Here is a 57,671-nt window from a genome sequence, read left to right as displayed (position 1 = left end):
TTGTGGGTGTCGGGGATGCCGTTCATATCCTCACCTTTTTTTACCGCTATCTTCAAAATAATCCGGAGCAGAAACCAGATAAGAAAGCTGCCATCACAAAGGCTGTGGGCTATTCCGGATTGCCGATTCTGATGACCAGCCTGACCACTGCCTGCGGACTTCTATCTTTTATCTGGGCTGATGTGGCCATCATCTCCCACCTTGGATACATTGCCCCTGCCGGGGTCATGATTGCATTTTTATATACGCTTTTTCTGCTGCCGGCCCTGATTGCCGTTTTTTCCATAAAAATAAAAAAGGTGCAGCCAAAAGAAAAGCCACCTGTTGTGGACCGGATATTTGACAGCATTGCAGGATTGACAACACGCAGGCCCCTGGCCATTACGGCGGTATGGGGTATTTTGTTTTTACTGGCCGCAACAGCTGCCGTCAGCATCCGGTTTTCCCATAATGCCCTGTCCTGGCTGCCCCACGACTCCACTGCCCGGGTGGGTACCCGGTTGATGGACAGCAAAAACGGGGGCACGGTCATGCTGGAGATCATCATTGATTCCGGCAAGGAAAACGGGCTGCACAACCCTGACCTTCTTTTGCGCATGGATCAGACCGGGAAAATGATTCCGACAATTTGCGAACACAATATCAGGGCCGGCAAGGTGGTCTCCATGGTGGATGTACTCAAGGAGACCAACCGGGCTCTGAACGAGGATCGTGATGATGCCTACACTGTGCCGGCTACCCGGCAGCTGGCAGCCCAGGAATTGATCCTGTTTGAATCCAGCGGCAGTGATGATCTGGCCGAACTTGCGGACGGAACACATCAAAAGGCGCGCATGTCTGTTCTGGCACCCTTTACCGATTCAGTCCTTTATCTGGACTATGTGGAAAAAATAAAAGCGTACCTGGCCAGTCAATTCCCCGGGGAAACCGTCTCCATCACAGGTCATATGTCCCTGTTCATCGGCATTACCAAAATGTTTATCACCAGCATGGCAAAAAGCTATGCGTTTGCCTTTATAGCCATCACCCTCATGATGATGGTCATTGTCGGTAATTTTAAGATCGGTTCCATGAGCATCATTGCCAATATTGTCCCCATTGTGATGATTTTCGGGGTCATGGGTGTGGTCGGCATCCCCGTAGACATGATGACCATTCTTGTGGGCAGTATTGTGATAGGCCTGGTGGTGGATGACACTATCCATTTTCTGCATCATTTCCGAAGGGCCTATGACATGAGCAACAACGTTGAAACTGCGGTCAAAGAAACCCTTCACAACACCGGCCGGGCACTGATGATCACAAGCATTGTGCTTTGCGGGGGATTTTTTATTTATACCACAGCGTATCTGTCCTGTTATGTCCGATTCGGCATACTCACCGGCAGTGCGGTTCTGTTTGCCCTGGCCACGGACCTGGTTCTTTTGCCGGCACTTCTGACGTTGATTTATAAACGCCGGAAATCTGTACCAAAACCTGTGGCAAAAACAGCAGATCCCCAAACTATATAACGGCCACGGGCCGACCTGACATATCATCACTGAGGTACAGCCCATAACGAAAACCTAAATAACTCAGCAACTTATTGGTCTCTTTCATATAAAAAAAAACCTGGAGAATATAAAATGAAAAAACAAAAACTGAACCATTTGTCCCGGCAGGGATTATCTATCTTGATTCTGTTGTTACTGGCCACATCCCAGGCATTGGCAGATGACCCAGAAGCAAGAAAAATTATGGAACAGGTGGACGCCAGGGACACCGGGGACAACCGGATTGCCCAGATGCAGATGACCCTGACCGACAGGAACGGCGGCCAAAGGGTTCGAAAAATCAAGGCATTTACCAAGGACAAGGGCCCGGACACCATGTCCCTGATGTTTTTCCTTTCCCCGGCAGATGTGAATAAAACCGCATTTTTGAACATTGATTATGATGACCCGGAACATGACGATGACCAATGGCTCTATCTGCCGGCTTTAAGAAAAACCAAACGCATTGCAACTAAAGATAAAAGCGGCAGCTTCATGGGCTCGGACCTGAACTACTCGGACATGAGCGACCGGGAACTGACAGATTTTGATTACCGGTTTTACGAAAAAGGCCGGGAAAAGGTGTTTGGCGACGTCAAAACCTGGGCCATATGGGCCATTCCCAAATCAGACAAGGTCATCAAAGAGACCGGGTACGACAAGGAACTGCTGTTTATCCGGCAGGACAATGATGTGGTGATCCGGTCCATCAGCTGGGTGGAAAACAGCCCGGATCTGAAATACATGGTTATCAGCAAACTGGACAAAATTGACGGCATCTGGGTGGCCACAAACATGCAGATCACCCGGAAGAAAGGCAAACGGATTATTCACAAAACCGACCTGACCCTGGACAAGGTGAAGTTCAACCAGAATCTGGATCAAGAGATGTTTTCCGTGCGGCAGATGGAAAAAGGCCTTTAGCCTTAATTAACAGGAGGGCTGCCACTATGAAATTACGTGTTTTGTTCCTGATTAGTGATCAAATACTGATGGCTGTCATAATATTTTCAACAATCCTGTGCCAGCCGGCCCTGGCACAGGAAGAGGCTTTTGATCTGCTGCTTGACGGATTTGATGAAAATACAAAAATTTCAGGAGACAGCCTTTTGGACGGATTTGATGATCCGGGCGCAACGGAAAATGAGAAAGCCGGGGATACTTTGTCCCGGGACCGCGCCCCTGAACAACAGGTCTTTTTCCTGACAGGGCATATTAAAACAGCCGGGTACTGTCACTTTTCCCATGATGCACCGGTCCGGCAAGGCACAAACTGGCAGGGTGTTTCAAGCCTGGAAACCGAACTTTTACTGGAATTTGAAATTAAACCCACAGACAAATGGAATATATTTAACTGGTCTGTATTTGCCACAGGCCTTGGCGGGTATGATTTTATATATACGCTCAAGGGGCGGCAAAACTATACGGATCAGGTCCTGGACAATTACGAAACCAAAGCTGAATTACGCGAACTTTATCTTCGGGCAAGCCCTGTAAAGCAGCTGGACATCAAAACCGGGCGCCAGATTGTTGTGTGGGGAACTTCTGATTATGTCCGGGTGGTGGACATTCTAAATCCCCTTGATCTTAGAAACCCGGGCACAACAGACATTGAAGACCTTCGGCTTCCTGTGACCATGAGCAAAATCGATTATTACCAGGGGCCTTTTAATCTGTCCTGTATCATGATCCATGAAGTCCGGTTCAATGAACCCCCCGCTTACGGGTCTGTGTTTTACCCGTCTTCCCAGGCCCCGGCCCGGGAAGAGATCCTGGATTCTGATCTAAAAAACAGTCAGTTTGCCCTGGCACTTACAGGCAGGTTCTCGGGATGGGATTTGGGGCTGTACTGGGCAGATATTTATTATCCGGACACGTATATTGAATCCGTATCAGATGGGGGAACGCTTGTCCCGGTACAAAAACATGACCGGGTGAACATGTTCGGGGTGTCATCAACCCTGGCAAAAGGAAACTGGATTCTCAAAACTGAGTCTGCCTTGTGGGAACAACTTAGATACACCAATACTCCCAATGACCAATTTTCACGGCTGGATGTGATGGCAGGGTTTGAATACAGTGGGTTCACAGACACCCGGATCACGCTGGAGCTTGTCAACCAGCACCTTTTTAACTACAACAGCGAACTTAAAAACACCCCTGACGGCATTAATGAAAATCAGCTTCAATCGGTACTCTGCATTGAAAAAGATTTTATTCACGAGGCTTTGACCCTGACATTTTTAGTCATGGGATATGGCGAAAAGTGGCAGGACGGTTCCTATCAGCGAATTTCAGCAGAATATGACATTGCAGACAGCATCACAGCAAAGGCAGGCGTTGTGTTTTATCAGTCAGGAAACCTGCCCATGTTCAACGATATTGGAGGAAATGATCAGGTCTTCTTAGAGTTGAAATTCAGTTTTTAAAACATTTTATTTCCATTGTTCACTATTCTCTTAGTGCAATCACATAGTTTTTTTAAAGAAGGCATATATTTAGAAATTCGCGAACCCTTCATAAAATTATCCTTACATTGTGGACAATCAAAATTGAAGGCGAATGATAGTACATTGTGGTACGGGGTTGCGATAAGGATAATTAAATAAATTAAGCAACTTAAATCAAAAAAACACCTAAAAATTACCCTTGCAAGCATACACAAGCCCTTTATGAAGGAAAAAGTCCACAGCAATTCAGAACTTTTCAGGCGCAAGCAGAACGCAAGCGCCAAATGCTCGACAGCGCAGTCGAATTTCTTAATTTGCGATCTCCACCCGGTAATATATTTGAAAAATTGGGGGACGATAGGCAAGGGCAATACAGCATAAGAATCAATATCGTTGGAATTCCACTGAATAGGAAAATAGAGGACAGGCCACGGTTTTATCTTGTATTTTCAATTCGCCCAATCGTTCAGATCAGAAAAGCCAACAAGGGAAATTTTGCATTTTTTTACATTATTGAAATTTTATTTCTGCCAATCATCTTGTAAATCGTCATATGTACATGGGAGCCGCATACTGAGCAAATTATTTAATAAAATTGAATTTGTTTCCTATCCCTGGACGCTCGAATGCCCACGATGAATAAAACAATCCAATTTATTACAATCGTGTAGTATCATTTTTTATTTTTATAAACATATTTGAAATATACTGACTATATAAGCGTTGACAGCGGATCGATAATGTCAGGTTTGGGAAATAAATTCTTTTTATTATGATATGTTAAAATAAATAATAGATTCTCCATAAGAATATGGCATGTCTATTGCTTTTTCACTTAAAATTTTTTGAATCAACAATAATGGAGCATGATTATGGTGAACAAGCAGCAGATTCCTTTCGTTTTTGTAATTCTTGCAACGCCGCTGGCCGCAGCGGCCGGAGACGGCACGGTAATTGACAGCGGCAACACGAGCTGGATGTTGATTTCAACGGCCCTGGTTCTGCTCATGCTGCCGGGCCTGGCTATGTTCTACGGTGGCCTGGTACGGGCAAAAAATGTTCTGGGAACCATGATGCATACCTTTGTATCCATGGCGGTGATCGGTGTGCTCTGGGTGGTCTGCGGATATTCACTGACTTTTGGCCAGAGCATTCTGGGCGGATTTGTCGGATGGAACAGTGATTTCTTTTTTCTCAAAGGTATTGATGAAGTCGTGACCAACGGGATTCCTGAATATATCATTGCCATGTTCCAAGGTAAATTTGCCATTATCGCGCCGGCCCTGATCAGCGGTGCTCTGGCAGAGCGGATTTATTTGAGAGGATATATCCTGTTTATTTCCCTATGGTTTCTGGTGGTTTACGCGCCATTGTGCCATTGGGTGTGGGCAGCGGACGGCTGGTTGTTCAATTCCGGCGCCGCCGGGGTGATTGACCTGGCCGGGGGACTGGTCATTCATGTGTCGGCCGGTATCAGTGCCCTGGTGGCAGCCATATACCTGGGGCCCAGACTGGGTCACCCCAAAATTGCCACCCCTCCGAACAATCTGACCATGACCCTCATCGGTGCCGGTTTGCTGTGGGTCGGCTGGTTTGGTTTTAATGCCGGCTCCACCCTTCAGAGTGGACTGGATTCGGCCAGGGCCCTGACCATGACCCAGATTTCTGCGGCAAGTGGCGCACTGGTCTGGCTGTGCATCGAAGGCATTATATACCGGAAGGCATCTGCGCTTGGGTTTGCGTCCGGCACACTGGCCGGGCTGGTTGCGATCACCCCGGCTGCCGCAGTGGTTCAGCCATTGGGCGCTCTGTTCCTGGGCGCGGCATCGACTGTGATGTGTTTCTATGCGCTTCAGCTCAAAATAAAGCTGGGGTATGATGATACACTGGACTGTTTCGGAATCCACGGCGTAGGCAGCGCACTGGGCGTTCTTCTGCTCAGTTTTTTCATCCGCGATTCCTGGATGGCATCAGCCAGTGAAGCCGCCGGTCGGACCTGGACGGTTTTCGATCAGCTGCTGGTACAGCTCAAAGGGTTGGGAGCGACTATCCTGCTCGCCGGAGTTGCAACTATTCTCCTGTGCATTATTGTGGAAAAAACCGTGGGTTTCAGACTGGATGAAGAAAGTGAATACACAGGACTTGACCAATCACTTCACGGCGAGAGAGGCTATGATTTCTCCTGACCGGTGAAAAAGTCCGGTGCCTTTTTACAGGTACCGGACAAGGATTCCATAGACCAAGACAACCCAGCTATGATTTCTGAGAAAATAAAGGAAAAATACGACCAGGCTCCCCATGCCCCCGGGGTTTATCTCATGCGGGACAAAAAGGGAAACATCCTTTATGTGGGCAAGGCCAAGGATTTAAAAAAGCGTCTGGCCTCATATTTTGTGAGAAAGGATCAGCCCGAGCCCAAGACGGCAGCACTTCTGGCCCTGGTGGCCGACTTTGAGCTGGTGGTCACCCAGTCCGACCAGGAGGCCTTTATTCTGGAATCCAACCTGATCAAGGAAAATTCTCCTAAATATAATGTCATCCTCAAAGACGGCAAAAATTATCCGTTGCTGCGCATTGACATGAATGAACCCTATCCTTCCATCCAGCGGGTGCGGCGCATTGAAAAGGACAAGGCCCTCTATTTCGGGCCGTATTCTTCCTCCAAGAGTGTAAACCAGACCTTAAAGCAGATCCAGCGTATTTTTAAACTTCGAAAATGCCGGGACGCCCAGTTTAAAAACAGGTCCCGGCCCTGCCTGAATTATCAGATCAAGGCATGCTTAGGCCTTTGCTGCAATGAGGTGGACCCCAAAGAGTACCAGGCCAGGGTTAAGGCTGCGGTATTGTTTCTTCGGGGACAGACCCGGGAGGTGATTAAAAAACTGCGCCTTGAGATGGCGGAATTTTCCGATACCCAGGCCTTTGAAAAGGCGGCTCAGGTCCGGGACACCATCTTTGCCGTGGAGCGGATCATGGAGCGCCAGGTGGTGGTGTGTGCGGACGGACAGGACAGGGATGTACTCGGGCTTGCCTGGGGCCGGGACCGGGCTGTGGTTACGGTGATGCAGGTAAGGGCAGGGCATCTGATCAACACAGCCTATTTCCCTTTGGATCTGGGATTCAAAGAGCCGGACGAGGTTCTGGCCGCCTTTGTGATTCAGTATTATGAGAAAGCGGCCCAGATACCGGGATCAGTCCTGTTCAGCCATCTGTCTGACGACATGGCCAGGGCTGAAGCCCGGATCAATGAGGCGGCTGATCACCGGGTCCCTTTCCATTATCCGGTCCGGGGAGAAAAGAAACGGCTTGCTGATATGGCCCGCCTCAATGCAAAGGCAGAACTTGACAAAATTTTGGACAGGGAGGAGGAGGCCCGGGCAGGGCTTATCATGCTCCAGAAGCTTCTGGGCATGGACCGGCTCCCCGAACGTATGGAGTGCTTTGATAACTCCAATCTCCAGGGTAAAGACCCCGTGGCTGCCATGGTGGTGTTCACCGGGGGCAGGCCTGATAAAAATGCCTACCGTAAATTCATTATAAAGGATATCGAACACCAGGATGATTATGCCTATATGACCCATGTACTCTCCCGCCGATTCCGGCATGACCGGGAAGATATGCCCCTGCCTGACCTGCTGGTGGTGGATGGCGGTAAAGGACAGCTGTCCATGGCTGTGAGTGTGGTCAGAGAGCTTGAGCTGGAAGGCAAGTTTACCCTGGCAGGCCTTGCCAAAAAGGATGCGGACAAGGGCGAGAAGGCAGACAAGATTTACCTGCCGGGACGGTCCAATCCGTTGAATACAGCCCAGTCTGCCAAAGCCCTTTTCCTTTTAGAGCAGATCCGGGATGAGGCCCACAGGTCTGCCATCACGTTCCAGCGCGCCCGCAGGGAAAAGCAGGGAAAACTGTCCGTCCTTGACGGAATTTCCGGGATCGGACCTCAAAAAAAGAAGCTGCTGCTCACCACCTTCAAGGGCATTGATAATATTCGAATCCAGTCGCCGGATACACTGGCCGCTCTTCCCGGAATTACGCTGGACATGGCAAAGAATCTGCTCCGGGTATTGGCCGAATAAGCTGCAATCTGGTGGACATTTCTGCTCAACTGTTTTATTAGACATTGTTTTGTTTCGACAAAATTTAATGATTGTATTATGATTCAAATTTTTGGCGAAAACCCAATTAACAACGGACCCGTCAGCTTCAAAGACCAGCGGGCCGGGAGAACAAAATGAACGACAGGTTTGAGTACGACAACACTCAGAATACTGACCAGGGCACCAATGAGATGAGTTTTGAACAGATGCTTGATGCCTATGATTCGAAAATCGGTCGGGAATTCAAGCCCGGGGATAAGGTGGAAGGACAGATCATTTCCATTGGAGAAAATTCAGTTTACCTGGACACGGGGACAAAATCCGACGGTGTGGTGGATAAGTCCGAGCTGCTGGATGACAATGGTGAATTTCAGTATTCAGTGGGTGATATCCTCAAACTGTACGTGGTCTCCTTAAGCGAAAGCGAAGTGATTCTGTCCAAGGTGGTTTCCGGGGCCGGGATGGCTGCCATGATCGAAGATGCCTATCACGGGCATACCCCTGTTGAAGGCCGGGTGACCGGTATTGTCAAAGGCGGTTTCTCCGTGGATGTTCTGGGAAAAAGGGCGTTTTGTCCGGTGAGTCAGATTGATGTCAAATATGTGGAAACCCCCGAGGATTATGTGGGCCAGACCCACCATTTCCTGATTACCCGGTATGGGGAAAATGGCAGGAATATTGTTATCTCCCGCAGGGAACTTCTCAATGAACAGATCAGGGAAGAACGTGCCGTATTCATGAAAGAACTGGCAGAAGGGGATACGGTCCAGGGCCGGGTGATCAAGCTGATGTCCTACGGTGCTTTTATTGCGCTTGGGCCCGGTGTGGAAGGCATGGCCCATATTTCCGAATTGAGCTGGTCCCGGGTGGAAAAGCCTGAAGACGTGTTACGGGTGGATGATATTCTGCCTGTCAAGGTTTTAAAGATTGAAAAACCCCTTTCCGACAGCCCTAAAATTTCCCTTTCCGTTAAACAAACCTCGGGTAACCCCTGGGATAACATCGGCACCACCTTCAGTATCGGGGACCAGGTGAGCGGGAAGGTGGTCCGTCTGACCTCTTTCGGGGCTTTTGTGGAAATCGCCCCGGGCATTGACGGTCTGGTCCATATATCTGAAATGAGCCATGTAAAAAGGATTCTGCGCCCCGAAGACGAGGTTGGTGTTGGTGAGACCATTCAGGTGATGATCAAGGCCATTGATATGGACAGCAAACGGATCTCACTGAGCATGAAGGATGCGGCAGGCGATCCCTGGACCGGTATTCTGGCTAAATATCCCGTGGCCAGTGTTGTGGACGGCACCCTGGAGAAAAAAGAAGGCTTTGGGCTGTTTATCCGTCTGGAACCCGGTATTACCGGCCTGATGCCCATGTCAAACCTGCGGCAGTCCGCAGATGCAGGGAAATTTGAGTCTCTGAAACCCGGGGATACTGTACAGGTTCTGGTTCAGGAAGTGGATGAGGATAACCGGCGTCTGACCCTGGCGCCCCCGGACCAGAAATCCTCAGGCAATTGGAAGCAGTTTGCAAAAAGTGCCAAGGGAGGGGCTTCCTTTGGCTCTATGGAAAGCATTTTGCGCGAAGCACTGGAGAAAAAGAAATAGGGGCGGACGCCCCTGGTTTTTTTTTAACATGTCAGTAATATTTATCACCGATTTTGACGGCACCCTGCTCACAGACGACAGACGTATCCGTGGCCGGGATCTGGATACCCTGGCCAGGTTGAGGGCTGCCGGTGTCATCACGGTCATTGCCACAGGGCGCAGCCTTTATTCCTTCAGGCGCGCCCTTGAGCATATGGGGCTTGGTCCGGAAGATCTGCCTTTGGATTATCTGATTTTTTCCACGGGTGCCGGTATCATGGCCTGGCCCGGGGAGCAATTGATCCGCTCCTGTTCCCTTCCTAAAGACGGGGTTTTGGAAATTGCAGCCTGTTTTGATCGTATCGGTTTTGATTATATGATCCACAAGGCCATTCCCGATACCTCATATTTTCTGTTTAAATTCACATCCGATAATAATCCGGACTTTCTCCGGCGAATGACAATGTATCCGGATTTTGGTACGCCCCTTGAATCTGAATCGGGAAGCATGATTTATGACCAGTCCACTGAGGTCCTGGCCATTGTCCCCGGCGGATTGCCTTGGGAGCAGCTGGATGTGATTCGCCGTGAACTGTCCGCATTCAGTGTGATTCCAGCCACCTCCCCTTTGGACCATAAATCTGCGTGGATAGAGGTGTTTCCCTGCGGGGTCAGCAAGAGTGCGTCAGCCCAGTGGCTGGCCCGGCATCTTGGTGTCGCCCGGGAAATGGTGACTGCCGTGGGAAACGATTACAATGACGAAGATCTTCTGGCGTGGGCGGGGCAGGGCTTTTTGATGGATAACAGCCCGGATGTGCTGAAAAAGAAATTTCCATGTTCAGGTACCAATAATGAATGCGGGGTGAGTATGGCAGCAAAGGCGGCAGGGCTGTTAAACTAATGTAATTTACAGGTCTTTAATTAATTGCACCATGTCCCTGACTGCTGTGTCCATGCCTGTCATGAGGGCCTTTGAGATGATGGCATGTCCGATACTGTATTCAGAAATCTCAGACAATCCCTTGAATGCTTTGATGGATTGGTAACAGATTCCGTGTCCGGCATGGACGCCCAGGTTCAGGCGGGCACCAATTTTGGCTGCATCCACAATTCTTGCATATTCCCTTTTCCGGTCATACGGGATGGTGGCATCGCAGAATGCACCTGTATGTATCTCAATGGAATCGGCATCAATTCTGTGGGCCATTTTGATCTGATCCAGGTCAGGGTCAATGAAAATACAGACTTTAATTCCGGCATTTTTCAGGGTGGTGACGGCCTGGCGGATGTGCTCCATATGGGTAATCACATCAAGTCCGCCTTCGGTGGTAAGCTCTTCTCTCTTTTCGGGTACCAGGGTGACCGTGTCGGGTTTGATGTCCAGGGCAATGCCCAGCATTTCATTGGTGGCTGCCATTTCAAGTATCAATCGGGTTTTTATTGTCTGGGAAATCAGCCGGACATCCCGTTCCTGGATGTGGCGGCGGTCTTCCCGCAGATGCACCACAATGGCGTCTGCTCCGGCGGTTTCTGCGGCCAGGGCAGCCTGAACCGGTTCCGGGTATTTGGCGCCCCTTGCCTGACGCAGGGTTGCCACATGGTCTACATTTACTGCGAGTTCTGCCATTTTGATATCCTTTCGAGCTTCTTAGAAAGCGGTTAGATTTGGATTGTCTTCAATGCGTCTGAGCAGTTCCAGGCTCTTTTCTTCCATTTTCCGGGTCTGGTCCTCACCCAATTCATGGTCAAATCCCATCAGGTGAAGAATGCCGTGTATCAATAATTGAGACATTCGTTCATCCGTGGAAATCCCTGCCTCCAGGGCCTCGGCCCGGGCCGTATCAAGGGAGATCACCACATCCCCGAGAAGTCCCGGGGTAATATCTGAAAATTCTCCCTCCTGCATGGGAAAGGAGAGCACATTCGTGGGCGCGTCTTTGCCCCGGTATGTCCGGTTCAGGTCCCTGACCTGGGCATCATCCGTGATCACAATGGAAAGTTCGTGGTTGTCACAGCCCAAGGCGTTTAAGATCTGTTCTGTCTTTTTGTACAGGGGCGCTGTTGGCAGCCTCTCCTCTTGGTGGTTGTCTATCAGTATCCTTAGGTTTTCCATTCTTTTTTTCCTGGGGTTTGTCGGTGTACTCAATGCGGCTGTGATAAATGGAGGTCAAAATATTATTAAAACTTTTGGCGATTTGGTGCAGATCTTTCAAGGTCATTTCGCACTCTTCGAGCTGACCGTCGGCAAATATGTCATTGATCAGCTCTTTGACCCGGCCCTGGATTCTGGATGGGGTAGGGCGCTCAAGTGCCCGGGTCGCGGCTTCTGCCACATCCGCGAGCATGACAATGCCTGCCTCCCTTGTCTGGGGTTTGGGACCCGGATATCTGAAATCATCTTCATTAATGTTTTCATTTCCGGCTTTCAGGCTTTTGTTATAAAAATATTTTATAAGGGATGTACCGTGGTGCTGGATAATGCCTTCCACAATTTCATTGCCCAGTTTGTATTTTTTGGCCATTTCCACACCTTTTTTAACATGGCCGATGAGGATCAGCGCGGACATGGACGGAGAGAGCTTGTCATGCCGGTTCCGTCCGTCTGACTGATTTTCAATGAAATACATGGTTTTGTCCAGCTTGCCGATGTCATGGTAATATGCCATGACCTTGGCCTTGAGACTGTCTGCATGGATGGCGGACGCGGCTGCTTCGGCAAGGGTGGCCACAATCACGCTGTGGTTGTAAGTGCCCGGGGCTTCGATCATCAGTTTTTTGATCAGGGGCTGGTCCAGATTTGAAAACTCCAGCAGTTTTGCAGCCGTGGTGTAATTGAACAGCACTTCGATTAAAGGTGTGAATCCCACAGTAATAATGGCTGCAAACACACCGCCGCCCACGGCCATTGTCACCTGTTTAAGCAATATCCCCCAGGGGAGTACCTGGGAGGGCATGAAAAAACCCAGGGCAATGGCAAGACAAGCATTAAGCAATGCCAGTTTGAATCCGGCAACAATGAAATGGTGACGTTCGTTTCGTTCCTTGATCCAGTAAGCTGCCGTAATACTGGACAGAAAAAAGAACAAAAAGACCTGAAATCCGCCGCCAAAGGATATGGTACATAAACTGCAAAGCACCAAAGAGAAATAGAGCGCAATGTCAAATCCCAGGAAAATGCAGGCGATCATGGCGGCAGCCGGCAAAGGTATCACCATATAAATTGTTCTTGAGGCCATTTCGCCGGCCATTTCCGGATTTGAGGAGTTGGCAATGTACACGGCAAGCTCGGTAAACCCAATATAAAGCAAAAGGCCCAGGGTCAGAAAGGTCATGTGTTTATTCATGTCCCGGACAAGCTTTGGGTGATCTTTGAGATAAAGAAAATAAATCACAGTAAGCAAAAGGCTGGTAAACATGCAGATGCCGGTAATGGTTATGATAATATCTTTACCCTCGACCAGTTCGTTTAAGGCATTGAGCTTGACCAGTTTTAGTTCATCCACCCGCTCCCCTTCCCGGATGATCATTTCGCCTGTCTTGATCTGGTAAAGGGTGGGTTTAATACGTGCCTGGGCTTCCCGGATGCGCTTTTCCGTTTCGTTTTTATTCAGGGTGATATTGGGTCGCAAAAGCCGCTGGCAGATATCTACAACCAGGTTGGCCAGGCTGTAGTTGACACCATTTAAGATGGGCTGGCCCACGATCCTTACCATGGTCTTGGCCTGGTCCGGTCCGTAAAACACCTTTAGATTGGTAACTACCCGTTCCTTGTGAGACTGAATTGTCCTCAGGGTGATCCCTTTTTCCTCTTCAGCCATCAGAATTTCTTTGTTGCCCACAACCCCGTTGGTCAGGATATCGCCAATAATGGCTGAAATATATCCTGTAATTTCTTCGGAAAATTTTTCCTTGAACAGGATCTGGAATGCGCCTTTTGAAATTTCTATGCCCAGCTTTTTTTCAAATTCGGGCTTGAATACCAGGGCCATGGAAAAGGACGGATCCGCCGGGTACGGGGGGGTAATGCCCGGGGTATTGTCCGGTGTATTGCCTGGGGATTGGAACATCTGCCGCCCGAAATGCATGGCCGATGTAATATCTGTGATGGTGTTTTTTAACAGGTTGGAATCAAAATCATATACGGTTCTGAGTGATGTTTTGGCATAATTCATCCTGGCCAGGTTGGTGGCCTTGTCTTCTATAAAGAAATCTTTGGGGGCTTTGATGTCTCTGCCTGCCACATCCCCTATTTTATATACATATGATTCAGTGGTGTGGTCAATGGTCTGGGCCAGGGCGAACAGGGCCACCACCAGAAAAAACATTACGGGCGGAAGGTATGGGGTGGATGACAGGGCTTTCCCGGCTCGTTTAAACCATCCCTGGTTACTTGCTTTTTTCATAAGCGTTTATGATGTCTGACACCAGCCGATGCCTGACAACATCATCCTTTGAAAATTCTATGAATGAGATCCCCTTTATCCGGGCAAGCAGCTTTCTGGCTTCCACCAGCCCTGATTTTTTTCCTCCGGGCAGGTCTGTCTGGGTAATATCACCTGTGATAATGGCCTTTGAACCGTATCCGATCCGGGTTAAAAACATTTTCATCTGCTGGGAGGTGGTATTCTGGGCCTCGTCCAGGATGATAAACGCATTGTTCAGGGTTCTGCCCCTCATAAATGCAATGGGTGCAATCTCAATAGTTTCCTGCTCAATATAGGCTCTGGCTTTTTCAAAATCAAGCATATCATAGAGGGCATCGTACAGGGGCCGTAAATATGGATTTATTTTTTCAGCCAGGTCACCCGGAAGAAAACCCAAGGCTTCTCCTGCTTCCACTGCAGGGCGGGTGAGGATAATTTTTTTTACATCACCCTTTGTGAACGCGGCAACGGCCATGGCCATGGCAAGGTAGGTTTTGCCGGTACCGGCCGGCCCAATGCCGAAAAGGATATCGTTGGATTTTATGGCCTCGGTGTATGCCAGCTGGGTTGGCGTTCGGGGCGTAATGGGTTTGTTTTTGTCCGTGACCACTATTGTGGTGGTAAATATTTTTTTCAATGGGGTGCGCGAACCCTGTTGCACCGCATTAATTGCTGCATCTAAAACCGCAGGTGTCAGCCGTATGTTTTTTTCCAAAAGATCATAAAGCTGGCTGATCAGGTCGATTGCCTTGTCTGTTTTCTCTTCTGAACCACTGACTGAAATTGCACCGCCCCTTGAGTTGACGATAACCCCAAAAGCCCGGGCAATTTTTTCCAGGTTGACATTGTGTGTCCCAAAGAGCTTCTGGGCAAGGGCAATGTTTTGGAACTCAAGATTTTTCATGGGATACAGGGTGCATTTTATTGGTTTAAAGGTCAATAAAAATCTTGACTAGCAAGTTGCCCTGCTGTTATCTGTCTATATTTTGAAGCCATAATTTAAAAGTATAGGGATTCCCATTTCCTAACACCTAAAACTTAACAATCCGCCTAAAAGGCGATAATTTAATTAAGGTAAACTATGAATTTTTTCGACCTTGGCGTATTGATCATTGTGGGATTTTGCCTTATTCGGGGGGGATTTAAGGGCCTGGTCCGGGAAATCTCCGGAATCGTGGGCGTTGTGGCCGGTTTCTACGGGGCCAATACCTATTATCTTCAGTTGATGCCCTATATGGATTCATGGATTTCATCACCGCAGATCCAAAAGCTTGTTTGTTTTTTTCTATTGTTCTGTCTGATTCTCATTGCTGTGGGGCTCCTGGGCGCCCTGATCCACAAATTGCTGAAGATTGTGTTTTTAGGCTGGGTGGACAGAACATTCGGTATTCTCTTCGGGGCTGCCAAAGGCATACTTATTACAACCGTCCTTTTTATAATGATCACAAGCTTTGTGCCCAACGGCAGTAATCATGTGGCTGCATCCCGCACAGCCCCCTACCTTGCCCGGGTTGCTGATGCCCTGACCCTGTTTATTTCCCGGAACATCAAAATGGATTTCAGTAAAGAGTTGGAAGGATTAAAAGAGACGTGGAAACAATAATTCCCCTGCTTGAGATCATCCGAAGGCTTCGGGGGAAGAACGGATGTGCCTGGGACAGGAAGCAGACCCCGTCTAGTATGTGGAAGTGTCTGGCCGAAGAGCTTTATGAACTGGAAGAAGCCATTGTCAAAGATGATGAGGATAATATTATAGAGGAGCTTGGGGACGTTCTTTTCCAGATCCTTTTTATTATGGAAATTTATGCCGACGCCGGCAGATTTTCATTTGAACGCGTGGTCAATACCGTGGCTGAGAAAATGATTCGTCGCCACCCCCATGTTTATGGTGACAGCCGGATTACATCCGAAGATGGGTTGAATAAGCAATGGGAGGCGATTAAGGCTGGGGAGAAAGCCGGTTCCGGTATATCTGAAAGACGCTCTGCCCTTGACAATGTGCCCGGCGGGATGCCGGGGCTGCTGCGGGCTTTAAAAGTTTCCAAATCTGCAGTAAAAGCCGGGTTTGAGTGGGACAACCTGAATCAAGTGCTGGATACGGCAGTTTCGGAAATACATGAATTTAATGCGGCACTCTCCATGGACCAGGATGATGCCATGCTTGAATTCGGTGATATCCTTTTTTCCCTTGTGAATGTGGCACGGTTTGCCGGTTTTCATCCGGAAACAGCGCTGTACCGGTCTACTTCCAAATTTGAGCAGCGATTCAGAATTATGGAAGCTGCCCTTGAAAAACAAGGCCTTGATTTAAAGCAGATGCCCTCCGAAGAAAAGGAGAAGCACTGGCTGAAAGCCAAACAGGTGTATGCACAAAAAAAGGCCTGACATCCTTTCCTGTTTACAAGTAATCGCCTCTCTGGAATTTCAAATATTCGGTTTTGGCAGTAACAGCCGTGCTGGTGGCAATATCTATGAGATCCTGATCATCTTCTCCTAAAGACAAGGTTTCTTCCAATAAAGATGCGGCGTCTGCATTGAGTTCTTCAAGCGCAGGTTCAATGTCCTTTAAAGAGACACTGGCATCATCAAGCTGGGATGCATAGCTTTCCAGGCTGTTCAGCAGTTTGTCGGTTTTATCCGTAACAATGGAAGACACGGTTTGAATGTCAAAATTTAAGGTAGGGATTTCACCTAATTCGCTGATCTGTGTTCCTTCTTCGGACTCCTGTGTTTTTTCCAGTGCGGAATTGAGCAAGGATTCAAATCCTTGTGCCTGTCCATGGGTCTTGGCTACCTGCGTTGACTGATTGTCAAGTATTTGGGTGATACCTTGGATGTTGTTAATCTGGGTCATATTGTCCTCCTTTTTTTAAGGAAGAATTTTTGCAACAAGTATGCCAGCCGTTTGCAAACTTTCGATAGTTTGAGAATAGTGTGATTTGATTTAAGAAATCAAGTGGTTATCCTATGGAAATAAAAGCCCTCCTGCCTGAACACTTCAATGCGTCGGGCAGGAGGGAAAAAGATGCCGCCTGGTTAACCCACTTCGTTCATAATGGAGCCGATCATTTTTTCCGCTATCTGCTCGGCATTCACTGTGTACTGGTTGGACTGTACCTGCTGTTTGAGGCCTTCAACCTTTTGGGCTCTATCCCCAGGTTCCTGGGCAGCTGCGGCAGATATTTTCTGAAGATCCCTGGTGGTGGAGGACAAATTAATGCTGTCTGAAAGTTTCTCTTCAGATTGTTTTCCCTTATCCGCCGAAGTCCTGGCGGTGGTACCGGTATTGTTGGCAGTGTAACTTTGATTGATATACTGCTGTGTGGAATTAATTTTCATATTAAACACCCTCCTGGGATTCCATGTTGGAATCCGCTACCTGACGCGCCAGCTCCGTCATCCGTTCAACAATGACTCTGGAATCCTCCACGGACAAGGTCTGGACGACCTTATTATTATTTTCATCAACCGAGGTATAGGTGAATTGGTTTCTGCCTTTGCTAAAATCAATTTCTTTCCCCAGCTCTTTTTCAATCTGACCGGTGATCTGGGCCTCATCGTTTTCATTGGGGCCTTCGGTGATAATTTTGTCAACAATGTTGCTTGCAACCTTATCTATAATGGCCTGACGCTTGCCTTCCGATGATATACTGACGCTATCCGCAGAAACCTTGTTGGCATCGCTGAATTTATTCTTGCCCAGCAGTTTGCCCTGGCTAAATTGCCTTGAATACACTTTCAAGACATTTTGTATTTGGTATGAAGGGATCTGCATTTTAAATTTCTCCTTAATCTCAATATCGGCATGGTGAAATTAAAACTTTAGAAAAATTTTTAATCATCAAAATTTCCTTCAGGGCTTTTATCTGTAATAATCCGGGAAGCTTTATCAATAATTCTTTCCCTGGTCCATTCATTTTTTTGTTCAATTCTCTTTGCTTTGAATCCAGGCATGTGTGACTGGGTTTCAAAAATTTGTCTTTTTACCAGGTCCGCGGTGTCTGTGGCGTTGAAAACCTCCGTGAGAAGTGTAAACACAAAGTTTTCAACGCCTTTGACCATTCGTTCCCGGACAGGCGCATCCTGGGCTGTCAGAATATTTTCAAAAGGAAGATTCAGTTTTTTAAAGTTCCCCTTTTGCCAGCCATTGGCTGCGGCAAAAGCGCACATGTTTTCCCAGGTGCCCCGGGTGACCCCTTTGCCGGTCTCTTTAATGAACCTGCCTGACTCATCCATGATGGCATTGCCGAAATCATTAACCTTCACCCCCCAGGAGATCATCTGAAGGGCCGTGGCAACATTGGCCTTTGTGGTTCTTGTCTCTTTGGCAATCCGGCGCAACCGGTCGGAATTGTTCCCCGATGTACCGTGCTGGGCACCGGAAATTCCGTAAGGGGCCAGTGTCTTATGGATTTTTGCAGTCAAAGCGACATTGATGCCTGTATCGCTTTGTTCAATGCCATGGGTGGTGCCGTTGTTCAGGGCGATCCAGTCCGGAAAAATGCTGTGGGCATTGAGACCCTGGATAAGAAACAGCGCTTCTTCAGGCGTTGAAAGGCCATGTATTCCTTTTATTTCACCGACTTCGGTTTCAAGGCCTGCCCATTCAGGTACATAGGGGTTTAATTCAATATTGGCCAAAAGGTTCTGGTCATCGGGCATGTGGGATGCGTCAATGGCAATGGAGGTAATACCGGCATCAAATAACGACCGGATTTCGGTTTTTGCAGGTGTAATATCTTCGGGTTTTTTGATTCCGAAATGGTCTGCATGTATGGCTACGGGAATGGTGATCCCCATTTCATTCATATACGCATCGGTCTGCCTTGCAATGTTCCAAAGGCTGGTGGCGCAATAGGCCCCGGTGCCGCCTTCGGAGCGCGCAATTTCGATGATCACTGCCGCATTGGCACGCTGGGCTGCGGCAAGGGTCCCTTTGATGACAAAAGCGTTTCTGCCGTTGGCTGCAATGGTCATGCAGCTGCCCTTGGCCAGCATGGCGCGGTCAATATATTTCCCGCTGACAATTAATGCGTTTGAGTTGGGGAAGCACTTTTTCACATTGGGGGGCCTGCCGTAATCAAGCAGTTTGCGGTATTCTTCGGATTGTGGATGGGTCATGATGAAATCCTCCCGTATATATGTCAAATATTTCATGTTAAGAATGTTTAGGATGCATAAATTTTTTACATTAAAATAACCTAAAATCAAGTTCAATAAAAGAAATGAACGTAATTATCCAAAGAATTACCCGGTGGACCATTGTATGGGAAATACTGAAATGAATGGATGTTCATAATTTTTCTCAGGGGGGTGAAAAACAGACTGATCCGGGTATGATAAAATTTGTATGTTTTACTATGTTGTAAGTATAAGATATGTTGCCATAATAGCTTCTGTTTTGAAAATTGTTACAAGGCTTGACATTTATACGAATCTATTGTTAGCTTGCGCGGATTTATTGTTAGATGGATGATCCGTTATTCATTTGGGTAAGAAAAGGATGAACACATTTGCAGAAAAGTAAGTCCGAGAAATATCATAAAATTTTAAACAGCGCCGGCGCAGTGTTTGCGGAACATGGGTTTTACAAAGCCACCATTTCACAGATCGCTGCCAGGGCAGGGGTGGCGGACGGCACTTTATATCTTTATTTCAAGAACAAAGACGATATCCTTTATCAATACCTGAGCTTTAAAACAGATGTGGTGTTTGAAAAAATGAATGCTGCCGTGGCCAATGGCACCGATGCGGAAAGTAAACTGAGAAATCTTATCCGCTGCCATCTTCAGGAATTTCAAAATGACAAAAACATGGCAATTATCTTTCAATCAGAGGTGAGATATCTTCGGGATATTGAGTCCCAGGTCAAGGATATCTCAAAGATGTACCTTGATCTTTTATCCGATATTATAGAGCAGGGCCAGATTGAGGGTTCCATGCGCCAGGATCTTTTTGTGGGGCTTGTGAAACGATTTATCCTCGGGGCTGTGGAAGGGGTGATTTCCACCTGGGTCAGTGCCCATGGGCGCTACGATCTTACGACCATGGCAGATCCGCTGGTTGACCTTTATATGACGGGCGTCCGGGGTGCCTGACGCTATCCTTATCAGACACGGTACTGATTTTCCCCTCCCTGAATTTCAACAAAATTTCCCCCTCCGGGTATTTCTGGGGAGGGATAGTTGTGTTGAGCTGAAATTTATGCTTTTTTCTTGACGGCAAAGTCGATGTTTATTAAAGCACAGTGAGCCTGAATTCACTAAGTTAAATATAATTATGGAGGTAAGTTGAGTATGTCTACGATCATAGCCCCGGCACACTATTTGTTGTTCGGTTTTATTCCAACAATGATTTTATCATTTCTTCTGCCGGTTATCGGTGTAGGGCTATTTACCTACATCATGGCACGGAGAATCGCTCCTCTGGTCCGGGCCAATCCGGATTATTGTTTTAACAATATTCCGAAGCGGATTAAACATCTGGCCGTTGTCTGGTTAGGGCAGATCCGCCAGCCCAGATACATGCAGGCCGGTGTGCTGCACATCATTATATTTGCAGGTTTCTTAATTCTGTCCATCCGTTCCATCAGCCTTGTTATTATGGGCGTGTTTCCCGGATATGTGTTTCCCGGGTTAGACGGTACCCTGGGTGTTGTTTACAATGTTATTAAAGATTACGCAGCCACCGCTGTTCTTGTGGCCTGTATCATTGCGGCCTACCGCCGGGGCATTAAAAAGCCTGCCCGTTATGCAGTGCCTGAAAAATATGGTCATGACCATACCGCAGAAGCGGTTTTTGTTCTGGGACTCATATCCACCCTGATGATCTCAGAAAGCATGTTTGAAGCTGCTGCCATTGCTTTCACCTATAACACCGGTGGTGATGTCCACTTCCCGGCATTTTTTTCCCTGGCCTGGTTTTTTGCAAAGATACTTAGGCTGGCATCCCTGGAATTCCTCCAGGGCCTGCACATCATTATGTATTATGTGCATGATTTCACCTTTTTCTTTTTTCTGTGCTTTTTGCCCCTGGGCAAACATTTTCACGTCATCACCTCTGTTTTCAACGTCTTTTTCATGCGCGTGAAAAAAGGCAATATCAAGCCGGTTAGACACGGGGTCTCCGATGAGGAACTGGACAACCTGGAATCCTTTGGCGTTAAAAAATTTGAGGATTTCACCTGGAAGCAGATGCTTGATTTCTATTCCTGTGCAGACTGCGGCCGCTGTTCCGACCAGTGTCCGGCCAACGCAGCCGGCCGTCCCTTGTCCCCGCGGTTTATCACCATCAAGGCCAGGGATCTTATCTTTAAAAACTATCCCATTAAATCCGGAATTATTTATAAATCTGACAAGCTGCTGGTGGAAGACATTTATACAGAGGATGAGATCTGGTCCTGCACCACCTGCGGTGCCTGTGAACAGGAATGTCCCCTGGGGATCGAATATATTGACAAGATGGTTGACTTGCGCCGTGGCATGGTGGATGAGGGCATGGTACCCCAGTCCCTGCAAAAACCCCTTAAGGCCCTGGAAAAACGCGGCAACCCCTATGGTAAAATGGAGAAGAAGCGTGCGGACTGGGCCCAGGAAAAAGACTTTGCCCAAACCCATACGGTCAAAGATCTGAGCCAGGAGAGTGCAGATACGCTATATTTTGTGGACAGCATTACCTCCTATGACGACAATATCCAGGACATTGCCCGCAGGACCGCCATCATCCTTGAAAAGGCAGGGGTGGATTTCGGCATCCTGGGCAAAGACGAAAAAGACAGCGGCAACGAGGTGCTTAGATTTGGTGAAGAGATGCTTTACCAGGATCTTAAAGCCCAGAATACCGAAGCTATTCTTGGGGCCGGTGTCAGACAGATTGTCACGGCCGACCCCCATGCCCTGAATGCTTTGAAAAACGACTACAAGGGCCTGCCCCCTGTGAAACACATCAGTGAAATCGTGGCTGAAAAGATTAAATCCGGTGACCTGATGATGAAACGGTGTAAAAACCGGAATAAAGTATATGTGTACCATGATCCCTGTTATCTGGGGCGCCACAACAGTATTTATGAATCCCCGAGACAGGCAATGGATGCCATTGCCGGCCTGACACGGGTGGAACTGGAAAAGAGCCGTGACCGCTCCTTCTGCTGCGGGGGCGGTGGCCTGATGTTGTTTTATGAGCCCGAGGAAGAGACCCGCATGGGTGTTCTCAGGGTAAATATGGCAGCGGAAGCCGGGGCCAATGTCATTGTCACGGCCTGTCCTTTCTGTCTGGTGAATATCCAGGATGCCATCAAGGTGGCCGGGAAAGAGGGTGAGATAGAGGCCATTGATTTCACGCAACTCATTGAGGAACATTTAGCATAACCAACGCGTAACATGAGTTGTCTGCCGGAGTTTGGTTCTATAAGCCATAAGTCCGGCAGACCCCCGAAAAAATAAGCTTAAGGAGGAAATAATGGAAATTTTGGTGTGCGTCAAACGCGTTCCAGATACTGCTGAGAACGAATTTGAACTCAATTCCGAAGGAAATGATCTGGATCGTGATGATCTGGTTTATTCTGTGAACGAGTGGGATAACTATGCCGTTGAAGAGGCTATTCAGATCGTGGATAACCTGGGCGGCAGCATAACTGTCGTAACTGTGGGGGATGACGAGGCTGAAGAAGTTCTGCGACGTGAAATGGCCATGGGCGCCAATAACGGCGTTCTTCTTTCTGATGAAGCCTTTGAAGGATCTGACGGTAAAGGTATTGCGACCATTCTCAAAGCTGAAGTTGAAAAAGGCAATTATGATCTGATTCTTACCGGTGCCCAGGCCGATGAAGGCGCGGGGCAGATTGGCGGCATGCTTGCAGCCATGCTGGACTACCCCTATGCTTCTCTGGTGAACAAGATTGAACCGGCTGATGGAAAAATTAAAGTGGGCCGGGAAATCGAAGGCGGCAACCAGGAAATGAATGAAATTGAGCTGCCCTGCGTGCTTTCCATTCAGACCGGCATTAACGAACCCCGTTATGTGGGTATCCGTGGCATCCGTAAGGTGGCCAGTGTTGATATCCCTGTCAAAGGTGCCGGTGACCTTGGTCTGGATGCCGGCAGCGTGGGTGAGGCGGGCGCAAAGATTAAACGTGTGGATTATTTTGTACCTGATCTGGGCGATGGTGCTGAAATGCTTGAAGGTTCCACCGATGAAATTGTTGAAAAACTGATTGAGAAGCTGAAAGCCAAAGGAGGTCTTTGATCATGACACAGATTTTTGCATATGTTCCATTTAAAAACGGGGTGGCCGAAGATGTGGCCCTGGAATTCCCGGGCGCTGCAAAAAAGATTGATGCCGGTGCATCTGTCACCGCTGTTGTCACAGGTTCCGGTGCTGACCTTGATAAGGTCGCCGGCGAACTGACCAAAGTTTACTCTGAAGTCATTAAAATTGACAATGCCGCCATGGCTTATCCCAATGCTGAGGTCGTGAGAAAAGCCCTGACCAATATCATTCCGGCCGGCGCCATTGTTCTGGTGGCCCATGATACCTTTGGCATGGACCTGGCCCCTGGCCTGTCCATTAAATTGGAGTCAGCCTATGCTGCTGATGTTGTTGATTTCGAGGGGATGGACGGTTCCACCCTGAAGATTGTCCGCCAGGAACTGGGCGGCGCTGTTTCCACCCATGTGACCTGTGATGCTTCTGCAGGCGCTGTTCTCACTATCCGTCCGGGCACATTTGCGCCGGTTGATGGCAGTGCTTCCGGTGCCGTGGTTGACAAATCCGGTGATGCCGGCGATCTTTCCGCTAAAAGAACCTTCCTGGAAGTGGTTGAAGCCGAAGTTGGCGAAGTGGATATCACCAAATCCGATGTTCTGGTTTCCATTGGCCGTGGTATTGAAGATGAAGACAATATTGAAATTGCCCAGGAACTGGCTGACGCCATGGGGGCTGTGGTTTCCTGCTCTCGTCCCATTGTTGACGCCAAATGGCTTGAAAAATCCCGTCAGGTCGGCACCTCCGGGCAGACCGTTAAACCCAAAGTCTACATGGCCATGGGTATTTCCGGTTCCTTCCAGCACATGGGCGGCATCAAGGGAAATCCCTTTATCGTTGCCGTGAACAAGAATCCCAAAGCACCAATTTTCCAGGTTGCCGATGTCGGTATCGTGGAAGATATCCTGGAGTTCATGCCTGCACTCCAGGAAGCCATTGAAGCACTCTAAGAAACTAGAGACAAGAAACTAGAGGCAAAGCACCTGCGGCGCCTATTTAAGCCCTGCGGACTTTAAAATCTGCAGGGCTTTTCAGGTTTAGGGACTATCTTAAGCCTGTATTTTCTTTTCCCTATTTTTAAAGACAGTCGATATCCACAACAAGGCGACCACCGTTGGCTATGTGAATACCCTTCTGGACACTCTGCAGTGATCCCACGCTCATTATAATCGACTTAATTATAATTTACTTATGGATTGACAATTCGCGTTCCATGTTGATATTATTGACATATGATACACACAGAACCAATATAAAAGGAGTACTAAAATGAAAAATAAAGATCTCCGTGTATCAGTCAATCTGCCTGAAAACATTGTTGAAACCCTGAAACAGCTTGCAGCAAGAGATGGTATAACCATGACTGAAGTAATCCGTAAGGCTATCATGACCGAAAAGCTGCTCAGCGATGAACTAAAAGAGGGTAATAAGATTCTTATTGAGGATCAGAGCAAAAAATTTCGCCAGCTGATTTTCAGATAAGTGTAGAGGAGTCACCATGACGGATAAAAAACCGGCTCCCACAATCTATGAAGAGAAACTTGAAGACGGCCTGGGAATCAATGAGCTTGAAAAGTATCTGAAATGGATGATGGCGCTGTGACCGTGTTCACACAATAAAATGCGGGATCGCTGTTAAACAGCAATCTCAAACCGGATGGCCGGGTGGTGCTGGTAGCCGGTTAAAACCGTGTCCTTGTACTGCCAGTCAAAAATAGAGGTAAACGTGGTGGTTTCGGTGCCAGGCAGGGCAAATGGCTTTCTTTCAAGCTGTTGCGTCAGTCCCTGCACATGGTTTTCATAAATATGTGTGTCCCCCAGAAATCCCACAAGCATGCCCGGTTTAAAACCCGATTCCAGAGCCAGAAGCGTTAGAAGAAGTCCGTAGCTTGCAATGTTGAAGGGAAGGCCCAGGGCTGTATCCACGGATCTCTGGTTCCACAGCAAATTAAGCCGCCCGTTGATCACGGTGACCTGAAATCCGTAGTGGCAGGGCGGCAGGGCCATTTGGTGCAGATCCATGGGGTTCCAGGAAGATACGATCATCCGCCGGTCATCGGGATTGGTTTTCAGGGTGGCCACCAGGTTTTTAAGCTGATCCACTCCGGAGGGAACCGGTGCCTTGTCCCACGCCTGATATCCGCCACCAAAATGCCGCCACTGGAACCCGTAAATGGGGCCAAGTTCCCGTTCGTCCATCATCTTTTTTCTGGTCTTATCATCATGCCCGTAGGCGACCTTGGCCGGTGAGCACCATTCATCCCAGATGTGGTTGTTTCTGCTCCGCAGCCAGTTTTTATCCGTGATGCCTTTGATGAAAAATTCCAGTTCGCCGGCCACAAGGGCAAAGGGCACATATTTAGTGGTCAGCAATGGAAATCCCCGGGCCATGTCATGTTCAAACATGGCCCCGGCAATGGCAATGGTGTTTACCCCGGTGCGGTTTTCCTTGACCTGTCCCTGGTTAAGGACTTTTCTGACAATATTTGAATAGGCTTGCATATGCGCGTCCGTTTTTTTTTATGAAAATGGTGAAGAAAAATTTAGGCAACGGCTGCTATATAACAGGTGTCTGGACAAATTGTCAAAGCGCTGATATCCATTCAAAATGCCATGGGCCGGCAGGACTTCCCGGTATTCAAAAAACGGACTGTAAACGCTCTGACCTGGGGCTGAATGGTCCTGCAAAATGAAGAGGTTCCCCTTATCAACGCATCATGCTTGATGATCAAGTTTTTATGAATTGACAGCCCGACAGCTGGCGGTTATTCTTTCCGCGTTAGCAATAAGCCTTCTATTTTAAGGATGGAAATGGACTGATCTTTTAACAAGTTATCGAAATGGCACTTAACTGAGTTAATAATACATAATAAAAAAGGAAAATATTTATGAAATTTTCAGCTTGTATGGGTGCTGTTATACTTATTATTTGTTTGTCAGTTGTATCTCGGGCAGATCAACCGTTAACTTTGAATAATGCAATAACAGACGTTCCTGGGATTCAAATCGGCCATTATACAGATATGGATGCGCTAACCGGTACAACGGTTATTCTGGTTAAAGAAGGCGCGGTGGCAGGTGTTGATATTCGCGGCGCTGCGCCGGGGACAAGGGAAACCGACCTGCTCAATCCCACGAATCTGGTTGACGAGGTCAATGCCATTGTTCTAAGCGGTGGCAGCGCATATGGTCTGGCTTCCGCGGATGGGGTTATGAAATACCTGCAGGCCCAGAAAATCGGATATCCTGTAGGGGGAGGCAACGTGGTTCCGATTGTCCCGGCTGCTGTTTTATTTGATCTGGGCAGATGCGGGACTGATTTTAAAGTGTGGCCGGATGCCGGTTTTGGATACAATGCCTGTCTGAACGCAAAAGATGGCCTTATTGCCCAAGGGAATGTCGGTGCAGGCACTGGTGCCCAGTCGGGTGGCCTTAAAGGTGGCATTGGAACTGCCAGCACGGATCTGGGTGACGGTGTGATTGTTGGTGCCATCGTGGCGGTTAATGCTGTGGGGTCAACGGTCAACCCTGAAACCGGAGAATTTTACGCAGGGTTTCTGGAGCGTGATAATGAATTCGGAGAATTGAAACCGCCGAATTTAGATGCCCTGGTAAAATCGCGCCAACTGATGGACAAAGGAGACGACGCACCAATCGGGAATACAACGATTGCCGTTGTTGCGACCAATGTCTCTTTGACCAAGGCCCAAGCCCAAAAAATAGCTCAGATGGCCCATGACGGAATGGCAAGAGCCATCCGGCCTTCTCATACCATGTTTGACGGAGATACTATTTTTGCTGTTTCCACGAAAAAAATCAGCCTTGATAAATTACAAAATTTGAAAAATGTTCCGGTGAGTATCAATAAAATCGGCAGTACCGCCGCAGATACACTTTCCAGGGCAATTGTCCATGGCATGCTGGCTGCAGAATCAGTTGACGGCTGCATGAAAAATTATTGTGATACCTATCCTGACGCCTGTTCAAATCGCAGGAAATAAGAATTTACAAGCGTGTTTATATCTTTTATATTTTTGAATGTTAAAATATCATTTCCTATATCACTATTTCATTATAGGTAATTTCATGGATTTTCATAATATTGAGTCGTTCATAGGCGTTGATACACATGAGGCCGGAGAACTGGGACGGCTTCTGGCCAAGACCCTGGCATCTGATCTGGAGAAGATCCGCCGGGGCATCCGGGATAATGATTTGGAATCCATTGCCTTTGTGGCACATTCCATCAAGGGGGCTGCCGGAAATCTGGGATTCGAAAGACTTTCCGAACCGGCTGCAGTTATGGAAAACCGGGCCCGGGCAGGCCGGCTTGACGGCCTGGGTGAGCTGCTTTTGGAAATGCAGGCCCTTTTGGAAGAGCTTGAAGGCAGTCTGGCAGGCCAGTGATATGGCTGACGCATATTCTATACTTGTGGTTGACGACAACCAGTTGAATCTTAAACTCATTAAAAAAGTGCTGACCAAGGAGGGGTATATTACCCTTTTGGCGGACAATGGACCTGATGCCAGGCGTATCGCTGCCCAGGAACATCCGGACCTTATCCTGCTGGACATTGAAATGCCCGGTGAAGACGGGTTTGAGGTTATTAAGAAGCTTAAAAATGATGCAGCCACTGTGACCATCCCCGTGCTTTTTTTAACGGGGATGTCCGAAGTGGATGTCAAGCTGAAGGGGTTTGAACTTGGGGCCGTGGATTATATCCTCAAGCCCTTTCACTCCCAGGAGGTCCTGGCCCGGGTACGTATTCACCTCAAACTTTCCATTGCCACCAACTCCCTGGTGCAGGATCAGGCCAGAAAGCTTCGCCAGGTAAGCCGGGCCCAGAACGCCATGTTGCCTAAACCCGAAGACTTTCCCGATGCCGGATTCAGTGTTTTCTACCGCCCCCTGGAAGAGGCTGGCGGGGATCTTTATGATATTTTAAATATTTCAAATCAGATCACCGGGTATTTTCTGGCGGATTCCTCGGGGCATGATATTGAAACCTCGTACACCACCGCATCTGTCAAGGCGCTTCTGGCCCAAAACTGCACCCCGGTGTATTCGCCCAGGGAGAGCATGAAAATGATCAATGACGTGCTCGTGGAAATTCTGCCCAGGGAAAAATATCTCACCGCGTGCTACCTGCACCTGAATCGCGGCACCAGAATCATGACCCTGGTGAATGCAGGCCATCCCCCTGTGGTTTACATGCCCAAAGGGAAAAAACCTTTTTTCATTAAAATTCAGGGCGACATTCTGGGCATGTTTTCCGATGCTTCCTTTGGCATGAAAAGAATTGCAGTAAATCAAGGGGACCGATTTTTTGTCTATTCGGATGGCATGGTGGAATCCAAAGAAAAGAAAATATCATGGGTGACAGGGCTGCAAGGACTTTTATCCATGTTTGAGGGGGTGGATAAAATTGACCTTGCCGATGTACCGAACATACTTATTTCCCGCCTTTTTAACGGCGATCCCATGCCCGAGGATGATATTGTTCTTTTATGCATAGAGGTGTGACGATGCCTGGTATTCTGGATGTTTTTGAAATTAAAGAGGAGAAAGACCGTGTCTTCATACGGTTTTCTTCCACCATGGGACATATTGATACGGCTTGTGCAGCAGTGCTTCTTTTTCTTAAATCCAGGGGGCCAAAGTTTTTCCCCCACTTGTTTGCCGTGAATTTAGGCCTGCGAGAAGCCATGGCAAATGCCGTGCGCCATGGAAATAAATATGATTTGGGCAAACTGGTTTCCATGGAACTTGACATAAGCCGGGATCAGTGGATCCGTATGAAGATTTCCGACCAGGGGCCGGGTTTTGAATGGATGCAGGTCAAGGATCAGGTGGCACCTGATGAGGCTGACCACGGCAGGGGGATGAGTATCATGCAAACCTATTTTGACCGGTTCAGTTATAATGAAAAGGGCAATATCCTCTATCTTGAGAAATATGTTTTATAATAAAATTAATCCCTCGTTAATACAATTCTAACCAATTTCTAATGATTTCGGGGTAAAAAACTAACATTACTTATCCTTGTATCCTTAATTTTATCAAAATGTGAAGGACATTTATGACCAACCAGCTTACCCGGGCCATGCATAAGATCAAAAAGGAGATTCTATCCCTTGGTGCCTTGGTGGAAGACCGGTTCAAAAAAACCATATATGCTGTCAAGACAAACGATCTTGCCCAGGCCATCCAGATCATTGAAACCGATTATCTGGTGGATGCCCAGGAGGTTGAGGTCGAAGAGGAATGCCTGAAAACCCTTGCCTTGTACCATCCTGTGGCAACAGACCTGAGACTGATTACTGCCGTGATCAAAATCAACAATGATCTTGAACGGATTGCCGACTATGCAGTGAACATTGCCCATCGGTTCAAGACAAGCGGCCGGAGTTCAAATTCCTTTCAGTATGACTACACCGCCATGGCTGAACAGGCGGTAAAAATGCTTAAACTCAGCCTGGACGCCCTTGTTAGCCTAAATAGAGATCTCGCATATAAAGTCCGGGAGATGGACGAGGAGGTCAATATCATGCGCAATGACGCCTACAATGTCATGAAGGATGCCATACGAAAGAATCCGGAAAAGGTTGAGGAAATTATCAATATGTATCTTATTTCAAGGCATATTGAACGGGTGGGCGATCACACTAAAAATATTGCAGAGGAAGTCATTTATCTGATAGAAGGCGAAATTATCCGCCATTCCTGAATTTTAATCATACCTGATTTTAATCATTAAATAACACGGAAATAAAAAATGTCCAAAGAGACCATATTGATTGTTGATGATGAAGAAGACATTCTTGAACTGATAAAATTTAATCTCAAGGGCGAGGGCTATAATATACTTCAAGCCATGAGCGGGGAGGCGGCCATTAAAATTGCCAAACACTCCTGCCCGGATCTCATGGTGCTGGACCTTATGCTGCCGGGAATTGACGGGCTTGAGGTCACCAGGTATCTGAAAAACAACGATGCCACCACGGATATTCCCATTGTGATGCTCACGGCAAAGGGCGAGGAATCAGACATTGTCACCGGCCTGGAACTGGGGGCCAATGATTACATATCAAAGCCATTCAGTCCAAGGGAGCTTACTGCACGAATTCGTGCCATCCTGCGTCGCCGCCAGAAAAACGCTGCTGAAGGGCCGATTTGTGTTCGCCAGGAAGGGGATATGGTCATTGACCGGGCCAAACACAGGGTCACCATTGAAGGTAAAATCATTGAGCTGACCTTGTCCGAATTTGAACTTCTCTCCTTTCTGGCAGAGAAAAAGGGCTGGGTGTTTACCCGGGGACAGATCGTGGATGCCATTCACGGTGAAAATTATGCCGTGACCGAGCGCAGCATTGATGTTATTATCGTAGGATTACGTAAAAAACTGGGTGCCTATTCACCCTGTATTGAAACTGTCCGGGGCGTGGGATACCGTTTTAAGGAATAGGGCCGCACCCATTGCCTGTCCGTGTGTGGATGAAAAATTGCCCAGATGCAAGGCCCTGGAAAATTTGAAGCCGAAGTCAATCTTAAGGGTTGTGAGGCCCGATTTTATGCTTTGGCAAGTTTTCCTGCAACGCCGCAGATGGGTACTTTTTGTTCAAACACTAAACAACATTCTTGGGGCAACACATCTCCATGCATCGTAAAAAAACAAAATTAATCTGGCGGATCTTTCCATCATTTCTTGTTATTATTCTTTTGTCTCTGACCGTGGAAGCGTGGTATTCCACCAGCTATTTCAAAAGCTTTTTTCTTGAAACCACCCAGCGTGAACTTATGGTCAGGGCATCTTTGATGCAGGACCGGTTTGCCCGGGCCTTGTATGTGGATGGGTTGTCGCCACAGCAGATTGATGCCCTGTGCAAAAACCTGGGAGAAAAAATTCAGACCCGGATTACGGTGATTCAACATTCAGGGGAGGTGATAGGCGACTCCTTTGCCAGGGTGGAGACCATGGAAAATCACAAGGAACGTCCTGAAATTTTGACGGCACTTTCCGGTGAAAAAAGTCTGGCCGTACGCTACAGCCCCACCCTTGATAAGAACATGATGTATATTGCCCTTCCCATTATTGACAGCCGGTCTGATCCCGCTGTGATCCGTACGGCGGTCTCCATCTCGGATATCGACGCCAAGGTTGAGGCTATGCGGAATTCAATTTCCCTGGTTCTGGTTTTGACCACCATGGCCGCGGCCCTGGCAAGCCTGTATGTTTCAAGGCGTATTACCAATCCAGTGGAGCAGATGCGCAAAGGCGCCCAGGAGTTTTCCAAGGGCAATTTGACCAACCGCCTGCCTTCTCCGGATACCGAAGAGCTGTCCCAACTGGCCCAGTCCATGAATCTGATGGCCGCAGAACTTAATAAAAAGATCATGGATGTCAGGAACCGCAGCCGGGAGCTTGAAGCGGTTCACACCAGTATGCAGGAAGGCGTAATCGCCATTAACGGCCAGGAGCAGATCATCACCATCAATAAGGCTGCTGCCAAAATATTTGATTTCTCGCCGGAAACGCTGAAAACAAAGCATGTGCTTGAGGTGGCCAGAAATTATGATCTGCAGGTATTCATTAGAAAAGCCCTTGCCACCAGTGAACCTGTGGAAGATGATATTGTGATTGACAGAGATGAGCGCATGGTACTCAATATTCACTCCACAGCCCTGTATGACGCCAATGACAAGCGCATGGGCACCCTGATCATTTTCCATGACATCACCCGGATCCGGTTGCTTGAAACCATGCACAAGGATTTTGCGGCAAATGTTTCCCACGAATTAAAAACCCCTTTGACCACGATCAAAGGGTTCATTGAGACCCTTTTGCAGATGGTGGCGGACAGCCCCGGTGCGCCGTCAGCCCAGAATACAGCAGATCAGGATACCGCAGCCCAGTACAGCCGGTTTCTGGGCATCATTGAAAAAAATGTCAACCGGATGATCCGCCTGATTAATGATCTTCTGGCCCTGGCAAGACTGGAGCGCCTTAAAGGGACCGATATCCAGCTTGAGGCCCATCCTCTGGCCAGCCTGATCCAAAAGGCAGTGGGGTTCTGCGCGGACAGGGCACAAGATCGGGGAATAACCATGGAAGTGCATTGCCCGGATACCCTTGCCGGCATGGTGGACCCCATGCTCATGGAGCAGGCTGTGTTTAATCTGGTGGACAATGCCGTCAAGTACAGCGATGACGGGACATGTGTTACCATTCATGCAGAACTCAAGGACCGTGATATAGAAATTCAGGTCAAAGATACGGGCCCGGGCATTGATGCGGCACATCTGCCAAAAGTATTTAACCGGTTTTACCGGGTGGATAAGGGCAGAAGCCGGGACCAGGGCGGCACAGGGCTGGGACTGGCCATTGTCAAACATATTGTCCAGTACCATAACGGGCGCATTGAGGTGGAAAGCCGGCGCGGAAAGGGGACCTGTTTCACCATCACCATTCCCGGGGCTACCGTATTATAAATCCGGGTACAGGGCTTGGGCATTTTCTGCGAAGACCATCCGTTTCTGCTCCAAAGTCAGCCGTGACTGGTCAATGTCCCTGTAATACCTGTCAGGGGTAAGCAGGGGATAATCCGTGCCAAACAGAACTTTTTCCAGGACCCCTGCCTTGAGTGCCATATCGTAGATTTCCGGGTCATAAAGAAAAACAGAGGCGGCTGTATCATACCAGATGTTTTTAAGCCGTTCTTTCATCTGTTTTTTCATGATGTGATAAAAGAAGATGCCGCCGCCCCAGTGGGCAAGAATGATTTTATTGCCTGAAAAAGCCCGGGCCAGATGATCAATCTGCTCAAGGGTTACCGGGGTTTTTCCCGGATAGGGATGGCCCAAAGGCTCATTGGTATGGATCATACAGGGTAAATTACCCTTGGCTTTGAGTAGATCCATCACAGGTTCCAGGAGCCGGATGGCCCTGGCATCAATGCCGGACAGGTAAAAGGCCAGTTCCCCCACACCGGAAAGTCCGGCGTCGATACAGCGTTCAGCCTCCTTTGCCGCACCTTCCCAGGCCAGATCAAAACAGGCCAGTCCCCGCAAGCGTTTCGGGTGGGTGACGACCGCCTCAATCACCGCATCATTATTTTTTTTGGCGTATTCGGGATTGCGCCATGGAAATCCTGAAACAATGGAGATATCCACCCCATGGCCATCCATGGTGTCAATTAGTTGAGACATTGTTGCAATCTTTGACTTTGGGGAATTATATAGCAGTTTGAATTCAGGTTCGTTGTCAAAGAACGGGGTCCTGTCATCTGCAACTCCCTGGAAAAAAAGATGGGTATGGGAATCTATAATCACGGCATTGCCCTTAAATGATAAAGATTGAAAAAAGCTGACAGGCAATATATATTAAATCCCCTGCCCGGACAAGGGCGAATGAGAGATGAGGTAATGGATTACTATCCGATTTTTTTAGATGTAAAAGACAGACGCTGCCTTGTGGCCGGCGGCGGGGCCGTGGGAACAAGAAAGGCCTTTGGCCTTGCCCGGGCAGGTGCCCGGGTCATCGTGGTCAGCCTTGGCTTTTCAGATGAATTGTCAAATACGCCGCTTGATGCCATCACGTTAAAAAAAAAAGAGTTTCAGGATTCGGATCTGGATGGCATGAGCCTGGCTTTTGCCGCCACAGATAATATGCAGTTAAATGCCAGGATACGGCAGGCAGCCCAAAAGAAAAATGTATTGTGCAACATTGCCGACGGCCGGGACAAAGGGGATTTTATCCTGCCGGCTGTGGTGGACAGGGGCGATCTTTTGTTTGCCGTATCCACCTGCGGGGCAAGCCCGGCCCTTTCAAGGCGTCTGCGCATGGAGATTGAAACATGTTTCGGTCCTGAATACGGTATGCTTGCAGCCCTTTTAGGCCGCATCAGAGCCATTTTGCTGGAACGGGAACATGATCCCAAGGGGCACCGCAAAATATTTTGTGCCCTGCTTGATGCCAATCTGCCTGAAAAGATTGCCGCAGGACAAACCCGGCAGATTGATGCCGTGCTTGCCAGGGTTCTGGGTGACGGCTTCAGCATGGAAAGGCTTATGATGGAATTCGATACCCGGGAGTTGTGAAGTTTATGAATATTCCTTTTATCCTTTTGCAGTGCGCAACCTTTTTTTACCTGATCAGTACGGCCGGGTACTTTTGTTATCTGTTTCACCAGAAAAATCGGATCCAGCAGACCGCCTTGGGCGCTGTGGGTATCGGGGCCGTGGTTCATCTGTTTGCCATTGTTCTGCAAAGTGCGGCCCTTGGCGGGTTGCCCATCTATACCCTTGGGCAGAGCCTGTCCATGGCCGGCCTGTCCCTTGCGGCCATGTTCATTTATACGCAGTACCGGTTCCATTTAAAAATTCTGGGTGTGTATGCCACGGCCATGATCAGTGTCCTCATGCTTGCGGCCATTCTTTTTCCCGAGGTCACCCAAGCCCCGGACAAGATATATAAGGGTATTTTCTTTTTCGGGCATATTATACTTATCTTTACCGGGGAGTCCATGCTGGCCCTGGCCTGCGGTGCCGGTATCCTTTATCTGCTTCAGGAGCAGGGCATCAAGGGCAAAAGTCCGGGTTTCTTTTTCAAACGGCTGCCGTCGCTGGATTTTCTGGATGCCGTGTCCTATACCTGTATTACCACAGGGTTTGCTTTGCTTACCTTTGGGCTTGTCACAGGCTTTATTTATGCCAGATCCGTGTGGGGCAGCTTCTGGCGATGGGATGTAAAAGAGGTGTTTTCCCTGGGGGCCTGGCTGGTGTATGCGGCATTGCTGCATCTGAGGCTTTATTCGGGGTGGCGGGGGCGCAATTCCGCTGTCATGTCTGTGATTGGCTTTATCATACTAATTTTTACCTTCCTGGGGGTGAATTTTTTCCTTGGCGGGCATCACCAGGGGTTTACCCAATAAGAACAGGACACAGATTAACCCATTATGCCAAAGATAATTCTGATTGGTGCCAGCCATAAGACCGCGCCTGTGGAACTAAGGGAAAAATTATCATTTTCCCAGGAACAGATTGAAACGGCCCTGCAATTTTTAAAACAGTATCCGGGTATCAGGGAAGGCCTGGTTTTCTCCACCTGCAACCGTCTGGAATTTATATATATGCCGGAAAGCGGGGCTTTGGAAGACAAAGACGGAATTGATGCTGTTATGCGGTTTATTTCTGAACTTAAAGCATTACCTGTCTCTGAATTCAAGTCTGCCCTGTACATCCACAAGGGTGATGATGCTGTCCGTCATCTGTTCTGCGTGGCTGCAAGTCTTGATTCCATGGTGGTGGGGGAACCCCAGATTCTGGGACAGGTGAAAAAGGCCTATAAGACCGCCGTAAGTGCCGGTACCACAGGGGTCCTGCTCAACCGCCTGATGCATAAAGCTTTTTCTGTGGCAAAACGGGTGAGAAAACAGACCGGCATTGGTGATAATGCCGTCTCCATTTCCTATGCCGCCATTGAACTTGCCCATAAAATTTTTGCCGATCTTGCCACCAAAAGCGTCATGCTCATCGGGGCCGGCGAGATGGCGGAATTGGCTGTTGAACACCTCATGGCCCACCAGGTGAAAAAGATTGTGGTGACCAACCGCACATTTAAAAACGCCCTGGAGCTGGCCCGCAAGTTCAACGGCCAGGCAGTTCAGTATGAGGAGCGGGAATCTGCTCTGGCTGATGTGGATATCATTATCAGTTCCACCGGGGCCACGGATTATGTGTTAACCCGTGACCAGGTCAAGGGCATCATGAAAAAAAGACAGAACAAAACCCTGTTTTTCATTGATATTGCCGTGCCCAGGGACATTGATCCCCGGATCAATAAACTATCCAATGCCTATGTTTATGATATTGATGATTTGAAAAATATTGTTGAAACAAATATCAGCCAGCGGGAACAGGAGACCATAAAAGCACAACGCTTTGTTGAAGAAGCCCTGCTGGCGTTCCGCCGGTGGCTGGATGACCTTTCCGTGGTGCCCACCATCAAGGCCATCAACGGCAAAATGACTGACATTGTGAATCTGGAATGTGAGAAAACCCTGGCCGGACTGCCCCATCTGTCAACGGCGGATGCCAATGCCATTCGAAGGATGACAAGGGCCATTGCATCCCGTGCCATCCATGATCCTATTTTATTCCTGCGTAACACCGGTAATCACCGGGACGATTCTTTGTATTTGAATGTGGCCCGGCAGCTGTTTAATCTGGATATCCCTGATCACAATTATTAAAGGAGGTCCGGATGAAGCGGTTAAGACGGTTGGTCCTTTTTTTATTGTTCTGTGCGTGTATCGCAATTCTGGGCTATGCATACCTGATCAACCATCAGGTGGCCGAGCGGTTCAAAGACCGGTTGTGGGATGTGCCGGCCAAGGTATATGCGCGCCCCATGACCCTTTATCCGGGGTTGGCGCTGTCCGCCGCAGCCCTTGGGCAGGAACTGGATCTGCTGGGATACAGAAGGGTTGAAACCCAGGCCCAGCTGACTGTGCCGGGCACTTACACCCAATACCAGGGCCGTTTTATTCTCAATTGCCGGCCCTTTGATTTTGGCGGGCAGCGCCTTCCTGTGCGCCGCACAGAGGTAAGCATATCCGGCGGCCGTATTACCCGGCTTAAAACGATAGGAAGCACCGCTGACATGGAACAGCTGGACCCCGTGCTGATCGGGCAGTTCTACCCATCTTCCATGGAAGACCGTATTCTTCTTGATACCCAGGATATTCCGGTATTACTTAAAAAGACCATTGTTGCCGTGGAGGATAAAAATTTTTATTCCCATCACGGTATTGATTTTAAATCCATTTTCCGGGCCATTGTGGTCAATATTCGCCAGGGCCGGTTTACCCAGGGCGCCAGTACCCTGACCCAGCAACTGGCCAAAAATTTTTTCCTTTCCCCTGAAAAAACACTTAAACGGAAAATCAGCGAAGCCTTTGTCGCGGTCGCCATTGAGCGTCAGTTTACCAAAGAGGAAATTCTTGACGCCTATATTAACGAAGTGTACCTGGGCCAGGACGGTTCCAGGGCCATTCACGGGTTTGGCCTGGGGGCTCAGTTTTACTTCGGCAAGTCGCCGGGGCTGCTCTCGCCTAAGGAGACCGCACTGTTGGTGGGCATGCTCAAAGGACCGTCCGTCTACAACCCAAGGGTTCACCCGGACCAAGCCATGGCCCGGCGAAACACTGTGCTTGGCCTCATGGCGGATCAGGGACTGATTTCATCCACCCAGCTTACAAAATCACTTGGTCAACCCCTGGGCGTTATTCCGGTACCCCGGCAATGGCGGTTTCCCTTTTACCTGGACCTGGTTAAACGCAGGCTGCTCAACGCATATCGTGAAAAAGATTTGAAAACCATGGGCCTGCGTATTTTCACCCCATTGGATCCTTTGGTGCAGTTGGCTGCGGAAAAGGGGGTGGCGGATTTTATGGCCGGCAGAAATTCAAAGCTTGAGGCCGGTGTGGTGGTAACGGCCAGTGCCACCAATGAAATCCAGGCCCTGGTGGGGGGAAAGGAGCCTAAATCCCAAGGATTTAACCGAGCCCTGGATGCAAAGCGTCCCATTGGCTCCCTGGTGAAGCCTGCAGTATACCTTTCGGCTCTGGAGCGGCCTGAAAATTATACCCTGGTGACCCGGATCAATGACGGGCCTGTTTCATTGAAAAGTGGGGGCCGTCTTTGGAAGCCCATGAATTTTGACAAGAAATTCCATGGGGACCTGCCCTTGTCCCAGGCCCTGGTCCACTCCTACAATACGGCTACGGTCAGACTTGGCCTGGATCTTGGTTTGGAAACTGTTTTTGCAACCATGGCTCAGTTAGGGTTCAAACCCACAGCCTCGCTTGTGCCGGCAATGCTTCTGGGCAGTTTTGAGATGACCCCTGTCCAGGTTGCCCAGGTCTACCATACCCTGGCTTCGGGGGGATTCTACACCCCGGCCCGGGTCATAAAAGCGGTTTATACCCCTGACGGGGAAACGCTCCAGCGTTATCCTTTGCGCATAGAACAGCACCTGGATTCAGGGGCAGTATTCCTGGTGGACAAAACACTCCAGGCTGTGGTCCGCGAAGGTACTGGAAGATCCTTATCCAGATGGCTTTCCCCGGATCTGGGTATTGCCGGAAAGACCGGTACCACCAATGATCTGCGGGATACCTGGTTTGCCGGATTTTCCGGAAATCGCCTGGCCGTGGTCTGGGTGGGCAGGGATGACAACCAGTCCACAGGGCTGACCGGGGCTTCCGGGGCCATGCAGGTCTTTGGCCGGATCATGGCACAGCTCCCCAATACGCCCCTGGTCCTGACACCACCGGAGAATATTGAGTGGGCGGTTATCAATCCCCAAACCGGGCTTCGTACGAATAACAATACCCCCGGTGCCCTTGCCATGCCTTTTATCCGCGGGTCTGCCCCTGTTATTTCTGATCCTGTTCCCGATCCTGCTGCTGAAGTAGAATCCCCACCCCCGGCAGCCCCCAGGGTCTACAAACAACCGGTACAGAAAAAAAAGCCGCGATACCTTATTGACTGGCTTAAGGATGTATTCAAATGAAAACGTATTGTTTTTATCTCATTGCCATGACCTTCATCGTTTTATCCGCCTGTGCGGAAAAAAGACCTGTCTCAATACCCCAGTCCCACCGGCCCCCTGAATCCGTGCCCGAGATCGGCGGGTCTGTACCGGATCAACGCACTGTGCCCGGTGATCCGGCAGTTGGGGGCAAAATGGAGGATCAGAACCCGCTTCTGACCGCTGTGCGCCCTGTTCAGCGTCCCCGGCCCAAGGCATTGACCCGGATGATCGAGAATGCCGAAAATCAGCTGGGCCGCAGACAGCCGCAACTCGCCTTTGTCACCCTGGAGCAGGCATTGTATATTGACGGTCAGGACCCGCTGATCTGGCACCTGATGGCAAGGGCCCAGCTTGACCAGGGAAATATCGCCCAGGCGGTTTCCCTGGCCAAAAAATCCGACAGCCTGGCTGCTGCATATCCGGACGTAAAGGAAAAAAACGCTGCGCTTCTTGGCCAAGCCCAGGGCAGCGCTGATTAGGAAAGCGTATGTCCCCTGCATTTGGTATTGATTTCGGCACCTCCAACTCTGCGCTGGCCGCAAGTATTGACAACCAGGTAAAACTTCTGGATATCGACCCGGGTAATCCCCTTTCAAATTCTTTGAAATCCATTCTTTATTTTATAAAGGAAGAGGGACAGACCCTCTCCTTTGTGGGCCATGAAGGGGTCAAACAGTATATCGACAACGGTGCTGAAGGCCGGTACATGCAGTCGATAAAATCCTTTTTATCGGACCTGTCCTTCCAGAAAACAAATGTTTACGGTAAAAATTATACCTTGGAAGCGTTGATCGGACATCTTCTTAAGACCATGAAAGAGCGGGGAGAGAAGATTATTGGCCGGGATGTGGATAAGGTTGTGCTTGGCCGGCCGGTTGTTTTTTCAACGGACGTGGAACGGGAACGCACCGCAACCCAGCGGCTGGTAAAAGCGGCCCAACTTGCCGGGTTTAAGGAGGTTTCCCTGCAGATGGAGCCTGTGGCCGCTGCCCGGGCCTATGAAAACAGCCTGCCCCCCAACCAGGAACAGATTGTGCTGGTGGGCGACTTTGGTGCAGGCAGTTCTGATTTCACTGTACTCAAGGTGGGAAATCCGACGCACACCGGGGACAGGGAACGGGACATCCTTTCCGTTGGCGGGCTTTATATAGGCGGGGATAATTTCGATTCTCTGATCATGCGCCACAAGGTGGCAAAACACTATGGCACGGATGTTACAGTCAAATCCATGTTCAGTGATAATCTTACGGGGCTGTCTCCTTTGGTTCTGAGCCATCTGATGCAATGGCACCGCATCCCCTGGCTCCGGCGCCCCCAAACCCTCGGGAATATAAAGGAACTCAAGGTCGGTGCCGGGCTCAGGGACAGGCGTCTGCTGGAAAATTTGGAACTGTTGATCCGCGATAACTATGGGTATCTATTATTCCGGTCCATTGAATCAGCCAAGTGTCGTCTGTCCGACCATGGGGACGCCACCGTGGTTTTCAAGGATTATGGTATCGTCATTGAAGAACTTGTCACAAGAACCGCATTTGAAGATATGATCCAGGACCTGGTTGCACAGATAGATGCCTGCGTGACGGATACCCTTGCCAATGCCGGCATCGGATTTGAACAGGTCAATGCCGTGTTTCTGACCGGCGGTTCTTCCTATATTCCGCTGATCAGGGCCATATTTGAGTCCCGGGTGGGTGCAGATAAGATCAAGACATCCGACGCGTTCACCAGTGTAGCCTACGGGCTTGGCCTTGAAGCCGCCCTGATGAAATAAACCCCAGCGTTTACTCCTGCATTTTATAGCTGCTTCAGATGCAGTTTTAAATTATTGGGGTGTGGTTCTTTTGTATTTTTTGATGTCTCTGTCATTTCGGTCATCATGTGCCGTTGCATTGGTTCTCCGAGTTTCTTACTGGTTGACAAAATTATTATTTTGTGACCACAATTTCAAATCCGAAAGTATCCAATAAAATCTGGGGTTTGCTGAATCACACCACCAGCAAGCCAAGAGACGGGACCACTCTGGCTGAGAGATTTTTCGAAACCAAGGCGAGAGGGGATGTTTGATTTTTTACTCCTAGTATAAATCTGCCCGGGAGACCGGCCAAACCGCGAGCATAACCGATTGGCCGAAATGATGATCAAGATCCCAATTATAATGTCAACGGCATCAAGGAGGTGCTATGGAAAAAAAACATGAAACCCAGTTGTTTTATGAGCGTCTGGAGAAAAAGGGGGTTTCCCGGAGGGACTTCCTCAAGTATTGCACGGCTCTGGCCGTCACCATGGGATTGACAGCATCCAGTACCGGACAGGTGGTCAAAGCCATTGAAAAAGCAGGCACAACCGCCCGTCCCCCCGTGGTGTGGCTCCATTTTGCCGAATGCACCGGCTGTTCCGAAGCTTTTTTAAGGACTCCCAATGTGGGGGCCATCATCCTCGAAACCATTTCCGTGGAATACCATGATACCATCATGGCCGCAGCAGGGCATCAATCTGAAAAATCCCTGCACGATGCCGTTGAAAAATATGATGGAAAATTCGTCTGCATTGTTGAAGGTGCCATTGCTACCAAATACAATGGTGCCTATGGCAAGGTGGCGAACAGAACCTTCCTTGACATTGCCCAATCCATTGTACCAAGGGCTGCCGCTGTCATCAGCCTTGGATCCTGTTCCTCCTACGGCGGTATCCCGGCGGCCGCCCCCAACCCCGGTGGATACAAGGGGGTTCAAGATGCCATCGGGGTAGCCACTATTAATATCCCCGGCTGTCCTCCCAACCCCTTAAACCTGCTTTCAACCATTGTAAAACACCTGAACAAAGAAGAGATCCCATTGGACGACCAGGGCCGCCCCCTGTTTGCCTACGCAGAGACGGTCCATGATCATTGCCCCAGGCTGGTGCATTTTGAGAATGACGAATATGTCGAAGAGTTTGGCTCCAAAGAGGCTGAAATGGGCTATTGCCTCTACAAAATGGGCTGTCGAGGCCCTGAAACCTATAATAATTGTCCCACAGCAAAATTTAATGACGGTACCAGTTTTCCCATCCAGGCGGGCCATCCCTGCATTGGCTGCAGTGAGCCAGGGTTCTGGGATTCCATGACACCCTTTTATGAAGAGTGAGAATCTTACATCGCATAAAAATTTTTGTTGTAAATGACTGAAAAAATTTTTCTTACATAGAGGATATTATTATGGGTAAACGAATTATAATCGATCCCATCACCCGGATCGAAGGGCATTTAAGGATAGAGGTGGAGGTTGAAAACGGAAAGGTAAAGGATGCCTGGTGTTCCGGGCAGATGTTCCGGGGCATTGAAATGATGCTCAAGGGCAGGGATCCCAGGGATGCCCACCACTTTGTCCAGCGTTCCTGCGGGGTATGTACCTACGTTCATGCCCTGTCATCGGTAAAGGCCGTTGAAGATGCCTGTAAAATAGTCATCCCCGACAATGCCAGACTGGTCAGGAACCTCATGCACGGGGCCCAGTTCCAGCACGATCACCTGGTTCACTTTTATTTTCTCCACGCCCTTGACTGGGTGGACATTGTCAGTGCCTTGGACGCCGATCCGGTTAAAACCGCCAAGCTTTCCGAGAATGTCAGCGGCTATCCCCAGAAAAGCGAATATTTCAGAGAGGTACAGGAGAGACTGAAGACCTTTGTGGCAAGTGGGCAACTGGGTATCTTTAATAATGGATACTGGGGACATTCCGCCTATGTGCTTCCACCTGAGGCCAACCTCATGGCCGCCTCCCACTATCTGGAAGCACTGTCCCTCCAGGCCAAGGCAGCAAGGATGCACGCCATCTTTGGCGGTAAAAATCCCCATCCCCAATTTCTGGTGGTGGGGGGGGTCACATCTGTGGCCGACCTGAATGTGGCCCGCATTGGCGAATTCGAAGCCATCTGGAAGGAGACCTGCGAGTTCATAGACAAGATCTATATTCCAGATCTCCTGGCCGTTGCCTCCTTTTACAAGGACTGGGGAGCGATTGGCGGCAATAACGAGGCCTTCCTGGCCTATGGTGATTTTGCCAATGACGCCAAAGAGGAAAACAAGCTCATGCCAGGGGGATTCATCCGCAAGGGTCTTGCCGTGGAATCCATGGATCCCAACAGGATTACCGAAGATGTAACCCGGGCCTGGTATGAAAAGGGTACTCCCAAACACCCCTTTAACGGAGACACCAAACCCATCCAGGGGGAAACCAACTATGACACAAACAACCAATACTCCTGGCTTAAAGCCCCGCGCTATGACGAACTTGCGCCAGAGGTGGGCCCCCTGGCAAGGGTATTGGTGGCCTATGGCAAGGGCGATCCGGCCGTGAAAAAGGCAGTGGACCAGGTTTTGAAGAAACTTGACATTGGAGCCGGGGCCCTGTTTTCCACCCTGGGAAGGACTGCTGCCAGGGGAATTGAAACCCAATTGATCGGTAACGCCATGGGCGGCTGGATTGATACATTAAAATCAAATATTGACAAGGGTGATAAGAAAACCTATCAGCCCTGGGAAATGACGGACAAGGCCCGGGGGTTTGGACTCAATGATGTCCCCCGGGGAGCGCTTGGACACTGGATAGAAATTGAGGGGGGCAAGATCAAAAATTACCAGTACGTGGTGCCCTCCACATGGAATTTCGGGCCTGCCGATGCCAAGGGCAATAAAGGTCCGGTGGAGAGATCCCTCATCGGAACCCCCATTGCAGATGCGGCAAACCCCCTGGAAATTTTAAGGACCGTTCACTCCTATGACCCTTGCATTGCCTGTGCCGTGCATGTGATTGATCCCCATACCAATGAAACCTATAAGGTGCAGGTGATTTAACAAAAAAAACGCCGGCCACATGGCGGATAACCTCCCTGGCACGGCAGGATAAGCGATTACCGCTCCAATGAAATCCCCCATTCTTTTTCCCACGGGATTTCATTGAGAGTTTCAGATATTCACACAAAGCCCGGGTCCTGGCCAGGGCTTTGACCTTTGTAACCCAAGGAAATTCAATACAGTGGAAATCATGGTTTTGGGAGTGGGAAACATTCTCTACTCCGACGACGGCTTTGGCATCAAAGTGGTGGAACAGCTTGAAAAAAATTATGTCTTTCCCGACCACGTCACCATTGTGGACGGAGGCGTTCTGGGGATAAATCTTCTGGGCGTCATCTCCCATGCCCGGAAACTTATCGTGGTGGATACCATCTTGAACAAAAGCAATCCCGGGGATCTCCACCGCATAGAAGGGGATGAAATCCCCAACAGAATCCTTGGAAAAAATTCCATGCACCAGGTGGATCTCCTGGAAGCTCTCACCCTTTGTCGGCTCATGGGGAATATACCTGACACGGTAATCCTCGGGGTTGAACCTGAAAACATTGAAACCCTCAACCCCGGGCTGACCCCCCTTATTGCAGCCCAAGTGGAACCTATGGTACAGCTTGTGCTCCAGGAGTTACGAAACCTGAAGGTTATGCCCAAGCCCATAAACTAAAAGGCCAATGCCGGAATCGGACCGGAACAGGTCAATGCTGTGTTCCTGACCGGCGGTTCTTCCTTATGTCATTGTCTTCTTTTCGTCATCAGCCTGTTTTCCAGCCTTGACCGTTTTTCTACAGCAAAGGGTGAACCGGGCACCTCCAAGCGGTGACTTGCTGGCGAAAACCCTACCGTCATGCCAGGTAATGATCTGCCGGACAATGGTCAGGCCAAGGCCCTGCCCGCCGGTCTCCCGGCTGCGGCTCGAATCCAGGCGGATAAAAGGTTCAAAAATCCGCTCCCGATCTAACTCCGGGATGCCGGGACCGTCGTCATCCACATGGATCAGGATATCGCTGCCTTTTTCTTCACATCTGATTTTTACATGGTGGGCTGCATACTTCATGGCATTTTGTATGAGGTTGTTCAGCGCCCGGGACATGTAGTGCGGGTCAAGCAAGACCTTGTATTGTTGAAACTTTTCTGAAAGGCAGCATTGGAGTTGAATATCAGGATGAGTCCTGCCGGCTTTTTCGGTGAGTTCTTCAAGCCAGGAAACAATGGGCAGCTCAACCAGATCTAAAGAAGGTTTTTCCCTGTCAAATCGGGCATAAACCAGCAATTCGGACACCAGAGTGTCCAACTCATCCACATCCTTGTTGATTTCAAAAATATTTTTACGCATCTTCTCCGCATCTTTAGATGTGTTCAGCATTTCCAGACCAAAACGAATTCTTGAAATCGGCGTGCGCAGTTCATGGGAAACAGCCCGGGTAAGCTCTTTGTGAGAGGCGATCAGCCGCTGAATTTGCTCTGCCATATTATTAAATGAATTTGCCAGAGGAAAAAGTGCGGAATGTTTGGACATGTTGACCCGAGCCCCCAAGTCTCCTCTTCCAAAGGCGTCGGCAGTAATGCTGATCCGCCTGAGTTTCATCCAGAACGCCATGGTCCAGATAAGCGTCATTAACCCATAACTGATAAAAAGCATACCCCAGATCATCGCCTTAATCCGCAGCGAAACATCAAAATCCAAAAATGGCCCCATAGTAAGTACTTGATCACTGGATCTTATGCGTTGATAGAACAGACGTCCTCCTTTTACCACAACAATACTTCCATGTTTCAGCAGGTCCTGATCGTGTTCCGGTAAATCCAGGGAAGTTATTGGTTCGATAGCCAGCGGATACCCGAATTGTGGCTGCCGGTGTTGTATATAACCGGACCACTGATTCGGCGGCAGGGCTTCAACATCTTCAATCAATAAGGAATACACGCCCCGGACAAGTGTTCGATAGTACTGGTTCAACTCCTGTTTAACAGTCTCTTCTACCAGCCGCGTCACTACCGGAGAAAATAAAAATTGCCAGATGATAAAACTCAGTATAACAAACAAAAAGAAGGATAAAAAAATACGTCTCATATCACTCCCAGGCATTCGTAACAAAAAGATAGCCCTGTCCCCAGACTGTTTTGATACGCTCCGGACTTTCGGAACCGTCATCCAATTTTTTGCGCAGCCTGGAAACCGTCAGATCAACGCTGCGGTCAAGACCGTCATAGTCAATGCCCCGCAGTCGATTATAGATGGTGTTCCGGTCAAGGATGCGGCCGCCATTTTCGGCCAGAAGCCAGAGCAGATCAAATTCATTAGTTGTCAATACCACGACACGCTTACCCAATTGCACCGTCCGGGAAGGCCTGTTAATTGCCAGAGTCCCAAAGATCAATTCATTCACTCCTGCTTCATGGGGCGAATCAACAGACTGAGCTCCGGTTTTGGCAAACCGGCGCATCAGCGCTCGAATTCGCGCCAGAAGGACCCGGGGTTCAACCGGTTTTTTGACATAATCATCGGCACCTATTTCCAGGCCGACCACCTGATCCATGTCGTCTTCTCGGGCCGTCAGCATCAGAATCGGTCCATGGTATTCAGGCCGCACAGTTTTGCAGATTTCTATCCCGTCCATGCCAGGCAGCATAAGATCAAGGATAATCAGATCAGGTTTTTCCCTCATGATTCGATCAGGGGCCGTATCCCCCCGCCGTTCGATAAAGACATCAAATTGATTCTGGATCAGATATTCGGCGATCAGATCGCCCAGGCGACGATCATCTTCAACCAGCAAAATACATTCCTTGTGATTCATGCCGTTCATTAAAGCTCGCCTCCCACCGTTTTTTTGTTCTTGCGTCACTGCTGTAAAGCCATTTGCGATCATCCAAGGCGTACAGCATAACCCGTATAAACTCTGTGGAATTTTTGTACATAATTGTACCATTTTGTAGCATTCTTGCGACAACCGTTCTGGTCGGCTACATTTGCTTACAATTGGGTACAAAAAAACAACGGATTTTCGATCGTATTTCCTCTATATCAACCCAATAAGTTATTTACAATGGCATTGTATCTGTTCATGATTTAGACCATAAAACACAGGAGGAGAAGAAATGAGAAGAGATTACATTATACTTATTGTTATTGTTTGCTTCTGTTTTTCAGGCTGTATTCCAAGCAAGAAGGACCTCATGAATCAAAAAGGATTTGACCCCGCATATAGCCAGGGCTATGAAGACGGAGTCAGCAGCGGAAAGAATGCTATGGGCAGTCTGGGAGCCAATTTAAAAAAAGACACCCGCCGTTTTGCAAGAGATGAACAATACCGCCAGGGGTGGACTGATGGTTACGATGCAGGAAAAAGTCAAGAACGTAATTGGCAGAGAACGCTGGAGAGAGGTGTAGATAAGGACTAGTGCATTTTTTATCCGGGAACTCCTTTAGGTTGGGAAATGAAAGATAAGTTTGGACATCTTGTGCAATATCATTTTGGTAATCTTCCGGCCTATTCAGCTTTAACGTTGATAGTTCGGGACGAAATTGAAAGTTACTATATCGTACTAAGCAACCAGGGAAATAAAGATATGAATTCTTTGTTTTCCGGGCAGCACCATACTCGGATACAGTGCATTGATCTTTAAAAATTTTGGAATAAGGGAGTAAATTTTATGAATTTTTTGACAAAGATTTTATGATATATTATATCCATATGACTTTTTATAAACGGCTAGGGGCCGACCTGACATATCACCTGCCAGGCTTCGGCCCACAACAAACCATGAAAGATCTGAGTAACTTGCACAGACTTTCTTATAAAACCATAATAAAATCAGGGAGGTTGGATGCAAACAGGAAAAGTGAACCAGCGGATTTTATCATTCATGGAGAAACGGGGCATGGATATCGCGGCATTGTCCGAAGCAGCCGGCCTTGACCCTAAATTTATCACCACCATGCTTGAGGAAGATGCCTATCCCCCCCTGGGTCCTTTAATGAAAATTGCCCGGGCACTGGGGGTGCGCCTAGGCACCTTTCTGGATGATCAGGACAGCGGGGCTCCCTATATTGTCCGCAAGGCGGAACGGGCAGACAGTTTTTCCGTTCTTGACAGCACCAACAAAGCCCCTGCCTTAAATTTTTATGCCCTGGGCAAAGGCAAGTCAGACCGGCACATGGAGCCGTTCTTTGTTGAAATTATGCCTGAGTCCGCAAGGGAAAAAAATCTGTCTTCCCATGAAGGCGAAGAGTTTATTGTTGTTGTTTCAGGTCTTGTGGAAGTCATTTACGGCAATGAGGTCTATGAACTGAAGCCCGGCGACTCCATCTATTACAACTCTGTGGTTCCCCATTATGTCTCCTGTGCAGGCGAAGAAAAGGCCGAAATCCACGCTGTCATTTATATCCCGGAATAATTCCGGAATAACAGCCATGGCCGAGCCGATAGATCCTCCCGGGCCCGGCCCCCAGCAACCCCAAGCCAAAGAGGAATAAAGCATCATATGGACGAAACTTTGCCATTGCAATCCCTGACCCTGGGCCAGATCCTTGACAGAACTGTTGAAAAATATCCGGACAACCCGGCCATTGTGTATGTGGACAGGGATTTTCGCCTGAGTTACAGCCAGTTTGCCACCTATGTCGATGAAACAGCCAAGGGGTTGATGGCCCTGGGCGTTAAGAAAGGGGAAAAAGTAGGTATCTGGGCCACTAATATACCGTTCTGGGTTACCTTGCAGTTTGCCACGGCCAAAATCGGGGCTGTGCTGCTCACGGTTAACACCAACTATAAAACAGCCGAACTTGAATACCTGCTCACCCAGTCGGATTGTGAAAATCTGTTTCTCATCGACGGATACCAGGACACGGATTATATATCTACCATATATGAACTGGTACCGGAGCTGAAAACCTGTCAGCGCGGCTACCTGAAATCCCCAAAATTCCCCCATCTTAAACGGGTGGCCTTCCTTGGCCCTGAAAAACACAGGGGGATGTATACCATTCCCGAAATCCGGGCCTTGTCTGTAATGATTTCCGAAGAGGAGTACCAGGCCCGCCAGGACAGCCTGGATCTCCATGATGTGGTGAATATGCAGTATACTTCCGGTACTACGGGGTTTCCCAAAGGCGTTATGCTCACCCATTACAATATCGGCAACAACGGCTACTGGATCGGTGCCAACCAGAACCTGGGCCCGGATGACCGGGTCTGCCTGCCCGTGCCCCTGTTCCACTGCTTTGGCTGTGTGCTCGGGGTGCTTGCCTTCATAAACCACGGCTCCTGTATGGTGATTCTGGAAAAATTTGATCCGCTTTTGATCATGGCCTCGGTGGAGCAGGAAAAATGCACCGGCCTTTACGGCGTACCCACCATGTTCATTGCCGTGCTGGATCATCCCCTGTTCAAAAAATTTGATTTTTCATCCCTTCGCACCGGCATCATGGCAGGATCCAACTGCCCCATCCATGTCATGGAGCAGGTCATTGACAAGATGAACATGACGGAAATCACCATCTGCTACGGTCTGACCGAGGCCTCTCCGGTCTTGACCCAAACCCGGATACACGACGACATCCGGGTGCGGGTGGAAACCGTGGGCCGGGCCCTGCCCCACCTTGAAGTCAAGGTCATTGACCTTGACACAGGAAAAGAACTGCTCCCGGGCAAACAGGGTGAAGTGTGCGTCAGGGGATACAGCATCATGAAAGGATACTATAACAATCCCGAAGCCACAGCCCAGGTCATTGACAAGGACGGCTGGCTGCATTCAGGCGATCTCGGGGTCATGGACAAAGCAGGCAACCTGTCCATCACAGGCCGGCACAAGGACATGATCATCCGGGGCGGGGAAAATATCTATCCCAGGGAGGTCGAAGAATTTTTATACCGCATGGATGAGATCCGGGATGTCCAGGTGGCTGCGGTTCCCAGCGAGAAATACGGTGAAGAGGTTGGTGCTTTTGTGATTCTCAAAGATGGATCAAATATTGAACCCAGCGATATCCAGGACTTCTGCCGGGGAAAAATCAGCCGGTACAAAATTCCAAAATATGTCCATTTTATTGATGAATATCCCATGACCGCCTCGGGCAAAATCCAGAAATACAAGCTCACGGAGATGTCGAAAAAGATTTGGCCGGAAAGACGCTGAAATAGAATAAAAATGAAACCATATGCTGCTGTTGCCATTGTCTGCTTTTTTTTAGCTATGCCCATACTCACCGGCCAGGCCCTGGGCCGGGAGTTGACCCTCATGACCCATGACAGCTTCAGCATGTCGGAATCCGTACTTGAAGATTTTAAAACCGCCGTGGGTGCGGACATCACGGTCTTACGTTCCGGAGATGCCGGCCAGGCACTGAACAAGGCGATTCTGTCGAAAAATAATCCCATGGCGGACCTGTTTTTCGGGGTGGACAACACCTTTATAGGCAGGGCCCTGGACAATGATATATTCATGGCCTACACCCCCAAAGGGTTTGAAGATATTAACACCACCCTTTTACTGGATGGCGAAAATCGTCTGATACCCGTGGATTTTGGTGATGTATGTCTCAACTATGACATCAAATGGTTCAAGGCAAAACATCTTGCCCTCCCGGCCGGCCTTGAAGATCTGATACGCCCGGAATATAAGGACCTCACCGTTGTCCAGAACCCGGCCACATCATCTCCGGGCCTTGCCTTTCTTCTGACCACCATCAGCCGTTTCGGGGAAAATGAGTACATCTCTTTCTGGCAGAAACTTAAAGCCAACGGGGTCATGGTGGTAAACAGCTGGCAGGAAGCCTACTGGGGACAGTTCACCGCCGCCTCAAAAGGAGAGCGCCCCATTGTGGTCTCTTACGCCTCAAGTCCTGCGGCAGAAGTGTTTTATGCTGACCCTAAACCGGACACCGCCCCCACCGGTATCATCATCGGGAATAGATCCGCCTTTCGCCAGATTGAATTTGCAGGCATTCTGAAAAACAGCGCCAACACCGATCTTGCAAAAAAGGCCATGGACTTTCTTTTAAGTAACAAATTCCAGGAAGACATACCGTTGCAGATGTTTGTGTTTCCGGCCAGCACAAAGGCAAGGCTGCCCGAGGTGTTTTTAAAGCATGTAAAAATTACAGATGCGCCAGCGTCTTTGCCCGCAGACGACATCCGCCAAAACCGGGATAAATGGATCCGGGAATGGACGGAAACGCTATTGCGGTGAAAACAAGGATCTATACGCACCCCTATGTACTGGCGGGGCTGGTCCCCCTTGTATTTTTCCTTGTTTTCTATTTTTATCCCCTGGCCGGTATTTTTATTCGAAGCTTTGTGCCGGACTTTCCCTCACACCTTCATATTGATCTGTCCTTTTGGGATCAGGTTACAGGCTCCCAGCGCCTTGCCCATATCATTTGGTTCACCTTCTGGCAGGCTGCCGTATCCACGGGCCTGACCCTGGCGTCTGCCTTTCCCTGCGCCTTTGTCATGTCCCATTACCAATTTAAGGGGAAAAAATTTTTAACCCTGTGTGCCTCCATCCCCTTTGTTCTGCCCGCCGTGGTGGTGGCCGCCGCCCTTGACGCAAGTTTCGGAAAAAACGGTTGTCTGGGCATGTTAAATATCCGTCACCCCCTGGTGCTGATTTTCATGGCCCATGTATTTTACAATTTTTCGGTCATGCTCAGAATTCTGACCAGCTTCTGGGCAGGGTTGCGGGCAAATATCCAGGAAGCGGCCGCCACGCTCGGGGCAGGACCGTTTCAAATATTTATCCATATTACCCTGCCCCTGCTCATGCCTGCGGTATGGGCGGCATCCTTTCTGGTGTTCATTTTCTGCTTTTCAAGCTTTGGCATCATTCTGATTCTCGGGGGGCCTGCCTATTCCACCATAGAAGCCGAAATCTACCGCCAGGCCGCCTATATGTTCAACCTGCCGGTGGCATCTTTTCTCTCCCTGCTTCAAATCGGGTTCACCCTGGTACTCATGGGTCTTTACACCGCCTTTTCCCGAAAGGCGGTCCGCTTTGCGCCAAAGGCCGGCCACGCCAATTTTAAACCACCGCAAAAATTCCGGGAAAAGGCCGCAGTTGCAGGGAGTGCCGGTTTTATAATCCTGCTGTGCCTTTTTCCCCTGGCCGCGCTTGCAGGAAAGTCCCTGGTCCATGACGGACAAGTGTCCCTGATCTATTACCAGGCCATTTTTGTTAATCCTGCCAACTCCATTTTCCATGTCCCGCCTTTTACGGCGATTAAGTTCTCCTTTATATTTGCGGGAACAGCCCTTATTATCGCCCTTGTGACAGGCCTGTGCGCAGCCCTTTGCCTGAACCATCTGGACCGGGTAAAAGCCAAAGGCCTTGCCGCCTTTTTTGACCCGTTGTTTATGCTGCCCCTGTCCACTTCGGCTGTAACCTTGGGGTTCGGCATCATCATCACCCTGGACCGGCCCCCGCTTAACCTGCGCAGTTCAACTCTGCTTGTCCCTTTAGTCCATGCCCTGGTGGGATTTCCCTTTGTACTCCGGGCCGTGCTGCCTGCCCTGAAGCGTATTCCCAATGACATCAGGGAGGCTGCCGCCACTTTAGGCGCCAGTCCTGGAAAAATATTCAGATGCCTTGACCTGCCCCTGATATCCGGGGCGCTGACAGCAGGCGGCGTGTTTGCCTTTACCATCAGCATGGGAGAATTCGGCGCCACCATTTTCACCGCAGGACCACGGACTCCCACCATCCCCCTGGCCATTTACCGGTTTTTAGGCCAGCCGGGCGCCATGAATTACGGCCAGGCCATGGCCATTTCCACCCTTCTCATGGTTGTCACAGCAGCCGGATTTATTCTCATTGAAAAAATCAGTTCAAACGGGGTACAACAGTTTTAATGGAAAATGAACTTATCATACATAATTTGAAAAAAACCGGAACAACAGGCGTCTGTTTTTTAAACAACATCAACCTTGCTCTGCCCCGGGGGAGCCGACTGTCCGTTCTCGGCCCTTCGGGCAGCGGGAAAACCACGCTATTAAGAATGATTGCAGGACTTGATATACCCGACTCAGGCGATATCCGGTTCAACAATGCCTCCATCCTGGATCTGCCCCCGCACAAGCGCAATTTCGGCATGATGTTCCAGGACTATGCCCTGTTTCCCCATCTGGATGTATTCCACAATATTGCATTTGGCCTGAAAATGAAGGGTATGTCCAAGCAGGAACAAGCCTCGATTGTGGCAGAAATGCTGGCCTTAACCAATCTTAAAGGGTTTGAAAACAGAAAGGTGGATGAACTGTCCGGAGGCGAGCGCCAGCGGGTGGCCCTGGCAAGAACCCTTGCCCCGGGTCCCAGGCTGCTCATGCTGGATGAGCCCTTAAGCGCTTTGGACCGGGTTTTGCGAAAACACCTGCTGGATCAACTCACCCAGATTTTTTCCCGGCTGCACATTACCACCATTTTTGTCACCCATGACCACGAAGAAGCCTTTGCCGCAGGCTCTCAGATCATCCTGATGAACCAGGGCGGCATTGTTCAGAACGGCACCCCAAAAGATCTTATGCACCGCCCGATGAATGACTGGGTCCGGCAGTTTATGGGCTGAACAAACCCCCCAGAGTCGGCATTTCAGTGCCTTACTCCTCAGTTTCTGTCAAAAAAAACAAGAAAATGAGGAGGGAAAATTGGGTTGCGGGTTTCCCGCGTTAGCTGCATAGGTTGATATAAAAACCGGACAGTTACACAATAGAAAGATAGATGGACTGTCCAGGGGAGGGATCTTTTTTTTCGGGGAAAATATTTCCGATTTTCTGATATTTGCAGGAAAGAACATCTCTATTTTATCCTTTAAGGATAGTCCAATTTTAAAAATAAAGTGAGTATAATTATCCAATATTAAACAACTTTATTCTTATATTAGATCATTGGAATGCTATTTGCTGTGTAGTTGTCAATCTATATTTATAAAATCGTGTTATCAGCAAATATGTGGGTATCAAAATTATATCGGTTCATTTAAATTGTTAACAGAAAGGATTGAAAACATGTCATTAATCATTCAAAGAAATCCTATAAGGGGCGATATAGATGCGTATTCAAAGAATACAAGAAAAAATTCAGAAACATCTGTAAACTCGAAATATGCTGTTAAAACTGAGGAAACGTCACAAACAGCAAAATTAACTATAGAAGAAGAAATGGCAATGTTCAAACAAGAATTTTATCAAGATATTGAAAAAATAAAATTTCATAGTACTGTTAAGAATGCGGCCGTCAATGTTTCTGACAAGGCATTTGAAAAAATGAAAGAAGATCCACAATACCGTGAGAAAATGCTCTCTCTTTTGCAGAGAGATTTGTGCTCTTCATATGCACCCCGAGACACTTCGGTAATATTAACTGTGGGCGAATCCTTGGATCAATATCGGGGAGATTCATGGCCAACGAACAATGATTCTGGCTTTTGGGGGCGCTCGAAAAACAGTTTTTATAAGAAAACTGATAATAAAAACCACGATGATGATAAAAAACTTAGTGAAGAACATTTGAAGCTGTTGATAAAACAACAGTCTTTTGAGCAAAAATGTCAGCAACAGGCATCAATCGAAGTTAGAGAAGAACACAATGCTTTTCTTAAAGCTGCTCGTCTCTATGCAGAAATGCAGGATTTGTATAAAAGTAACCCTGTAAATAACTATGTGTAGTACTGCCAATTGGAAATTCAGGCTCCCCGATAATTTCCGGGGTTGAAATTCAAGTTTGCTTGCAGGATAATGAGCTGCTTTTATGGTTCTCTGATATTTTCCGTGGTTTTTGATAAAATGACTTGTTCGTAGTGCTGACACGTTAACCAGATAAAATTTCTAAGCGAATGTCCAAACACGTTTATCCTAAAGCAATAAAACAGGTGATCCGGGGCCGCTTAATCCCTGAAACAGAATTAATTTCCCTGAATAAATGGTACCCTGTTGAAGTGACCGAAGAAAAAGGTGTTTTATCAACCCAGTGGTATTTTTTGGGAGATTTTTTATTTAACCAACCTTTTTTTTACCGGTCGATAGCTGGAGTGCCGCTTGAAAACCGTCAAATTTGCAATCTTTCGTTTAACGCTGCCAAACAATTAAGCAAATTTGATTATGTAGAACCTTCGGCGTTTATTTTCCATTGCTCTCGCTGCGGTTCAACGCTCATCACACAGCTTCTTTCATTATTGTCTCAATGTATTGTTTTTTCCGAACCCAGGTGATTGACTTCTTGGTGCACTTAGCCTGTTTCGGGCAGCATAAAACAAAATATGGAGAGACTCTTAAAATGATTATGCACGCATTCGGCCAGAAAAGGTCCGGCAAGGAGTGCCACTTGTTTGTCAAATTGGACTGTTGGCACATATGTCATTTCCAGTTTATCCGTTCACTTTTTCCCAAGACTCCTTGTTTTTTTCTTTATAGAACCCCTTTTGAGGTTCTGAGCTCCCACCGCAGGATACGGGGTGCCCATATGGTTCCGGGAATTTTAGCACCTGAGATCGTGGGGCTTAATCCTTCGGAGCAGTTGAATTTTGCAGACTTAGACAGGTACGGGATCAATGTTTTAACCAGCTATTTTAAATCCGCCCTTTCTCATAACGACTTAATATTAATGAACTACAACCAATTACCCAATGTAATTTGGGAGGAATTTGCAAATTTTCTTTCCATCTCATTCACAAAAGAAGAGATGGAAAGAATGAAATCAAGATTATCTCGGCATTCAAAACGGTCTTATGAACGGTTTGTTGAAAAAACAACAGATCCAGATGGAGAACTTCCGGCTGATATGCAGGTATTAAACACGCTTTACAACAGGCTGGAACATAAAAGATTAAACCAAAATAAACACTTTTTCGCACAAGATTAGCATAAGTTTTCTAATGTACTAGTATAGCTATCTATAGCTACAGCAAGTTCCATTCCCTAACGCTTAAGACTTAACACCCCGCCTCACCATGAACCCATCAGATCACAGCAAAGCACGCTATTTCCAGAGGGGTTGGAAAATTTCATAGACAAGGTGATGCACATATGGGCACCGGTAATTGATAAATATGGCCGGGTGACCTGAATCTGTCCGGGATGGGTAATGGCCCGTCTCAGGTAGTGGCGCCGGAACCAGTCTGCGCTTCTGGCATCTTCAAGGGGTTTAAACCGTTTATCCGTCTGGCTGACATAGTGCTTGCCCACCAGGGTGTTTCCGATCTGAATACCATTGGTCCCGATATTGTAACACCGGACCACCATGGGGTCATCAAGCAGTTCTGAACAGGCGTTAAACAAGGCTTTGCCCTTTTTCAACTCTCCCACGGCATTTATGAACAGGGTGCGGTATTTAACAAGCTTGTCCTGAAACTGGATATCAGTGCAGTCTCTTTCATTTTTGTACCGGTTCATAAGCATTGGAAACTGATCAAAGACCGGTGGAAGGGATAACAGATCTGTAAATGGCCGGGCAAAATAAAAACCCTGGACAAAATCAACATCGCTTTCAATGGCGATCAGTGCCTGGGCCTGGGCCTGGGTTTCTATACCCTCCATGAGCACCAGAGAACCGGCCTGGTGAAGCAGAGAAACAATGCCGGGGAACAGATTCTGAATCTTCCTGTTGTTATTTGCCCGGGTTAAAAAGGAGCGGTCAAGTTTGACAATATCCGGTTTCAAGGTCCAGATCCGGTCAAAATTGGAATGGCCTGCACCAAAATCATCCAATGCAATAAGGCACCCCAGCTCCTTATAGTAGCGGATGGCGGGTATGATCCAGTCAGGGTTTTCAAAGGGATGTTCCACCACTTCGATGACGATCCTGTGGGCAGGAATCCCGGCCGCATCAATGGCATCTTTGAAAAAAGAACCATATTCCAGTCCCCTGGCAAGGGTCTGGCCTGAAACATTGAGAAACAGCCAGTTCAACGGATCTTTAATCAACTTAAAATTCTGGAGATGGAGCCACCTGCACAGACGGTCTAATTGAATCATATCGTCGTTGGACATCTCACGGTCAAAAATAGACGCAGGGGAAATGGAATTGCCCAGCATATCGAAAACCCGGACCAGGGCCTCATGGCCCACAATCCGCCGATGAGCCAGGCTGTAAATGGGTTGAAGGGCGGTATGAAACCTGTTTCCATCAGCAATGCCAGTTATGTAAGGCCTGTCTTCCCGGGTCCATTGCCGGATACATGTTAAATCCAGTTTAAATGATGCTTTCATCTAGTTCGTACTGCCACATTTATTAAAATTAGGCCCATCTATATAATAGTTTACCTAAAATTGTAAGAAAAAGGTTGGCAGATCAGCTAATTGTTTCAAATAATGCAAAAATCTGCCTGAAAATTAATATTTTTTTTTATCCTGTATGTCTGTTGGACCCCATGGTCTGCCCTGGGGCCGGTGTTTTTGTTTTTATGGCATTATATTTGCTTTTTTTTACTAAACGGGTAAATGGCATTTGTCATCCGGACACGGGGTTCGGGAAAAGACCGCATCCATTCGGATACTATTTTAAAGCGAAAGGAAGGACCATGGAAAAACCAGTTGATCAACGTTACAATTTGTATATTGACGGCAAGTGGGTCGATGCCAAAGAAGGAAAAACCTTTACAGTCACCTGTCCTGCCAATGGAGAGTTTCTTTCCACCTGCGCCAATGCGGGGGCGGAAGATGTCGATCTGGCCGTTAAGGCGGCCCGGAAAGCCTTTAAAACCTGGAGCCAGGTATCGCCCCAGGAACGGGCCGGGCTGCTGTTGAAAATCGCAGACCTTATTGATGAAAAGGCAGAGCACCTGGCCATGGTGGAAACCCTTGATAACGGCAAACCCATCCGGGAGACCCGGAACATTGATGTGCCCCTGGCCTCGGATCATTTCCGTTATTTTGCCGGCGCCGTACGCACCGAAGAGGGAACCTGC

53 protein-coding genes (2 of these 53 cut by a window edge) are annotated in these 57,671 nt (G+C 48.5%); 40 read left to right on the top strand and 13 right to left on the bottom strand.

What is annotated here, in order from left to right:
• The 7 genes from Q366_RS10655 to Q366_RS10615 form a co-directional block, all read left to right on the top strand.
• Positions 1-1,511, top strand: the 3' portion of a protein-coding gene (locus tag Q366_RS10655) for an efflux RND transporter permease subunit (RefSeq protein ID WP_035238749.1). It extends 940 nt beyond the left edge of the window; the window shows 1,511 of its 2,451 coding nt (coding positions 941-2,451); its start codon lies off the left edge, out of view; its stop codon occupies positions 1,509-1,511.
• 114 nt (positions 1,512-1,625) lie between these two features.
• Positions 1,626-2,456 carry an outer membrane lipoprotein-sorting protein gene (locus Q366_RS10650; protein ID WP_035238747.1) on the top strand — a complete coding sequence of 277 codons (831 nt, stop codon included), beginning with the start codon at positions 1,626-1,628 and terminating at the stop codon, positions 2,454-2,456.
• A gap of 26 nt (positions 2,457-2,482) precedes the next feature.
• On the top strand, positions 2,483-3,961 hold the full coding sequence (locus Q366_RS10645) for a DUF1302 family protein (RefSeq protein WP_035238745.1): 1,479 nt from the start codon (positions 2,483-2,485) through the stop codon (positions 3,959-3,961).
• A gap of 893 nt (positions 3,962-4,854) precedes the next feature.
• Positions 4,855-6,168 (top strand): ammonium transporter, encoded by a 1,314-nt coding sequence (locus tag Q366_RS10630; RefSeq protein ID WP_084691781.1) that lies wholly within the window; start codon positions 4,855-4,857, stop codon positions 6,166-6,168.
• Positions 6,169-6,237: 69 nt separating this feature from the next.
• The gene (uvrC, locus tag Q366_RS10625) at positions 6,238-8,058 is read left to right on the top strand and encodes an excinuclease ABC subunit UvrC (RefSeq protein WP_035238739.1); all 1,821 of its coding nucleotides are present in this window, start codon (positions 6,238-6,240) and stop codon (positions 8,056-8,058) included.
• Positions 8,059-8,213: 155 nt separating this feature from the next.
• The gene (locus Q366_RS10620; RefSeq protein ID WP_035238737.1) at positions 8,214-9,683 is read left to right on the top strand and encodes a 30S ribosomal protein S1; all 1,470 of its coding nucleotides are present in this window, start codon (positions 8,214-8,216) and stop codon (positions 9,681-9,683) included.
• 28 nt (positions 9,684-9,711) lie between these two features.
• Positions 9,712-10,563, top strand: coding sequence for an HAD family hydrolase (locus Q366_RS10615; protein ID WP_035238736.1), 852 nt, complete (start codon positions 9,712-9,714; stop codon positions 10,561-10,563).
• A 6-nt stretch (positions 10,564-10,569) separates the two neighbouring features.
• On the opposite strand, the gene Q366_RS10610 is transcribed toward Q366_RS10615, so the two are convergent.
• Genes Q366_RS10610 through Q366_RS10595 form a run of 4 tightly spaced genes read right to left on the bottom strand, consistent with a single transcriptional unit; the run spans position 10,570 to position 14,990 of the window.
• Positions 10,570-11,289, bottom strand: coding sequence for a pyridoxine 5'-phosphate synthase (locus tag Q366_RS10610; RefSeq protein ID WP_035238734.1), 720 nt, complete (start codon positions 11,287-11,289; stop codon positions 10,570-10,572).
• A 21-nt stretch (positions 11,290-11,310) separates the two neighbouring features.
• A complete protein-coding gene (gene ybeY / locus Q366_RS10605; RefSeq protein ID WP_035238731.1) occupies positions 11,311-11,775 on the bottom strand; it encodes an rRNA maturation RNase YbeY in 465 nt (154 codons plus the stop codon).
• Positions 11,672-14,065 carry an HD family phosphohydrolase gene (locus tag Q366_RS10600; RefSeq protein ID WP_035238730.1) on the bottom strand — a complete coding sequence of 798 codons (2,394 nt, stop codon included), beginning with the start codon at positions 14,063-14,065 and terminating at the stop codon, positions 11,672-11,674. Before Q366_RS10600 ends, ybeY begins: the two co-directional genes overlap by 104 nt.
• Positions 14,049-14,990 carry a PhoH family protein gene (locus Q366_RS10595; protein WP_035238787.1) on the bottom strand — a complete coding sequence of 314 codons (942 nt, stop codon included), beginning with the start codon at positions 14,988-14,990 and terminating at the stop codon, positions 14,049-14,051. Before Q366_RS10595 ends, Q366_RS10600 begins: the two co-directional genes overlap by 17 nt.
• A 177-nt stretch (positions 14,991-15,167) precedes the next feature.
• On the opposite strand from Q366_RS10595, the gene Q366_RS10590 reads away from it, so the two are divergent.
• Both Q366_RS10590 and mazG read left to right on the top strand, forming a co-directional pair.
• Positions 15,168-15,689 (top strand): CvpA family protein, encoded by a 522-nt coding sequence (locus Q366_RS10590; RefSeq protein WP_035238728.1) that lies wholly within the window; start codon positions 15,168-15,170, stop codon positions 15,687-15,689.
• Positions 15,677-16,471, top strand: a complete 795-nt coding sequence (mazG, locus tag Q366_RS10585) for a nucleoside triphosphate pyrophosphohydrolase (protein WP_035238726.1) — start codon at positions 15,677-15,679, stop codon at positions 16,469-16,471. Before Q366_RS10590 ends, mazG begins: the two co-directional genes overlap by 13 nt.
• 13 nt (positions 16,472-16,484) lie before the next feature.
• Here the strand turns inward: mazG and Q366_RS10580 are convergent, their stop codons facing one another.
• From Q366_RS10580 to Q366_RS10565, 4 genes are all read right to left on the bottom strand, one after another.
• Complete coding sequence (locus tag Q366_RS10580) at positions 16,485-16,940, bottom strand: hypothetical protein (RefSeq protein ID WP_035238725.1); 456 nt, start codon at positions 16,938-16,940, stop codon at positions 16,485-16,487.
• Between the two features lie 182 nt (positions 16,941-17,122).
• A complete protein-coding gene (flgM, locus tag Q366_RS10575; protein WP_035238722.1) occupies positions 17,123-17,425 on the bottom strand; it encodes a flagellar biosynthesis anti-sigma factor FlgM in 303 nt (100 codons plus the stop codon).
• 1 nt (position 17,426) lies between these two features.
• Complete coding sequence (locus Q366_RS10570) at positions 17,427-17,861, bottom strand: DVU0524 family FlgM-associated protein (RefSeq protein WP_035238721.1); 435 nt, start codon at positions 17,859-17,861, stop codon at positions 17,427-17,429.
• A 59-nt stretch (positions 17,862-17,920) separates the two neighbouring features.
• A complete protein-coding gene (locus tag Q366_RS10565; protein WP_035238786.1) occupies positions 17,921-19,207 on the bottom strand; it encodes a class II fructose-bisphosphate aldolase in 1,287 nt (428 codons plus the stop codon).
• A gap of 392 nt (positions 19,208-19,599) precedes the next feature.
• Here Q366_RS10565 and Q366_RS10560 point away from each other — a divergent pair, with 392 nt between their 5' ends.
• The 5 genes from Q366_RS10560 to Q366_RS10540 all read left to right on the top strand — a co-directional run bounded on the left by Q366_RS10560 (position 19,600) and on the right by Q366_RS10540 (position 24,829).
• Entirely contained in the window at positions 19,600-20,184 is a 585-nt protein-coding gene (locus tag Q366_RS10560; RefSeq protein ID WP_035238719.1) for a TetR/AcrR family transcriptional regulator, read from the top strand.
• A gap of 198 nt (positions 20,185-20,382) precedes the next feature.
• Positions 20,383-22,452: a (Fe-S)-binding protein gene (locus Q366_RS10555; RefSeq protein ID WP_035238717.1), complete on the top strand. Its 2,070-nt coding sequence runs from the start codon at positions 20,383-20,385 to the stop codon at positions 22,450-22,452.
• A gap of 91 nt (positions 22,453-22,543) precedes the next feature.
• Positions 22,544-23,329, top strand: a complete 786-nt coding sequence (locus Q366_RS10550; protein ID WP_035238716.1) for an electron transfer flavoprotein subunit beta/FixA family protein — start codon at positions 22,544-22,546, stop codon at positions 23,327-23,329.
• Positions 23,330-23,331: 2 nt separating this feature from the next.
• The gene (locus tag Q366_RS10545; RefSeq protein WP_035238715.1) at positions 23,332-24,297 is read left to right on the top strand and encodes an electron transfer flavoprotein subunit alpha/FixB family protein; all 966 of its coding nucleotides are present in this window, start codon (positions 23,332-23,334) and stop codon (positions 24,295-24,297) included.
• Positions 24,298-24,616: 319 nt separating this feature from the next.
• Positions 24,617-24,829 carry a ribbon-helix-helix protein, CopG family gene (locus Q366_RS10540; protein WP_035238714.1) on the top strand — a complete coding sequence of 71 codons (213 nt, stop codon included), beginning with the start codon at positions 24,617-24,619 and terminating at the stop codon, positions 24,827-24,829.
• Between the two features lie 153 nt (positions 24,830-24,982).
• Here the strand turns inward: Q366_RS10540 and thyA are convergent, their stop codons facing one another.
• Positions 24,983-25,849: a thymidylate synthase gene (gene thyA, locus Q366_RS10535; protein WP_035238713.1), complete on the bottom strand. Its 867-nt coding sequence runs from the start codon at positions 25,847-25,849 to the stop codon at positions 24,983-24,985.
• Between the two features lie 467 nt (positions 25,850-26,316).
• Between thyA and Q366_RS10530 the strand changes: the two genes are divergently transcribed.
• From Q366_RS10530 to Q366_RS10500, 7 genes are all read left to right on the top strand, one after another.
• Positions 26,317-27,348: a P1 family peptidase gene (locus Q366_RS10530; protein ID WP_035238785.1), complete on the top strand. Its 1,032-nt coding sequence runs from the start codon at positions 26,317-26,319 to the stop codon at positions 27,346-27,348.
• Between the two features lie 85 nt (positions 27,349-27,433).
• Positions 27,434-27,754: an Hpt domain-containing protein gene (locus Q366_RS10525; protein ID WP_035238712.1), complete on the top strand. Its 321-nt coding sequence runs from the start codon at positions 27,434-27,436 to the stop codon at positions 27,752-27,754.
• Position 27,755: 1 nt separating this feature from the next.
• On the top strand, positions 27,756-28,871 hold the full coding sequence (locus Q366_RS10520) for a PP2C family protein-serine/threonine phosphatase (protein ID WP_035238711.1): 1,116 nt from the start codon (positions 27,756-27,758) through the stop codon (positions 28,869-28,871).
• Between the two features lie 2 nt (positions 28,872-28,873).
• The gene (locus Q366_RS10515; RefSeq protein WP_035238710.1) at positions 28,874-29,314 is read left to right on the top strand and encodes an ATP-binding protein; all 441 of its coding nucleotides are present in this window, start codon (positions 28,874-28,876) and stop codon (positions 29,312-29,314) included.
• Between the two features lie 113 nt (positions 29,315-29,427).
• Positions 29,428-30,075 carry a phosphate signaling complex protein PhoU gene (gene phoU, locus Q366_RS10510; protein ID WP_035238709.1) on the top strand — a complete coding sequence of 216 codons (648 nt, stop codon included), beginning with the start codon at positions 29,428-29,430 and terminating at the stop codon, positions 30,073-30,075.
• A 48-nt stretch (positions 30,076-30,123) separates the two neighbouring features.
• On the top strand, positions 30,124-30,813 hold the full coding sequence (locus Q366_RS10505) for a response regulator (RefSeq protein ID WP_035238708.1): 690 nt from the start codon (positions 30,124-30,126) through the stop codon (positions 30,811-30,813).
• A 191-nt stretch (positions 30,814-31,004) separates the two neighbouring features.
• Entirely contained in the window at positions 31,005-32,837 is a 1,833-nt protein-coding gene (locus tag Q366_RS10500) for a sensor histidine kinase (RefSeq protein WP_035238707.1), read from the top strand.
• On the opposite strand, the gene Q366_RS10495 is transcribed toward Q366_RS10500, so the two are convergent.
• Positions 32,832-33,677, bottom strand: coding sequence for an amidohydrolase family protein (locus Q366_RS10495; RefSeq protein ID WP_035238784.1), 846 nt, complete (start codon positions 33,675-33,677; stop codon positions 32,832-32,834). The two genes, Q366_RS10500 and Q366_RS10495, sit on opposite strands and share 6 nt — an antisense overlap.
• 78 nt (positions 33,678-33,755) lie before the next feature.
• On the opposite strand from Q366_RS10495, the gene Q366_RS10490 reads away from it, so the two are divergent.
• The 9 genes from Q366_RS10490 to Q366_RS10450 all read left to right on the top strand — a co-directional run bounded on the left by Q366_RS10490 (position 33,756) and on the right by Q366_RS10450 (position 44,438).
• A complete protein-coding gene (locus Q366_RS10490; RefSeq protein WP_245619929.1) occupies positions 33,756-34,445 on the top strand; it encodes a precorrin-2 dehydrogenase/sirohydrochlorin ferrochelatase family protein in 690 nt (229 codons plus the stop codon).
• Between the two features lie 5 nt (positions 34,446-34,450).
• Positions 34,451-35,278 carry a cytochrome C assembly family protein gene (locus Q366_RS10485; RefSeq protein WP_035238705.1) on the top strand — a complete coding sequence of 276 codons (828 nt, stop codon included), beginning with the start codon at positions 34,451-34,453 and terminating at the stop codon, positions 35,276-35,278.
• Between the two features lie 24 nt (positions 35,279-35,302).
• Positions 35,303-36,598 carry a glutamyl-tRNA reductase gene (hemA, locus tag Q366_RS10480; protein WP_035238704.1) on the top strand — a complete coding sequence of 432 codons (1,296 nt, stop codon included), beginning with the start codon at positions 35,303-35,305 and terminating at the stop codon, positions 36,596-36,598.
• 11 nt (positions 36,599-36,609) lie between these two features.
• Positions 36,610-38,922 (top strand): penicillin-binding protein 1B, encoded by a 2,313-nt coding sequence (mrcB, locus tag Q366_RS10475; RefSeq protein WP_035238703.1) that lies wholly within the window; start codon positions 36,610-36,612, stop codon positions 38,920-38,922.
• Positions 38,919-39,422 (top strand): hypothetical protein, encoded by a 504-nt coding sequence (locus Q366_RS10470; protein WP_035238702.1) that lies wholly within the window; start codon positions 38,919-38,921, stop codon positions 39,420-39,422. Before mrcB ends, Q366_RS10470 begins: the two co-directional genes overlap by 4 nt.
• An 8-nt stretch (positions 39,423-39,430) precedes the next feature.
• Positions 39,431-40,714, top strand: a complete 1,284-nt coding sequence (locus tag Q366_RS10465) for an Hsp70 family protein (RefSeq protein WP_035238701.1) — start codon at positions 39,431-39,433, stop codon at positions 40,712-40,714.
• 409 nt (positions 40,715-41,123) lie between these two features.
• Complete coding sequence (locus Q366_RS10460) at positions 41,124-42,068, top strand: hydrogenase small subunit (RefSeq protein WP_035238700.1); 945 nt, start codon at positions 41,124-41,126, stop codon at positions 42,066-42,068.
• Between the two features lie 71 nt (positions 42,069-42,139).
• Positions 42,140-43,777: a nickel-dependent hydrogenase large subunit gene (locus Q366_RS10455; RefSeq protein ID WP_035238699.1), complete on the top strand. Its 1,638-nt coding sequence runs from the start codon at positions 42,140-42,142 to the stop codon at positions 43,775-43,777.
• 190 nt (positions 43,778-43,967) lie between these two features.
• Positions 43,968-44,438, top strand: coding sequence for a HyaD/HybD family hydrogenase maturation endopeptidase (locus tag Q366_RS10450; RefSeq protein ID WP_035238783.1), 471 nt, complete (start codon positions 43,968-43,970; stop codon positions 44,436-44,438).
• 63 nt (positions 44,439-44,501) lie between these two features.
• Here Q366_RS10450 and Q366_RS10445 read toward each other — a convergent pair whose 3' ends face one another.
• Together Q366_RS10445 and Q366_RS10440 are read right to left on the bottom strand one after the other, a co-directional pair.
• A complete protein-coding gene (locus tag Q366_RS10445; protein WP_035238698.1) occupies positions 44,502-45,845 on the bottom strand; it encodes an ATP-binding protein in 1,344 nt (447 codons plus the stop codon).
• 1 nt (position 45,846) lies between these two features.
• Positions 45,847-46,581 (bottom strand): response regulator, encoded by a 735-nt coding sequence (locus Q366_RS10440; RefSeq protein WP_035238697.1) that lies wholly within the window; start codon positions 46,579-46,581, stop codon positions 45,847-45,849.
• A gap of 292 nt (positions 46,582-46,873) precedes the next feature.
• Between Q366_RS10440 and Q366_RS10435 the strand changes: the two genes are divergently transcribed.
• The 9 genes from Q366_RS10435 to Q366_RS20275 all read left to right on the top strand — a co-directional run bounded on the left by Q366_RS10435 (position 46,874) and on the right by Q366_RS20275 (position 55,627).
• Positions 46,874-47,176, top strand: coding sequence for a hypothetical protein (locus tag Q366_RS10435; RefSeq protein WP_035238696.1), 303 nt, complete (start codon positions 46,874-46,876; stop codon positions 47,174-47,176).
• Between the two features lie 426 nt (positions 47,177-47,602).
• Positions 47,603-48,172: a cupin domain-containing protein gene (locus Q366_RS10430; protein ID WP_035238695.1), complete on the top strand. Its 570-nt coding sequence runs from the start codon at positions 47,603-47,605 to the stop codon at positions 48,170-48,172.
• An 87-nt stretch (positions 48,173-48,259) separates the two neighbouring features.
• Positions 48,260-49,912, top strand: a complete 1,653-nt coding sequence (locus Q366_RS10425; RefSeq protein ID WP_035238694.1) for an AMP-binding protein — start codon at positions 48,260-48,262, stop codon at positions 49,910-49,912.
• Positions 49,913-49,924: 12 nt separating this feature from the next.
• Positions 49,925-50,965 (top strand): thiamine ABC transporter substrate-binding protein, encoded by a 1,041-nt coding sequence (locus Q366_RS10420; RefSeq protein ID WP_035238693.1) that lies wholly within the window; start codon positions 49,925-49,927, stop codon positions 50,963-50,965.
• A complete protein-coding gene (locus Q366_RS10415; RefSeq protein WP_051957975.1) occupies positions 50,941-52,623 on the top strand; it encodes an ABC transporter permease in 1,683 nt (560 codons plus the stop codon). The genes Q366_RS10420 and Q366_RS10415 overlap by 25 nt, the downstream gene beginning before the upstream one ends.
• Positions 52,623-53,336 carry an ABC transporter ATP-binding protein gene (locus Q366_RS10410; protein WP_035238781.1) on the top strand — a complete coding sequence of 238 codons (714 nt, stop codon included), beginning with the start codon at positions 52,623-52,625 and terminating at the stop codon, positions 53,334-53,336. Before Q366_RS10415 ends, Q366_RS10410 begins: the two co-directional genes overlap by 1 nt.
• A gap of 439 nt (positions 53,337-53,775) precedes the next feature.
• On the top strand, positions 53,776-54,435 hold the full coding sequence (locus Q366_RS10400; protein WP_051957974.1) for a hypothetical protein: 660 nt from the start codon (positions 53,776-53,778) through the stop codon (positions 54,433-54,435).
• 167 nt (positions 54,436-54,602) lie between these two features.
• Positions 54,603-54,977: a hypothetical protein gene (locus Q366_RS20280; RefSeq protein WP_051957973.1), complete on the top strand. Its 375-nt coding sequence runs from the start codon at positions 54,603-54,605 to the stop codon at positions 54,975-54,977.
• Positions 54,978-55,228: 251 nt separating this feature from the next.
• Positions 55,229-55,627: a hypothetical protein gene (locus Q366_RS20275; protein ID WP_156968154.1), complete on the top strand. Its 399-nt coding sequence runs from the start codon at positions 55,229-55,231 to the stop codon at positions 55,625-55,627.
• Positions 55,628-55,710: 83 nt separating this feature from the next.
• Here Q366_RS20275 and Q366_RS10390 read toward each other — a convergent pair whose 3' ends face one another.
• On the bottom strand, positions 55,711-56,973 hold the full coding sequence (locus Q366_RS10390) for an EAL domain-containing protein (protein WP_084691779.1): 1,263 nt from the start codon (positions 56,971-56,973) through the stop codon (positions 55,711-55,713).
• A gap of 311 nt (positions 56,974-57,284) precedes the next feature.
• Here Q366_RS10390 and Q366_RS10385 point away from each other — a divergent pair, with 311 nt between their 5' ends.
• Positions 57,285-57,671, top strand: partial view of an aldehyde dehydrogenase family protein gene (locus Q366_RS10385; protein WP_035238778.1) — the start only. It continues 1,089 nt past the right edge of the window; 387 of the gene's 1,476 nt are visible here — the first part of the coding sequence; its start codon is at positions 57,285-57,287; its stop codon lies off the right edge, out of view.

The organism is Desulfobacter vibrioformis DSM 8776, from assembly GCF_000745975.1.
In the GTDB taxonomy this organism is placed as follows: domain Bacteria; phylum Desulfobacterota; class Desulfobacteria; order Desulfobacterales; family Desulfobacteraceae; genus Desulfobacter; species Desulfobacter vibrioformis.
Note: the sequence above shows the minus strand (reverse complement) of the source record. Positions and strands in the feature narration are given on the sequence as shown.

Coding starts and splice junctions, on each gene's coding strand:
- Q366_RS10650 (WP_035238747.1), top strand. CDS start 1,626: ATGAAAAAACAAAAACTGAACCATTTGTCCCGGCAGGGATTATCTATC.
- Q366_RS10645 (WP_035238745.1), top strand. CDS start 2,483: ATGAAATTACGTGTTTTGTTCCTGATTAGTGATCAAATACTGATGGCT.
- Q366_RS10630 (WP_084691781.1), top strand. CDS start 4,855: ATGGTGAACAAGCAGCAGATTCCTTTCGTTTTTGTAATTCTTGCAACG.
- uvrC (WP_035238739.1), top strand. CDS start 6,238: ATGATTTCTGAGAAAATAAAGGAAAAATACGACCAGGCTCCCCATGCC.
- Q366_RS10620 (WP_035238737.1), top strand. CDS start 8,214: ATGAACGACAGGTTTGAGTACGACAACACTCAGAATACTGACCAGGGC.
- Q366_RS10615 (WP_035238736.1), top strand. CDS start 9,712: ATGTCAGTAATATTTATCACCGATTTTGACGGCACCCTGCTCACAGAC.
- Q366_RS10610 (WP_035238734.1), bottom strand. CDS start 11,289: ATGGCAGAACTCGCAGTAAATGTAGACCATGTGGCAACCCTGCGTCAG.
- ybeY (WP_035238731.1), bottom strand. CDS start 11,775: ATGGAAAACCTAAGGATACTGATAGACAACCACCAAGAGGAGAGGCTG.
- Q366_RS10600 (WP_035238730.1), bottom strand. CDS start 14,065: ATGAAAAAAGCAAGTAACCAGGGATGGTTTAAACGAGCCGGGAAAGCC.
- Q366_RS10595 (WP_035238787.1), bottom strand. CDS start 14,990: ATGAAAAATCTTGAGTTCCAAAACATTGCCCTTGCCCAGAAGCTCTTT.
- Q366_RS10590 (WP_035238728.1), top strand. CDS start 15,168: ATGAATTTTTTCGACCTTGGCGTATTGATCATTGTGGGATTTTGCCTT.
- Q366_RS10580 (WP_035238725.1), bottom strand. CDS start 16,940: ATGACCCAGATTAACAACATCCAAGGTATCACCCAAATACTTGACAAT.
- flgM (WP_035238722.1), bottom strand. CDS start 17,425: ATGAAAATTAATTCCACACAGCAGTATATCAATCAAAGTTACACTGCC.
- Q366_RS10570 (WP_035238721.1), bottom strand. CDS start 17,861: ATGCAGATCCCTTCATACCAAATACAAAATGTCTTGAAAGTGTATTCA.
- Q366_RS10565 (WP_035238786.1), bottom strand. CDS start 19,207: ATGACCCATCCACAATCCGAAGAATACCGCAAACTGCTTGATTACGGC.
- Q366_RS10555 (WP_035238717.1), top strand. CDS start 20,383: ATGTCTACGATCATAGCCCCGGCACACTATTTGTTGTTCGGTTTTATT.
- Q366_RS10550 (WP_035238716.1), top strand. CDS start 22,544: ATGGAAATTTTGGTGTGCGTCAAACGCGTTCCAGATACTGCTGAGAAC.
- Q366_RS10545 (WP_035238715.1), top strand. CDS start 23,332: ATGACACAGATTTTTGCATATGTTCCATTTAAAAACGGGGTGGCCGAA.
- Q366_RS10540 (WP_035238714.1), top strand. CDS start 24,617: ATGAAAAATAAAGATCTCCGTGTATCAGTCAATCTGCCTGAAAACATT.
- thyA (WP_035238713.1), bottom strand. CDS start 25,849: ATGCAAGCCTATTCAAATATTGTCAGAAAAGTCCTTAACCAGGGACAG.
- Q366_RS10525 (WP_035238712.1), top strand. CDS start 27,434: ATGGATTTTCATAATATTGAGTCGTTCATAGGCGTTGATACACATGAG.
- Q366_RS10520 (WP_035238711.1), top strand. CDS start 27,756: ATGGCTGACGCATATTCTATACTTGTGGTTGACGACAACCAGTTGAAT.
- Q366_RS10515 (WP_035238710.1), top strand. CDS start 28,874: ATGCCTGGTATTCTGGATGTTTTTGAAATTAAAGAGGAGAAAGACCGT.
- phoU (WP_035238709.1), top strand. CDS start 29,428: ATGACCAACCAGCTTACCCGGGCCATGCATAAGATCAAAAAGGAGATT.
- Q366_RS10505 (WP_035238708.1), top strand. CDS start 30,124: ATGTCCAAAGAGACCATATTGATTGTTGATGATGAAGAAGACATTCTT.
- Q366_RS10500 (WP_035238707.1), top strand. CDS start 31,005: ATGCATCGTAAAAAAACAAAATTAATCTGGCGGATCTTTCCATCATTT.
- Q366_RS10490 (WP_245619929.1), top strand. CDS start 33,756: ATGAGAGATGAGGTAATGGATTACTATCCGATTTTTTTAGATGTAAAA.
- Q366_RS10485 (WP_035238705.1), top strand. CDS start 34,451: ATGAATATTCCTTTTATCCTTTTGCAGTGCGCAACCTTTTTTTACCTG.
- hemA (WP_035238704.1), top strand. CDS start 35,303: ATGCCAAAGATAATTCTGATTGGTGCCAGCCATAAGACCGCGCCTGTG.
- mrcB (WP_035238703.1), top strand. CDS start 36,610: ATGAAGCGGTTAAGACGGTTGGTCCTTTTTTTATTGTTCTGTGCGTGT.
- Q366_RS10470 (WP_035238702.1), top strand. CDS start 38,919: ATGAAAACGTATTGTTTTTATCTCATTGCCATGACCTTCATCGTTTTA.
- Q366_RS10465 (WP_035238701.1), top strand. CDS start 39,431: ATGTCCCCTGCATTTGGTATTGATTTCGGCACCTCCAACTCTGCGCTG.
- Q366_RS10460 (WP_035238700.1), top strand. CDS start 41,124: ATGGAAAAAAAACATGAAACCCAGTTGTTTTATGAGCGTCTGGAGAAA.
- Q366_RS10455 (WP_035238699.1), top strand. CDS start 42,140: ATGGGTAAACGAATTATAATCGATCCCATCACCCGGATCGAAGGGCAT.
- Q366_RS10450 (WP_035238783.1), top strand. CDS start 43,968: ATGGTTTTGGGAGTGGGAAACATTCTCTACTCCGACGACGGCTTTGGC.
- Q366_RS10445 (WP_035238698.1), bottom strand. CDS start 45,845: ATGAGACGTATTTTTTTATCCTTCTTTTTGTTTGTTATACTGAGTTTT.
- Q366_RS10440 (WP_035238697.1), bottom strand. CDS start 46,581: ATGAACGGCATGAATCACAAGGAATGTATTTTGCTGGTTGAAGATGAT.
- Q366_RS10435 (WP_035238696.1), top strand. CDS start 46,874: ATGAGAAGAGATTACATTATACTTATTGTTATTGTTTGCTTCTGTTTT.
- Q366_RS10430 (WP_035238695.1), top strand. CDS start 47,603: ATGCAAACAGGAAAAGTGAACCAGCGGATTTTATCATTCATGGAGAAA.
- Q366_RS10425 (WP_035238694.1), top strand. CDS start 48,260: ATGGACGAAACTTTGCCATTGCAATCCCTGACCCTGGGCCAGATCCTT.
- Q366_RS10420 (WP_035238693.1), top strand. CDS start 49,925: ATGAAACCATATGCTGCTGTTGCCATTGTCTGCTTTTTTTTAGCTATG.
- Q366_RS10415 (WP_051957975.1), top strand. CDS start 50,941: ATGGACGGAAACGCTATTGCGGTGAAAACAAGGATCTATACGCACCCC.
- Q366_RS10410 (WP_035238781.1), top strand. CDS start 52,623: ATGGAAAATGAACTTATCATACATAATTTGAAAAAAACCGGAACAACA.
- Q366_RS10400 (WP_051957974.1), top strand. CDS start 53,776: ATGTCATTAATCATTCAAAGAAATCCTATAAGGGGCGATATAGATGCG.
- Q366_RS20280 (WP_051957973.1), top strand. CDS start 54,603: ATGTCCAAACACGTTTATCCTAAAGCAATAAAACAGGTGATCCGGGGC.
- Q366_RS20275 (WP_156968154.1), top strand. CDS start 55,229: ATGGTTCCGGGAATTTTAGCACCTGAGATCGTGGGGCTTAATCCTTCG.
- Q366_RS10390 (WP_084691779.1), bottom strand. CDS start 56,973: ATGAAAGCATCATTTAAACTGGATTTAACATGTATCCGGCAATGGACC.